Here is a 57,671-nt window from a genome sequence, read left to right on the forward strand (position 1 = left end):
ATTCGTCAGGGGCTTTGCCCCGCACCCTCACCCCAACCCCTCTCCCGAGGGGAGAGGGGCTTTAGCGCTGCTGCGATGCTGCTCTTCTCCCACTGGGACAGTGTCCTCCTTTATGGGGGAGAAGGTGGCGTGTAGCGCCGGATGAGGGTGCGCGCGAAGCCACGTGTCATCCAATTCGTCAGGGGCTTTGCCCCGCACCCTCACCCCAACCCCTCTCCCGAGGGGAGAGGGGCTTTAGCGCTGCTGCGATGTTGCCCTTCTCCCACTGGGACATTGTCCTCCTTTATGGGGGAGAAGGTGGCGCGTAGCGCCGGATGAGGGTGCGGGCGAAGCCTCGCGTCATCCAATTCGTCAGGGGCTTCGCCCCCGTACCCTCACCCCAGCCCCTCTCCCGGGGGGAGAGGGGCTTTCAAGCGGCGCGGCGCTGGTCAGTGCTTGCGGCGTCGAGGCTTGCGGTGACTGAGTGGCTGCAGCCGGTTGTTACTGCGCTGCTGCTGGCGTGGCACAGAACGAAGTCGGCAACGCATCCGCCTGCGTACCCCACCCTTGGGTCGGGGCGCGGTTGGTCAGTGCGAACGACAGCGTGCCGCCCTGCTGCAACTGCGCCCAGTCCAGGAACACCTGCGGCTGCGGCTTGCCATTCAAGCGCACGCCATCCACGTATTGCAGCGTGCGGCCGTCGGCGCCAGGCGCATCGATGCGCAGGCGCTTGCCGTTGCCCAGGGTGAGCGTCGCCCGCTTGAAACGCGGCGCATGCAGCAGGAATTGTCCGCTGCCCGGTACCGCCGGATACAGGCCCAATGCACTGAACAGGTACCAGGCCGACATGGTGCCCAGATCGTCGTTGCCGGTCACACCGTTCGGTGCGTTGGTGAACAACTGCTGCGCGGCACGCACCACGGTGGCGGTCTTCCACGGTTGGCCGATCAGCGTGTACATCCACGGTGCGTGCAGGTCCGGTTCGTTGTTGGGGTTGTAACGGTACTGGTTGTAGTAGCTGTAGGGCCCGACCACCCAATGCGTGCGGGCGCCATTGCGCGGGTCCTTGAGCAGGTCGTCGTAGGCGAAGAAGGCGTCCAGCCGCTTGCCGGCCTGTTCGCTGCCGTGCATGGCCTGCAGCATGCCGGGAATGTCCTGCTGCACCAGCCACTGATACTGCCAGGCGGTGCCTTCGTGGAAGCCGTGTTGCGAGCGTGGGCTGTACTGATCGTTGGACGGCGCGTACCAACTGCCGTCTTCCAGCCGCGGGCGCGGAAATCCGGCAAACCCGGTCTCGGCATCGCGCACGTCCGCGTCCCAGACGTTGTGCCAGTTGCCACCGCGCGCACGCAGATGCGCGCTGTCGTCGCCGTGACCCAGTGCTTGCGCCATCTGTGCGAGCGCGCAATCGGCCAGCGCATATTCCAGCGTGGCCGAGCCGCCGTGGTGCGGGTCCACGTCCATACCCTTGGACGGAAACGCGCGGTCGTACTGCACGAAGCCCTTGGCCAGATAATTGGCATTGCCCGAGCGCCCGGCGTGGCGCGAGTTGACCGGTGGTTGGCCGAAGGCGTTTTGCCGTAACGCTGCATACGCTTCGGCTTCATTGCCCTGCAACGCGCCGAAGCGCCACAGATCGACCAGGAACGGCGTGACCGGATCGCCGGTCATGATGTTGGTATCGAAACTGGCGTAACCCCAGCGCGGTAGCCAGCCGCCCTGCTGATGGATCGCCAGCAACGAGCGGCCGATGTCGCGTGCGCGTGCCGGTTGCAGCAGGGCCAGCAACTGGTTCTGCGAACGATAGGTGTCCCACAGCGAAAAATATTCGTAATAGGTCCAGCCATCGGCGCGGTGGATCGCATCGTCGTAGCCGCGGTAGCGGCCGTCGGCATCGCTGCCGGTGAGCGGCTGCAGCAGGGCGTGATACAGCGCGGTGTAAGCCACGCTGCGGTCATCGGGGCTGGCGCCGTCCAGCTGCAGGCTGGCCAGTTCGCGGCGCCAGGTCTGCTGCGCGCGCTGGCGCATCTGTTCCAGGCTCAGCAACTTGCCGCCCTGCATGCCGTCGGCGCGCAGGTTGGTGCGCGCACCTTGCGCGTCCACATGCGAGATGGCGCTGACCACGGTCACCGCGCGCGCGTCTTTACCCTTGCCCAGCGGGAAGCTGAGCCAGGCGCCGTTGGGCTTGAGCTCGCCGCCCATGCCGTGACGCGCGCCGGGCACGCCGCCGTCTTCGCCCCACACCCCATGCGCGGTAAACGCGCGGTCGAATTCCAGCCGGAACCAGGTGGTGTACTCATGGCCGCCGCAAAAACTCTGCGTGACCAGTTTGCCTTCCACCGCACGGTCGCCCACCAACTGCACCTGGCTGCCGATCACCACATGGCGGTCGTTGGCCTGGGCCACGTTGATCAGCAGGTGGCCGGTGTCGGCCCCCGGCGCGAAGGTGTAGCGCTCGGCGGCAGCGCGGGTCAACGCACTGGCTTCGGCGTCGATGCCGCCGTAGTCGGTGAGCCGCACCTTGTAGTACCCGGCCTGGCCCACTTCGCCGTCATGCGTGTAACGCGCGGCGTAGCGCTTCTGGTCGAAGGCCTTGGCATCGGTGGTATCGAAGTCGCCACCCGGGCCGATGCGCCCGGTCACCGGCAGGATCGACACCTGCCCGCCCTGCTCCCAGCAGCCGGCACCGGACAGGAACGAATGCCCGAAGCCGCGGATGCTGGGGTCATCGTAGCGCCAGCCGGCGTAGTGGGCGCCGATCGGGCTGACCTGGATCAGGCCGAACGGCGCGGAGGCACCCGGATAGGTATTGCCGTCGTCCTTGCTGCCGATGAAGGTATTGACCTGCGCCGAGTCCTGCGCGGCCAGCGGCGGTGCGGCCACCATGCCGAGCAGGCACAGGCCGGCGGCAGCACGGCGCCACAGCGGCGTTGACGGCAGACGCGACGAAGAGCGATCAGATGCAACGGCAGAGAACATGCAAGACACCTCGGGGGAGAGGGCGGCCGAGGCCGCAGGTGGAATGACACGTGCTGACCGCTGCACAGGCGGCAATCGGCATGACGACCGAACTCGAACCAAGACCACAAATGGTCGGTAACGGGGCGGGAATCCTCGTCAGTTGCGTGGACGGCGCAGACCAGGACGAGTGTACGAGTGGAACACGCCGATTCCGAGCAGCGGCGTTGCCCGTCTGGCGTTGACCACAGTGGAGCGATTGGCTGCTGCAAACCGAAACTGCGCGCACCCGCAGATGGCTGCGAGGGAGGCTCCGGCTTGGCGGGCGCGCATGCACACGTTCAATCGCGGCACGGCGCGCGCAGCCAGTGCCAACGACAGCGTCGCAACGCGTGGTATTCGCCTTCGAGCGCCAACCAGGCGCTGCACGCAGCGTCTGACAGCTGAAAGCCGGCACGCGCAACGCGTGCAATCCGGCTCCGGGCGCAGCTTCCGCCGACGACGGCATGCGGCTTGGATCGATCTAAATAGCAGTCGACGATGTCCATCGGTTGGCCAAGATTAGTATTGCATGCCATCTCCTGCATACCGCGTCGCAGCAAAGCAGACGGGCTATGGCGTTGGTCGATGAAGATAAGTTTCGTCGAATCAGTGAGTTGGAGCTGGGCAGCAGGAGACACCGTTAGCTGCCCTGACGGGTGAGCCTGTTTAGAGCCGGCCGCCCGCCCGAGATCTGGCCGATGCGCGCCTGCCAGTGGCCGCCCACAAAAAAAGCCCGGTCGTGGACCGGGCCTGGCGGCAAGGCGTCGGTGGGAGGGTCCGCGCCCGGTGCGTGGCTTACCAGCGCATGCCTTCGAACGGGTTGAAGCTGGTGCTGCCCTTCACCTTGTCCAGGTAGTAGGCATAGTTGGCACTCATACCGGCCAGCAGGGCCAGCGGAACGCTCAGCGCGTTACCCAGCGATCCGGGCAGGAACGAGGCAATGATGCCCACCACCAGGCCGATGCCGATCAGGCCCAGCGCCTTGCGCCACAGGCCCAGGATGAAGAAATAGATGAAGCCGAAGAACAGCGCGTAGAAGTTCATGCCCACCTTCAGCTTCTCGCCGAACGGCAACGTCTTGAGCGCCTGCTTGTAGGCGGGATCCTTGGGGCCGCCGTGACGGTCGAAGAAGGCGAAGCGGAACTGCCACTTGGGGCTGAGTTGGGTGCGATCGAAGGTATCCATTCCAATCCATGTAGTTGTAAACGATTACATGATAGGCGATCGCGTATTCATCAGCACGTTCTTTCGGGGCCGGTCACATGGGTTTGGTACGCAGACGCACGCGCGGCACTGGCCGCCGCGCCCGGACGCTCAGCGCTGGTCGCTGGTGCCGGTGCCTCGGCGGGCGCGTCGCAGCGAATACAGCGAGCGGTCGGCGCGGTCGACCACCGCGGCCAGCGCTTCGCCGTCATGCCGCAGCGCGGTGCCCAGGGTGAACTGGATCGGCGCGTCGGCGGCGGCCGCCAGGTAGTCGCGCACCAGCGCGTCCAGCTGCTGCTGGCTGGGCTGATGCAGCAGCACCAGGAATTCGTCGCCGCCTAGGCGGACCAGACGGTCCTGGGTGCGCAGCGGATGGTTGAGGAACCACGCCATCTGCACCAGCACCTCGTCGCCGCGCTGGTGGCCATGGGTGTCGTTGACCAGCTTGAACTTGTCCAGGTCCACCACGATGCAGCCCCAGCGCACGCTGGGGTCGCGCTTGTCCAGCTCGTCCAGGAAGCGGCGGTTGTAGCAGTTGGTCAGCGGGTCGGTGAACGACCATTCCAGCAGCAGCTTTTCCTGCTGGTACTGGTTGGTGATGTCCTGGGCGTGGGCCAGCACCAGGGTGGCGTCGGATTCGACATCGAGCACGTTGCTGTACTGCCAGTGGCGCAGGCTGCCATCGCCGGCCACCAGCTCGATCACGCCCGCGTCCTGGCCGTCGAGCACCATCCGCGACAGGTAACCACGCACCGCGCCGTGCCGCTCCGGGCGCACGAACTCCAGCAGCGAGCGGCCTTCCATCGCCTCCACGCTGCGCCCGAGCGAGCGCGCCGCCGCCGGGTTCACGCTGACCAGCCGGCCATCCATCTCGTGGGTGCAGATCAGCCCCAGGCTGTACTGGAACAGCTTGCGGAACTTGCGTTCGCTGGCGGCCAGCGCATCCACCGCAAGATGCCGGTCGGTCACGTCCTGGACTGCGCCGATCAGGCGCATCCGCCCGTCCACGTGTTCCACCGAGCCGGTGCTGTGCACCCACAACTTGCGGCCGGCGGCACTGACCAGGGGCAGCTCCAGGTCCCACGCAGTGCCGTCCCGCACGCAGGTCTCCACCGCCTCGGTGATGACCGAGCGCGCTTCCAGCGGGTAGAACCCGATCGCCTCGCTCAGGGTGGGCCGGTAACCGGGCGGTACATCGTGCAGGCGGCAGGTCTGGTCCGACCAGATCAGCGTGCCGCTGGCCACATCCACTTCCCACCCGCCGACGCCTGCCACCCGGCCGGTGCGCTCCAGGAACGCTTCGCTCTCGCGCAGGCGCTGCTGCAGCTGCGCATTGGCCGCCTCGCGCTCGAGCATCACCCGGCGCTGCTCCAGCCCTTCGGCAGCGACCTTGGCCAGCTGCTGCAAGGCCTGCAATTGCGCCGGTTCCAGCGCGCGCGGGCGCTGGTCGATCACGCATACCGTGCCCATGCGCAGCCCGTCGGGCAGCACGATCGGGGCGCCGGCGTAGTAGCGGATGCCGGGCGCCTCGGTAACCAGGATGTTGTCGTGGAAACGCGGGTCGGCCGGTGCATCGCGCACCTCCATCACCGCATCGCCCTGGATGGTGTGGGCACAGAACGCCAGTTCGCGCGGGGTTTCGGACACGCCCGGCAGGCCGATGTTGGCCTTCCACCACTGGCGGCGTTCGTCCACCAGCGAGACCAGCGCGATGGGGGTGCCGCCGATCGCCTGCGCGGCGGCGGCCAGCGCGTCGAAGAACGGTTCGGCGGCGGTGTCGACCACCTGCAACAACGCCAGGCGCGCCAGACGCTGCGCCTCGTTGGGTGTGGATGACACCATGGTGTCGCTGTGATTCAACGGAAAGCTCGCTTGTCCCCGGGCCATTCCCGCAGTCTAGCGGACCGGGGACGGGCACCTGCTGCCGGGTTGCGTGGGCAAATCACAGAATGCGCTGCGCGCCGCTTCCCTGCGGCAGGCGCCCTTGGGTGTCGCTGACGATCGATGTGTCTGCGCCATCGACGCAGCCAGCGGATCCTTTCGATTGCCCCGAATGGTGCGGACGCGTCGCGTTGGGCGCGGCCTCAAGCAGGGCGCGCGGCCGCAGGCCGTTGCACCAGCGTGCCACCAAGCTGCACCGCCGCCGCCACGTTGCGCGCGGCGCGGCGGACGTTGCCGGCGGCATCGGCCAGGGCCTGCTCCAGGGTGCAGGCGCCGGGCACCACCGCGAACATCGCATCGATGCCACGGCCATGCAGTTGCGCAGCTGCGTGGCCGATCGATCCGGCAATGGCGATCACCGGGATGCCGTGCCGCTGCGCGAGCTGCGCCACCCCGACCGGGGTCTTGCCGCGTGCGCTCTGGCCATCCAGACGGCCTTCGCCGGTGATCACCAGATCGGCCTGCGCGATGGCGGCCTCCAGGCCGAGCGCCTGGGCAACCAGCTCCACGCCCGGGCACAACTGTGCGCCGAGTAAGGCCGCCAGGCCTGCGCCCAGCCCGCCGGCCGCGCCAGCGCCAGGCAGTGTGTGCAGGCGCACGCCCAGCGCGCGCTGCAGCACATCGGCGTAGTGCTGCAGGTTGGCATCCAGCTGCGCCACCATCGCCGGGGTGGCGCCCTTCTGTGGGCCGAACACCGCCGAGGCGCCGGTCGGGCCGACCAATGGGGTGTCCACGTCGCAGGCGGCCTCGATCCGGCAGTGCGGCAGCCGCGGGTCCAGGCCGTCGACCTCGACATGGGCCAGCGCTGCCAGCGCGCCACCGCCCGGGCCGATCGGCAGGCCGTGCGCATCCAGCAGCCGCACCCCGAGCGCCTGCGCCATGCCGGCGCCGCCGTCGTTGGTGGCACTGCCGCCGATGCCAAGGATCAGGTGGCGCGCGCCGGCATCCAGCGCGGCCAGGATCAGCTCGCCCACCCCGGCGGTGCTGGTCAGCAGCGGTGCCCGCTGCGCCGGCGGCAGCAGGGCTAACCCGCTGGCAGCGGCCATTTCGATCACCGCGGTGCGGCCGTCGCCGGTCATCCCGAAAAAGGCCTGCACCGGCGCGCCGCGCGGGCCGCTGACGGTGCACTCGATCCTGCGCCCGCCGGTGGCCGCGATGAGCGCATCCACCGTGCCTTCGCCACCATCGGCCATCGGCACCTGGCGGTAGTCCCAGTGCGGGAAAACCTGGCGAAAGCCGGCTTCGATCTGCGCGGCCACCTCCGGCGCGGGCAGGCTTTCCTTGTACGCATCGGGGGCGATGACCACCCTCACCGACGTGCACCTGCCCGCGGCGGACGCACCCAGCCGGCCGTGCGCGGGTTGGGCTTGAACACGGCGGCGTTCAACGCGCAGGCCATCCCTATCCGGCCCTGGCGCGCGTGGCCGCGTAGTCCTGCGCCTGTTGCATCACCCGCAACAGATTGCCGCCCCAGATGCCGGCGATCTGCTGTTCGGTATAGCCCTTGCGCAGCAGCCAGGCGGTGATGCGCGGCAGGTCGGAGACATCGTCCAGCCCCACCACGCCACCGCCGCCATCCCAGTCCATGCCGATGCCCACGTGCTCGGGCCCGACCACCGCCAGCACATGCTCCAAATGGGCGAAGAAATCCTCTTCGGTCGCCCGCTTGACCGGGTAGCGCGCATCCAGCTCCTTCAGCGCGGCGCTGAGCCTGGTGCCGTCGGCGATCTTGATGTGCTCCCAGCCGCCGTACTGCTCGGTGAGCGCCTTTTCGGCAGCCTTGCGCTCGGGGCTGGCCCCGCTGTCCACCAGATAGCCACCGTAGGAATTGACCTGGATCACGCCGCCATGCGCGGCCAGCACCTTCAGGCGTGCATCGTCGATGTTGCGCGGGTGGTTGTAGACCGCACGCGCGCCGCTATGCGAGAGCACGATCGGCACCGGCGACAGCGCAATCAACTGGTCGAACACCGCATCGGAGGCATGCGATTGATCGATCACGATGCCCAGCGCCTGCGCCTGTTGCACCAGCTGTTTGCCGGCCGGGCTCAGGCCCTTCCACTCGGCGCCCTTGGGGTCGGTGGCCGAGTCGGCGAACTCGTTGTTGAGAAAGTGCACGGTGCTCATCAAGCGCAGCCCCTGCGCGTAGTAGAAGCGCAGCAACGTGGGGTCGGCCACCAGCGGGCTGGCGTTTTCCATGCTGATGTACACCACGCGCTTGCCGGCGGCCTTGATGCGCGCGGCATCGGCCGGCACGGTGGCCAGCGCAAAGCGCTGCGGTTGCGCGGCCACCAGGGTGTGGATCTTCAGCAAGCGCTGCAGGCCGGCGTCGCGGTCGTCCAGGTGCGCGGCTGCACTGCGATCGCCCTGCCCGGTGTAGACCGCCCAGAACCCGCCATCCAGCGCGCCTTTCACCATGCGCGGGTAATCCACCTGCGACAGCTGGTTGCCGGCATGCGCCTGCAGCACATCGAAGTCGGCGCGCTCCAGATTGGCCGGCGTGTCCAGATGCGAATCCAGCGTGACCAAGCGTTGTTGCAGGGCGGTGGCGCGTGCCAGTTCGGCCTTGGAAAATTCCAGCGCGTGCGCCGAGCCGGCCAGGCTCAACAACACGGCCGTACACAGCAGTTGCAGGTTCATGCGCGCTCGCAGGCAGGTGGGGGTCTCGGGATCATAGCTGCAGCGAACCCACGCGCCAGCTGCGCGCGCTGCGCGTTGCCCGCGCCGTGGTGATGCGCGCAAGTCCAACCATCGCCACACCGCAAGCGCCGAGCACGTTGCAGTTATGAAAAATACATCAGCAAAGTAATTGCGCCACGTTCGACCCTACGCACACTTGCGCGGCCGTCGCTGGCGGCACCCCACCCCATCAACCCCGCCCACCGCCACGCCTTGCGCGCGTGTCGTGCGGGTGTGCGCCGCAATCCCCTTCATCTGCGAGATCCAACCATGTCCATTGCATCGCGTACGCTCCCCCGGCATCTGCTCACCCTTGGCCTGATCGCCGCCGGCCTGGGCGCGGCGGCCAGCGCCAACGCGGCCTGCACCGCCGGTTCCTGGGTGGCGCGCGTCAACGAGGTCGGCATGCCGCCGGTGCGCTACGAAACCGCGCATTTTGCGTTCCGCTGGAACGGCAGCGGCGTGTCCGACGCCGACCTGCGCGCGGCCGGCGAGCATCTGGAAATGGTCTGGGACACCTTCATCAACCGCCTGCAGTTTCCCGAGCCGTTCTGCAACGCCGGTACCAAGTACAAGGCCAACCTGCATCTGGATCCGAGTTTCGGACTGAGCGGCGGGGCCACCGGCAGCGGCGGCATGGGCATGTGGATGGCACCGGCCGCGCTGCGCGACCACTGGGGGCTGGCGCACGAGCTCACCCACGCCTTGCAGTACCAGGCCGGCGGCCTGCAGGAATCGGAGTACACCGGCTGGATCTGGGAATCGCATGCCAACTGGATGACGCACCAGCTGCCGGAATTCCACAGCAGCGACGTGCATTGCTCGAGCATGCTGGTGAACTACCCGCATCTGTATCTGGGCTCCACGCGCGACCGTTACTGCAACTGGCAGTTCATGGAGTACCTGAAGAACCGCTACGGCTATTCGATCATCAACGACATGTGGAGCAAGGCACCGCGCATCGACAACCCGGCGCGGCGCACCACCGATCCGTTCTCGGTGATCAAGACCAACATGGGCTGGACGCAGGCGCAGTTGAACGATGTGCTGGGCGACTGGGCCATGCGCAACGTCAATTGGGACTACACCAATCCAGACGGCAGCGACCAGGGCGCGGTGTATCGCGCGCGCTATGGCAGCAACCTGTCCTTCGACCCGCAGCGCACGCAGGACTGGGACAACCGCGACCGCGCCTTGCGCATGACCGTGCTCGACCCGGTGTCCGGGCAAGCCAATCGCTATCGCGTGCCGTTCGAGTGGGCACCGCAGCGTTGGGGCTACAACCTGGTGCAGCTGATGCCTGCCAGCGGTGCCGCCAGCATCAGCGTCGCCTTCGAAGGCCAGGTGCAAAGCGCGCCGGCGGTCACCACCCTGCCCGGCCTGCTCAACGATCCCGCCAGCATCCCCAACCCGGATTCGGACTGGCGCTGGGGCGTGGTGGCCATCGACAGTGCCGGCAAGGCGCGTTACAGCACCCTGCAACGCGGCGCCAGGGCCAGCGTTACGGTGGCCTTGAAGAGTGGCGACCGCGCGGTGTATCTGATGGTGATGGGCGCGCCCGGCAGCATGCAGCAGATCAAGTGGGACCAGTCCTACTACGCGATCTACCGCTATCCGTGGAGCGTGACATTGACCAACGCCGCACCGGCCGGCAGCCAGCCCAATGCGCCTACGCCCACCCCAGTGGGGCGTCGCCACGCCAACGGTGGCGGCTGGGTCGCCAATACCGCCAATGTCGCCTCCACCGCCTATGTGGGCCCGCGTGCACGGGTGCTGGCCGGCAGCGTGCTGGGCAACGCCCGCATCGACGGCCGCGCCACCGTCATGGGCGGCACCGTGCAGGGCAATGCGGTGCTCGGTGGCATCACCGTGTGGCATCCGGGCGCCACCATCGGTGGCAACGCACAAGCCAACACCAGCTTCATGGGGCCGGGCGCCTTCGGCACGGTGAACATTGCCGGCACCACCCAGGCACGTGGCGACATCGAGCTGCGCGAAGGCACCACGCCCACACAAGGCGTGTTCTATGGCTATGCCGATGCGCAGACCATGCGTAACCCCGAATTCGGCGCCGACCTGCGCCAGGCGGTGCCGGAGATCACCGCACGACCGGCGGGTTGGTGAGTCCGTAGCGGGGGCGATGAGCTTGCAACCTGCAGCACGCGTGCGAGCCCGCGCGTGCTGCAGCTCAATCCTCCAGTTCGGCCAGACGCGCGCGCACGCTGTCCACATCGATGTGCTCGCGCACGTGCGGCCACTGCCGCGCCCACACCGAGCGGAATACGATCCACGCACCGAACACGCCCAGACAGGTCGAGCCCAGCGCCAGTACCAGCGGGTGCAGCGGCGAGCCTGCGCCGCTCTGGAACAGATACATGAAAGCCCCGGAAAACAGCAGCCACACGCCGAACACCGGCCAGTTGCTGGCCAGCAGGCTGGCATTGGGGCGTTCGATCTCGCGTAGCAAGCGGCGCAAGGCCTTGCGTTCGTCTTCGTCGCTGGACGTCATCGGCTGCCGGCTCCTGGTTGGATGTCTACCTTGAATCCTGACTCACCGGCGATCGCATCGCGCGGCTGAAGACGCTTCCTGCAAGGCGGCAAACCGCGTCCTCCGCCGCGAAGCGCGCTTACACCACGCGGCAGAACACCGCCTTCAAGTAGCGCGATTCCTGCACGTGCGCCATGAACGGGTGGTCCGGACCGGCGCCAGCCACTTTCAGGATCTGGATGGTGCGCCCGGAGAAATACGACGCGCGCCGCAGCATGTCCAGAAACTCCTGCTCGGCCACCAGCCCGGTGCAGGAGAACGTGGCGAACAGGCCGCCGGGCTTGACCACGCCCAGCGCCAGTTTGTTCATGTCCAGATACTTCTTCAGCGCCGGGATCACCTGCTCGCGGTCGCGGGTCATCTTGGCCGGGTCCAGGATCACCACATCGAACTGATCGCCGCGGTTGGACGCATCGCGCAGCCACGGAAAGATGTCGGCCTGCACGAACTTCGGGCGCACGTTGTTGAGCTTGGCGTTGCCCTTGGCAATGGCGATCACGTCTTCGTCGATGTCCACGCCCAGCACCTCGCTGGCACCGCGCGCAGCGGCATACACCGCAAAGCCGCCGGTGTTGCAGCACAGGTCCAACACGCTCTTGCCTTCCACCTGCTCGCTCAGCCACTGGCGGTTGTCGCGCTGGTCGGCAAAGAAGCCGGTCTTGTGCGCGCCGGCCGGGTCGGCGCGGAACTTGATGCCGTGCTCGGTGATCACCGCCGCTTCGGTGGTGGTGTTGCTGTGGAAGTCGAAGCTCTCCTGCTTTTGCACGTGTTCGTCGGCAAAGCTGTGGAAGCGGCAGCCCGGGAACTGCTCGCGCAGCGCCTCGTAGATCCAATCGCGGTGACGGAACATGCCGGCGGCGAAGAACTCCACCACCACCAGGTCGCCGTAGCGGTCCACCACCAGGCCCGACAGACCGTCGCCTTCGCTATGCACCACGCGCCAGGCATCGGACACGGCGTCGAGCTTGAGCCAGTCACGGCGCAGGTTCACCGCCGCGGCGATCTTGCGCGAGAACCAGCCCGCATCCACCGGCACCGACTGGTCGGTTTCCAGGATGCGCACGGCGATGCGCGAATGGCCGTTGTAGAAGCCGCGGCCGATCCACTCGCCATCCACGCCGACCACATCGACGATGGTGCCGGGTTTGGGCTTGGCGGCGGGCTTTTCCACCAGCTTCTGGAAGATCCACGGGTGGCTGGAGCGCCAGGCATTCTTGAGACGGACGGTAGGGACTGGAGTATTCATCCGCCCATTGTATCCGGCTGGATTGACGTGCCTGCCTCCGGCCCGCAGAATCGGGCGCAGAAGGGGAGTAGCTCCCAACGTTGTCGCCGTCATTACGAGCCCGCCTTGTGCAGTGCTCCGGTGCAACGGCAACCGGCCAGGCCGGTTGCGAGCGAGACCTTCGCCGCGCAGGCGAAGGTCCGTCACCCGGAATCCACGATTTCCGTGTCACAAGGCCTCAGCCCAACCGGCTGTCCAGGTCGTTTCACTTTTTCGGGATTCTTTATGCAAACCATTGGCAATGTCTGGTTATGGGGCGGTTTCGGGGTTGTGGTGATCGCCGCGCTGCTGATCGATCTGGTGCTGATGCGCCACGGCGGCGCGCACAAGGTCACCTTCAAGGAAGCCACCTGGTGGAGCATCGGTTGGGTGCTGCTGGCGCTGGCCTTCAATGCCGGGCTGTGGTGGTACCTGCAGGGCAGCCTGGGCGATGCGCAGGCCGACCAGATCGGGCTGCAGTTCCTCACCGGCTACCTGGTGGAAAAATCCCTGGCGGTCGACAACATCTTCGTGTTCCTGATGGTGATGACCTACTTCGGCGTCCCCGAAGAACAGCGCCAGCGCGTGCTGATCATCGGTGTGCTGGGTGCGATTGTCCTGCGCGCGATCATGATCTTCGCCGGCTCGATGCTGCTGGCCAAGTTCCATTGGCTGCTGTACGTATTCGGCGCGTTCCTGCTGCTGACCGGGATCAAGATGTGGTTCTCCGCCGGCAAGGAGCCGGATCTGGAGAGCAACCCGGTGCTGCGCTGGATGCGCAGCCACCTGCGCCTGAGCCCGCAGTACCACGGCAACCTGCTCAGCGTGATCAAGGACGGCAAGCGCTGGTTCACCCCGCTGTTCGTGGTGTTGATCCTGATCGCGGTGATCGATGTGATCTTCGCGGTGGACAGCATCCCGGCGATCTTTGCGATCACCACCGACCCGTTCATCGTGCTCACCTCCAACGTGTTCGCGGTGCTGGGCCTGCGCGCGATGTTCTTCCTGCTGGCCGGCATGGCCGACCGCTTCCACCTGTTGCCGTACGGGCTGGCGGTGATCCTGGTGTTCATCGGCATCAAGATGATGATCATCGATCTGTACAAGATCCCGGTGCTGGTCTCGCTGGGCGTGGTGGTGACGATCCTGATTGCCACCATCGTGCTGAGCCTGCTGCGCCCGCCCAAGGTGGCTGGGCACTGAAGAGGCCGGGATTGGGCATTCGGGATTCGGGATTCGGGAACGCCCGCGCCCTTGCACTGCTCCCAACCATGCGCACCGACCATCTCGACAGGTCCTTGCCCGCTCACCGTCGCGGGACCTTGAGCGGCATGGATGCCGCGCCAGAGCTACAAGGACGTACTTGCAGCGTGTCCCGCGATGGTGGGCGGGTAAGGGCCCTGCAGCCAAGCGACAGATCATCCGTGATGCGGCGCAGGCTGATGCGCCAACGATCGGCGCCGGGATTGGATTGTCCCGTCGCCGGGCCTGCTTATCCCGCGCCGGATAGGCTTGTAAAAAAACCCGCGCGACGCCATCCGTGAAGGTATGACTCCGCATCCAGTTGCCGCCACCGACACCATCACCCAAGCTCGCCTGGATCGTTCCCGGGTCTTGCGTGCTTTCAATGTGAGCCTGGCCGCCGTGCTGCTGCTGGTGGCGGTGTTCACCGCCCAGGGCATGTTCGACTGGCGCGCCTGGGCGGTGGCGCCGCTGCAGGCCGACGGCCTGCTCGGCATCCTCACCGCGCCGTTGCTGCATGGCTCGCTCGCGCATCTGGGCGCCAACGCCGCCGCCTTGCTGATCCTGGGCACGCTGGCAGGCAGCGTGTATCCGCGGGCCACCGCCATGGCGCTGCCCTTGCTGTGGCTGGGCTCGGGGCTGGGCGCGTGGTTGTTGGGCGAGCCCGGCAGCCGGCATCTGGGCGCCAGCGGCGTGACCCACGGCCTGATGTTTCTGGTCTTCGTGCTGGGCCTGCTGCGCCGCGACCGCCCGGCGATCGCCACCAGCATGATCGCCTTCCTGTTCTACGGCGGCATGCTGATGACCATCCTGCCGCACGAAGCCGGCGTGTCCTGGCAATCGCATCTGGGCGGCGCGGTGGCCGGCCTGATCGCCGCGTTGCTGTTGCGCCTGCGCGACCCGCAACAGGCCAGGCCACGTTACAGCTGGGACGACGAGGACGAAGACGCCGCCTGGGAAGTGAGCAACGCCGAACGCGATGTGCTGGAACCGCCGCCGCCCCGTCAGGTGCCCGTGCTCTGGCAACGCCAGGAAGACGGCTCGGAAAACGTGGTGCTGCACTTTCCGCCACGCGAGCGCCCACCAGGCACGTAGGAGCGCGCTTGCACGCGATGGGGCGTCATCGGGAAGACGTCATCGCGCGCAAGCGCGCTCCTACAGACCGCACTGCGTTCAGCGTTTAACGCGCTGCATGCTCGCTCAACGCACGCCGCGCCAGACCCGGATCGTCTGCAAAGAATGCATCGATACCGGCATCCAGGTAGACCTTGAGCTCGGCCAACGCCCCTGCGTCATTGCGCTCGGTCACTGCGCCGCTGCTGCGGTTGTTGCCCGCCAGAAAATAATTCTCCGGGCGGAATGTATATGGCTGCACCTGCAAGCCTGCCGCGTGCGCGTCGCGTACCAGGCTGGTTGGCGTGCCCAGGCGTTGCTGCGCATCCAGCGGGATGATGCTGCGGATGTCCGGCCCGATCGCATCGGCGTAGCCGGCGATCTGCTTCAGGCCATCGAGCGTGATCATCTCCCCATAGGTCTTGGGCGCTTTGTCGACGCCGGCATCGGGCAGCGCCATCTGCGCGCCACCCAGCAACTGCAGCAGACGGATATTGCTGGTGCGCCCGATCTTGCTGCGCAGATAGCGCAAGTTGTTGGTCTCGAACGATTGAATGATTACCGGGGCAGTCTGGGTGTAGGCATGCGCCTGCAACGTCGCCAGTACCTTGTCTTCCATCGGCAGACCTAGCGCCTTGAAATAGCTCGGATGCTTGATTTCCGGAATCAGCCCGATGGGGCGGCCGGTGGCGGCCGACTGCGCGGCCACGAAATCGATGATCTCCTCGAAGGTCACAATCTGGAACTGCCCATCCCAGCGCGTACCACGCAACTGCGGCAAGCGCTCGCGTGCACGCAGGGTCTTCAACTCGTTCAAGGTGAAGTCTTCGGTGAACCAACCCTCCATCGACTGACCATCGATGGTCTTGCGGGTCTTGCGCGCGGCGAACTCCGGATGACTGGCCACGTCGGTGGTGCCACCAATCTCGTTCTCGTGGCGCGCCACCAGCACACCATCCTTGGTCGCCACCAGATCCGGCTCGACAAAATCGGCGCCATCGGCAATCGCCTTGGCGTACGCGGCCAGGGTGTGCTCCGGGCGCAACGCGCTGGCACCACGGTGCGCAAAGATCTGCACCGTTTTCGCCAACGGCACTTCTGCAACTGCGGGGCCGCTCACGCCGACCATCATCGCTCCCAACAACCAAAGACGACCGAACTGCATCATGCATGTCTCCAACGAAAAACAGCTAGCAAACCACCGCATGATCGCCAGGCGGGCGTGGCCGACGAGCAATGCGGCATGTACGACTCTACATCCCGCTCTGCTGCATCGTCCCTACCCGCCTGACAACCGTGTGACGTCTTGTCAGCACTCTAGAACTGTTTACGTCGACGGACATCGGCGTCGGCAGGCAACAGCAAGACCCGCTGTTACGATTCCCCGATTCCCGATTCCCGTCCTCAGAACTTCGCATCCAGCGTCAGGAAGAACTGCCGCGGCGCGCTGGCATGGAACGCCAACTGCCGCCCGTTCGGATCGCTATTGGCGAACGCGGTGAGATTGGACGCGTAACGCTTGTCGGTGAGGTTGGTGACATTGAGCGAGAGCTTGAGCCCCTGCAGCACACCGACCTGGCCGAAGTCGTACCCGGCGCCGGCATCGAACGAGGTGTAGCCGCCAAAGCCCTGGTCGTTGGTGTAGGTGTAGAAGCGCTCACCGGTGTACTTGCCGCGCAGGTTGACGTTCCAGTTCGCGTAATTGAAGGCAATTTCGCTGGCGAACATGCGCTTGGGCGTATCCACCGTGGTCTTGCCGGCGGTGGGAATGGTTACGCCGTTCTGCACGTAGTTGTCGTCGTAGGTGGAGCGGTTGATCGAGGCCGAGTTGTACCACTGCAGGTAGCTGGTCGGCTTCCAGATCACGGTCAGTTCGCCGCCGCGGCTGCTCACCGAGCCCACGTTGAAGAAGCGCGTGGTGCAGGCCGGCGTGGTGCCCTGCTGGATGCTGGCGCACGGGTTGAGTGAGAGCAGGCGGTTGTCGAAGGTGACGTCGTAACCCACCAGCGATGCCTCGAAGCGATCGCGCACGAAGCGGTAACCGGCTTCCAGCGTGCGCGACTTCTCCGGCTCCAGTGCACCGACGCTGGCATCGAACGAGGCCTGTGTCACCAGCAACGGACCACCGGCACCACCGCCCTGGAAGGCGGCGATGTTTTCCGCATAGGAGGCAAACAGTTCCTGGCCCTCGGCAACGCGATAGCCCAGCCCGATCTGCGGCAACACCGACTCACTGGCCTTGAGCGAGCCAGTCGCCACCGGTGCTTCCACTGCCACGCCCGGCGTTTCGCGCGCGGTCATTTCGGTGCTCGGGCTCTTGATGCCCAGGTCCAGGCTCAGACGCTCGTCGAGGAACTTGAAGTTGCCCTGCACATAGAACTGCCGGGTGGTGATCACGTAATTCTGCGAGAACAGGCGGCGGTTGGGATTCTGCAGGAACTTGTCGTCGCTGACCGGGCCGGTGATCCAGTAGAAGTTGCGCTCCACATCGTGGTGATTGCGCTCGTACCACAGGCCGGCTTCAAGGCGATTCGGACCCAAGTCCCACCCGAGCGAGGCGATACCGCCGGTGCGATTGATCCAGTAATTGGTGCTGCGGATGGAGATCGGCAATGCCTGCGGCGTGCCCGGATTCGATGCCTGGCCCGGCGACCACCAGTGGCCCTGGCCCTTGTTTTCGTGGTGGTACACCTGCGTGTGCAGGCTGATCGCATCGTTGGGCTGGAAGTCGCCGGCCACATAGAACAGGTCGTCATCGCGCAACGCACGGCTCTGGTAATACGCATCGTCGATGTTGTCGACGCCACCGCTGAAACCGCAACGCGCCGCATCGCGCGTGGCCGGTGCGCAATACGCTGCGGCCAAGGCGCGGTTCCAGTCCGGCGCGTACAGATTCCAGTCCCAGCCCAGGCCACGTGCCATGCCACTCTTGGACAGGTACGAATAATCGGCTTGCGAGGTCCGCGAGGTGTCCGCGAACGCGGTCAGCTTGCCACCATCGAATTGATACACACCCTTGGCATTGAACTGCCGCGTGGTGGTCAGCGAGTCCGGGCGCGCCCACATGTCCGCTTCGGCATTGATGCCCGACAGATACGCAGAAAACCCGTTGTAATCGCCGGTATCCACGCGCAGGAAGGTACGACGATTGGCATTGGACCCCACCGTCTGCGACACCTGCCCGCCGAACACGCTGGACGGGTCGGCCGAGTAATATTGGATGGTGCCGCCCAGGTTGCTGGTGGAGGCCGTGCCCAATGCACCGATACCCGAGGCCAGCTCCACGCCGCCGAAGTTTTCTGCGATCAGCGCGCGGCTGATGTTGAGGCCGTTGTAGTTGCCGTAGGCGTTGTCGCCCAGCGGCAGGCCGTCGAGCGTGTAGCCCAGGCGCGTGCCATTGAAGCCGCGCAGGCTGATCGTCTGCGATTCTTCGTTGGCACCGAACGCATCGTTGGACTGCACGTTCACGCCCGGCATGCGGTTGAGCAGCTTCTGGATGCTGGTGCCGGGCGGCAACACCGGGATGTCCTGCTGGGTGATGCGCTGCACCTGGCGTGTTTCGCCCTGGCCGATCACCGACACCGCATCGAGCTGCTGCACGGTGGCCGAGCTGGCAGAGGCATCGGCAGGCACGGCGGCAGCTGCATCGGCGGCATGCGCAGCTGGTGACAGCACGAGCGCGGTGAACACGGCAGCACTTAGGAGATGGATCTTGGGCATGAGCGGCACGGGGGACGAGTCAAAAGATGGCGGCAAGCGTGCGACAGCTGTCTTGCGCCGATGCGACGCACAGATGACAGTGCGGCGACAACCGCTGCGCCCGCCGCGCCACCACTGCGTTGCGCTGGCATGCGGCTGTCATCTGCACGTCGTAATCTGCGGACTCTTCCGCTGTGCCGCCTGAAGGATCCGCCTCATGTCGTACCGTCTTCCTCGCCCTTTCCACCGGACCCTGGCAGGCCTCGCCGCCATCGCCCTGCTGGCCGGCAGTGGCGGCATGGCGCGTGCGCGGCAAGCGGCGACACCGGCGGATTCGGTGCTCGCCACCGATGTGCGTGGCTACCTCGATAAGGACCAGCTACCCGACAGTCTGCGCTTGGTGCCGCCCCCACCGCAGGACGGCAGCGCTGCACTCGCCAACGACGAGACCGTCGCCAAGGCCATGTGGGCGTTGCGCGGTACCCCACGCTGGGACCTGGCAGCGCAGGACGCGGTGCTGGGTTTCCCCGCCGCGGCCAGCCATTTCAGCTGCGCGCTCGGCGTACAGATCGACCCGGCCAACACTCCGCATCTGCTGCGCCTGCTCGAACGCAGCATGCGCGATGCCAGCACCACCACCAGCGCCGCCAAGGCACGCTACCAACGTCCGCGTCCGTTCATGCGCAACGACCAACCGATGTGCACCCCCGCCGACGACGCGGCCCTGCGCAAGAACGGCTCCTACCCCTCCGGCCACACCGCCATCGGCTGGAGCTGGGGCCTGATCCTGTCGGAAATCGCACCCACCCACCGCGACGCCCTGCTCGCCCGTGGCCGCGCCTTCGGCGACAGCCGCCTGGTCTGCAATGTGCACTGGCAGAGCGATGTCATCCAGGGCCGCATGCTGGGCGCGGCTACCGTCGCCGCCTTGCACGGCAACCCAGCATTCGAAAAGGACCTGATCGCCGCCCGTCGCGAGATCGAAAGGGCGCAGGCGAAACAGGCAGCTACACCCAGGGCGGCCGCGTGCAATGCGGAAAGCCAAGCGCTGCAGACGGTGCTGCCTGGTGTGATGTAGACACACCGCAACATCGGCTCAATGGCCGGCGCCCCTTGCAGGGCGTGTGCGCGGATCTGGTTGCAACGCTTTTACGGGGCCGGTGCGCTCTGAGCATGCTGCTTCAACAAAGCAGTGTGCATGCTCATAGCATTCGAACAGCTGCACGTAGTGCATCAGCGACTGGCGCGCTCGCGTTTGCCCGCGTCGCGGGTTCGGGTGCGTGACTGCCGCGTCGTTGGCTCATACCGATACCTCGATCTATTCGGCTTGTCCCGCGCATCTGCGCCCTTGGGCACAACAGCCATCCAGTGGGCGCTGATTGCGGCCAACAGCCAGTCCATCGTCACTGAGCCACAGCGGCCAACCGACACTGACCCTCAGATGAGGTGCGGCACACGGCGTGCCGCGCTGGTCGCCCGTCGCCACCGACGCTCTCCGTCCGGCAGTAAACCCGCACATGCACTCGGCTCAGGAATGAGCGACTCGCTACCGCGATAGCCCCCGGCCTGCCCACAGCGGAGGACGACTGGTGAATGTTGCCTTTGCTTACACGAGTTTGCCTGGCGATACCTGGCCCTACAGCGCTGTCCCACAAGAAAGTTCCCAGCTAATGACATCCCCGTAAATCCTGGGTTAATCTTCAGCCAGTCTTCAGGAATATGACAGCCGTTCAGCTTGCTGTCGCTTGAAGCGCACCTCCCCTCAGCTGCTGCAGGGCGGTTGAGTCCCACGTTTCGAAGTTGTCGTGAGCGTAGTTCATCAGGAGAGAGAGGAATGACGCGTCCAGGAGTCCGTAGTGCGTTGTCCAGGAATATCACGCGCAGTGCCTTGAGCCTCGCCCTGGGCATGTGTATGGCAGGTGGCGTGCAGGCACAGAGCTCGGTGGGTTCCATCTTCGGTAGCGGGCAGCCAGGTAGTACCATTGCCATTCAGAGCCCGCAGACCGGTGTCACCCGTTCGGTCACCGCCGCATCCGACGGCAGATTCAGCTTCAGCCAGCTACCGCCGGGCAAATACGTGGTCACCGCAGACGGGGTGACGCGCGAAGTCGAGGTCAAGGTCGGTAGCGGCGCGCAGGTCGTGTTGGGAAGCAATGCCACAACGCTCGACAGGGTCAACGTGATAGGCACTGGCGCGCTTAATCCCATCGATGTCTCGTCGGTTGAATCCACCACGGTCTTCACCGCCGAGCAGATGATTGCATTGCCGGTGGCCAGCGATGTGTCTTCGGTTGCACTGTTGGCACCGGGTGCGGTGCGAGGCGATAGCGGCCTGGGTGCTGGCAACCTCGCATCGTTCGGCGGCTCGTCAGTGGCCGAGAACGGCTATTACATCAACGGTTTCGACGTGACCAACATGCGCACGTTCCTGTCGTTTGCCAATGTGCCGTTCCAGGGCATCGGGCAGTTGCAGGTCAAGACCGGTGGCTATGGTGCCGAGTATGGCCGCTCCCTGGGCGGCATCGTCAGCATTGTGACCAAGTCCGGCTCCAACGATTGGCATTACGGCGCCAGCGTGGAATGGGCGCCGGACTGGGGCGCGGCAGCAGGTAAGAACGTCCGCGAACGCGACCCTGACGCGTCAGACCCGCTGTATCAGTACCGCAGCGACGATCAGTTCGACAGCACCATTTACTCTGCGTATGCCAGCGGTCCCATCATCAAAGACAAGCTGTTCTTCTTCGCCATGGTGGAGGGACGTAGCGAGACTGAAGACAACTACTACGCGTTGACGAGCCGGCAGGTTCGCGATGACACGCCGCAAGGTCTGGTCAAGCTCGATTGGTACATCAACGACAGCAATCTGGTCGAGTTCACCGGCATCTACAACCAAGCCAAGACCAAGTACCGTACTTACGAATACAACCTCGATGCCAACGGCGATAACCGTTACAACGTCGGCAGGCACGAGTCGCCGATCGAAAGCTATGAGATGGAAAACGGCGGCAAGGTCGGCATCCTGAAATACACCGGGTACTTCACCGACAACTTCACCTTGTCGGCGCAGTACGGTTATCTGAGCAACCTGATCGACTCGCGCCTGCCCGCCAATCCGGCTGGCGGCGAGTGCCCGTGGGCTTACAGCTTCGGACTAACGACCAGCACGGTGGATCGCTACATCGGTTGCAACCCAGGGACGATTTCGACCATCGCCGATTTGAATGCCGAGCCGGACGAAGACATCCGCAAGGCCTTCCGCATCGATGGCGAATGGGTGCTGGGCGATCACCGGTTGCGCTTCGGTGTCGATCAGGAGAACTACGAATCCAGCCATCGTGGCCAGACCTATGCCGGCGGCATCAATTGGGCCTATTACCTGGTCCCCAACAATTCGGTTGCCACCGGCGCATTTGCCGGACGACCCGGCCGCACCGTGAACGGCCAGCTGGTGCCGCGCGGCGCACTGTATGCACGCTCGCGCGTCTATCAAACCAGCAGCTCCAGCTACGAAAACACCAACAGCGCTTTCTATCTTGAAGACAATTGGCAGATCAGCGAAGAGTTCCTCGCGGTGCTCGGATTGCGTGGCGAAAAATTCGAGAACAAGAATGGCGACGGTGTCGCCTGGGTGGAGTCGGACTACAAGCTCGCCCCGCGCCTTGGTTTTTCGTGGGACGTGCTGGGCGATTCCAGCCTGAAGCTGTTCGGCACCGCAGGCCGTTACTACATCCCCGTCGCAACCAACTCGAGTATTCGTGCAACGGGCGCAGAATCGACCGTGTCCAACTGGTACTTCGTCAACGGCTGGAGCGAGGCCGACGGCCGGCCGGTTGGCCAGGGTGCGCAGATCGGCGCTACCCAGACCAACGGCTCGCTAGTTGCGCCAAACCCGGCATCGGTTGCATCCACCAATCTCTCGCCGATGTATCAGGACGAAGTCATTCTCGGTGGGCAGTTGCAGTTGACCGAGAACTGGATGGCAGGCGTGCGCATGATTCGCCGCGAGGTGAAGTCGGGCATGGACGATACCTGCACCACCAATCCCTGGATCGATTGGGCCGCCGATAACGGCTATCCCGATTTCGATCCGGGTTCGGTGCCGAGCTGCTACTTCCTTAACCCAGGTAGCGATGTCACGCTTAATGTCGACTTGAATGGCGATGGCGAAGTGGAACTGGCAACCCTGCCGGCGTCGTATCTCGGTCTTCCGGAATATCGACGCATCCATACCGCACTGGAATTCTTCTGGGAGCGCACCGGCGAGAAATTCAACTTCCAGGGCTCATACACGTTTGCCAGAACGCGAGGCAATGTTGAGGGCTACGTCAATTCCACATTGGAACAGGAAGATCCGGGCCTGACGCAGGACTTCGATCACCGTCTGTTTACCGATGGGACCTATGGCCCGACGCCAAACGATCGTCAGCACACCCTCAAGCTGTTCGGTGCCTATAACCTCACGCCGGAATGGCAGTTCGGCGGGAACCTGGTGTTGCAGTCCGGTCGTCCGGTCAATTGCCAGGGCTATATCCCGCTGGACGACGTTCCGCAGCCTGACCAGGGCAACCTCAGCGGTTACAGCGGTTCGAGCTTTTATTGCTTGAACGCTGAAGGCACCCGCGTGTTACGGCAGCGCGGCGATGAAGGGCGTACGCCGTGGACCTGGACCTTCGATCTGGCGGCTGCATACATCCCCAACTGGGCCGACAACAAGCTGCGCATCAAGCTCGACGTGTTTAATCTGTTCAATAACGACCGCGTCACCGAGTACAACGAGTTCAGTGAAGCATCCCGCGATGTGATCAGCCCCAACTATTTGAATGACGGCAATTATCAGACGCCGCGCTCGTTCCGGCTGACCGCGCGTTACGACTTCTGATGGCTTGATTGCACATCGGCTCCATCAACACCGGCCTCGAAAGAGGCCGGTGTCCTTTGCGCCAGCCGTTGCGGATCGCTCATCGCGAGCACGCTGCACGGCACCGCATCACTTCCCGATACAAAAACTCGAAAAGATCTTGCCCAGCAATTCATCGGCGCTCAGCTTGCCGGTGATCTCGCCCAGTGCCGCATGCGCCAGGCGGAGTTCTTCCGCGGCCAGTTCGAGCTGCTCGAAACCCAGCTCAAGGTCGGCAGCGTCCGCGTGGTGTTCGGCGCGGCGTAGCGCTTCCACATGGCGGGTGCGTGCGGAGAACTCGCCGTCCACGCTGTCGGTTGCGTCGCCCAGCGCGAGCTCGCGCAAGCGGACGTGCAACTGCTCCAGCCCCTGCCCGGTCACCGCCGATACCGCGACCGCATCGCGATCGAGCGCTGCGGGTTCGGCCAGCAGGTCGCATTTGTTGTGGATCCACAGCTGGCGTGGCACTGCATCGATGGCATCGCCGATCGCATCACGTGCGGCCTGCGGTTCGCGTGCGTCCAGCACCACCAGCGCCAGATCGGCGCGTTCAAGTTCGGCGCGGGCGCGGCGCATGCCTTCGCGCTCGATCGCATCGCCGCCCTCGCGCAGGCCGGCAGTGTCGACCAGGGTCAGCTCGAAGCCATCGAGCTGGATGGCCTCGTGCAAGGTGTCGCGTGTCGTGCCGGCGACGTCGGTGACGATGGCGCGGTCGCTGCCGGCCAGCGCGTTGAGGAGCGAACTCTTACCGGCGTTGGGCGGGCCGATCAGCACCGCATGCAAACCGTCGCGCAGCTTGCGCCCGCGCTCTGCGTCACGCAGCAGTTGCGCCAGCAGTGCGCGTGTCTGGGTCAACTCCTGACGCACTTGCGATCCACCCAGCGTGTCCAGCGGCTCATCGGCGAAATCGATCGCCGCTTCGACATGGATGCGCAGACGCGTCAGGCTCTCGCTCACCGCATCCACACGCCGCGAGAACACGCCATCGAGCGAGCGCCGCGCTGCGCGGGCCGCACGCAGATCACTGGCGGCGATGAGATCGGCAATCGCTTCGGCCTGCGCCAGGTCGAGTTTGCCGTTGAGAAACGCGCGTTCGCTGAACTCGCCTGCGCGCGCCTGGCGGGCGCCCGCTGCGATGCAACGCGCCACCACCTGGCGCAGCAGCACCGGGCTGCCGTGGCCCTGCAGCTCCACCACGTCTTCGCCGGTAAAGCTGTGCGGCGCCCGGAACCACACCGCGATGCCATCGTCGATCACCTCGCCCTGCGCATCGCAAAAGCGTGCGTAACGCGCGTGCCGCGGTTGCAGGCCGGCAACGCCCAGCGCTGCGGCGATCTGCACCGATTGCGGGCCTGACAATCGCACGATCCCGATGCCGCCGACCCCGGCCGCACTGGCGATGGCAACGATGGTGGATGTAGCTGAGGACATGGGCGCTGGCTCCAACCTGGATTGCAAAAGAATAAGCGCGGCTCTCAGAACCGCGCGGTAGCGGGCGACGATGCACTGCGGACGCGTGCGTCGCGCGGACTGCACGCGCGTTCCTTCTGGCACCTGTATGCAATTCCTCAGCGTCGCCGGATCAAGGCGACTGCAGCGGCACGCCTGCACAGCGCCGCTGCTTGCGGTTGCAGCTCCAGAGACGTGGAGTACGCCCTGCGCAACCTGGCGCGATTGTCGGGTACAGCACAGGCAGCGCCAGAGGGCGATGGACCATCGCGCACGAGGGACCGGTTCTAAGGGTGTTTCCAGCGCCAACATCCCACTTCGGCATGGGGTACTGGCAGCAATCCACAAAGCCGGATTCCGGCGCTGGCGCTGACAACCGCTGGCCTGCATGCAGAAAGCCCGCCTTGCGGCGGGCCTTCTGGAACTTACTTGGCGTTGGCCTGGATGATCTTGCTCGGCTTCTCGCCGTGCTGGCGGATCATCCACCACTGGATCAGCAGACCCAGCCCGCCATTGACAACCCAGTACAGCACCAGGCCGGCCGGCATGAAGGCCATCATGACGCCGAACACCAGCGGCATGAACTGCATCATCTTGGCCTGCATCGGGTCCATGCCCGGGGTGGGGGTCAGTTTCTGCGTGGCCCACATGATCGCGATGTTGAGCACAGGCAGGATGAAGTACGGGTCGCGCGCGGTCAGATCCTGGATCCAGCCCAGCCACGGCGCCTGACGCAGTTCCACCGACTCCACCAGCACCCAGTACAGCGCGAAGAAGATCGGCATCTGGATCAGCAGCGGCAGGCAGCCCCCCATCGGGTTGATCTTTTCCTTCTTGAACAACTCCATCGTCGCCTGTTGATACTTGACGCGATCGTCGCCGTAGCGCTCCTTCAGCTGCGCCAGGCGCGGCTGGAAGCGGCGCATCTTGGCACCGGACTTGTACTGCGCTGCCGACAGCGGATACAGCGCCAGACGCAGCAGCACCACCAGGCCGATGATGGCCCAGCCCCAGTTGTGCAGGAAACTGTGCAGGTGGCTCAGCACCCAGAACAGGCCCTGGCCGATGATGGCCATGATCGAGAAGCGGCTGTAGTCGACCACGCGGTCCAGGCCCTTCACGTCTTCCTTGGCGATCAGGCTGACCAGCTTCGGGCCCACCCACAGGCGTGCCTCGGTGGTCGCGGTCTGGCCCGGCGCCACGGTGAAGGCCGGTCCACGCAGTTCGGCCACGTCGCGCGGGCCGTCCTGGTTCAGCACGTACAGCGAGGCCTGGTCCTTTTGCGGAATCCACGCGGTGAAGAAGTGGTGCTGCAACAGCGCCACCCAGCCGCCGGTGATCTGGCGATTGAGGCCACCGTCGTCCATGTAGTCCTTGAACGCACGACGCTCGTAGCCTTCCTGCGGGCTGTACCAGGTCGCCCCGTTGAAGCTGAAGGAGTCCGGGTTGGTCATGCCGCGGCTGAGGATGGTCGGCACCCGGCTCAGCTTGCGGAACACATAGCCGTTCCACGGCGCGCCACTCTTGTTGATCACCTCGTCCTTGATCGAGATCGCATAGCGGCCGCGCTCCAGGGTAAAGGTGCGGCGGATCGACACGCCGTTGGGGCCATTCCACACGAAAGGCACCACCAGGGTGTTCTGGCCCTTGGCCAGTTCGAACGCGGTGCCCGGCTGCTCGGCGCGGAAGCCGCCCACGCCCGGCACCGGCGAATGCTCGCTGGCCCAGCCGCTGGTGGCGTTATACGGGTGCGCCGGATCTTCGGTCAGCAGGCTGACCGGCGCGGTGCCGTCCTTGGTCTGCGGGAACTGCAGCAGTTCGGCATCGAGCACGCTGCGGCCATCCAGCTTCAGGCGCAGCACGTCCGACGTTAGGGTCACCACCGGTGCAGCGCCGGCAGCCGCCGGCGTCGCGGCAGTGCTGCTGGTTGCCGGCACCGTGCCCGGCGCGCCGGCCTGCGGAATGGCCTGGGCAGCGGGCACATTGGCGGCGCTTGGCGCTGCCGCATCCAGATCACGCGCGGCCGGGACCGATTGCGTGGCCGCTGCAACAGGCGCGTTCGCAGCTGCCTTGTCCTTGCCCCACTCCATCCACAGCAGCGCCGCGACCATCAGCCAGGCAAAAATCAGGAAAACACGGGTCTGGTTCATCGGGCAGCAACTCGCTCAGTCGGAACTACAGTTCCGGCTCTGTCGGGGAAAGGGAGGATGGGTGCATCGTCCTGGCGGGCGGCATTGTGCCGGGCGCAGCAGGCAGGGGCAATGCGCCGGCGCGACGCAGCAGACGCAGGAAGGCGTCGCGAATCTGTGGATTGGTCGCCTTCGCCGCTGCCGAGCGCGCCACGATGACGTAATCGCCGCCGGCCAGCTCGGGCAACAGGTGACGCATGGCATCGCGTAGCACGCGTTTGATGCGATTGCGGCCTACCGCACGCGTATCGACCTTGCGTGACACCGCCATGCCCAGGCGCGGCGGCGTATCGCCTTTCCGCCAGTGCAAGCTGAGCAGTGGGTCCGAGGTGCGACGTGCGGTATCGAAGACAACCGTGTATTGCGCACGCGTACGAACCCGCGCAGAGCGAGGAAATCGCCTGCACGGGTTCGATGCGTTCACGGTAGGACTTGCCTCGGCCGCGGAGAGCGGCGCGGCAATCAAGCGCTCAGGCGCTTGCGGCCCTTGGCGCGGCGGCGAGCCAGGATCTTGCGGCCGTCGGCGGTTGCCATACGTGCGCGGAAACCATGGTCGCGTGCTCGCTTGAGGTTGCTGGGTTGGAAAGTACGCTTGGTGGCCATGGGGCCCTCTGCATGAATGGAGACGAATAGAACCGGAAATTCTATAGGACCTCTACAGCCCGGGTCAACTCCCTGCATGTCATGCCGATGACGGGCTCGCAGGCACCCTGTGGATGGACCTGTGAATAAGTCTGGGAAAAGCCTGCCCGCGGTGCTAGGCTGGCCAATCCTCTTTTCACTTCCGGGCTGCGTGCACGGCGCCTTGCTGCGCGCCGCAGCCAGCAACTGATGATCACACTTTGATGGATGCTTGGCCCCGCTGTCTGGAACGTCTCGAAGCCGAATTCCCGCCCGAGGATGTCCACACCTGGTTGAAACCCCTGCAAGCCGAGGACCGCGGCGACAGCATCGTGCTGTATGCCCCGAATGCCTTCATTGTCGACCAGGTGCGCGAACGATACCTTCCGCGCATTCGTGAGTTGCTGGCGTACTTCGCCGGCAATGGCGAGGTGGCGCTGGCGGTGGGTTCGCGCCCACGTGCGCCCGAGCCGGCTCCCGCACCGGTGGCCGCGCCCAGTGCGCCCAGCGTCGCGCCGATGGTGCCGTTTGCCGGCAACCTGGATTCGCATTACACCTTCGCCAACTTCGTGGAGGGTCGCAGCAACCAGCTTGGCCTGGCGGCGGCGATCCAGGCAGCGCAGAAACCCGGCGACCGTGCGCACAACCCATTGCTGCTGTACGGCAGCACCGGCCTGGGCAAGACCCATCTGATGTTTGCCGCCGGCAACGCGCTGCGTGAAGCCAACCCGGGCGCCAAGGTGATGTACCTGCGCTCGGAGCAGTTCTTCAGCGCGATGATCCGCGCACTGCAGGACAAGGCGATGGACCAGTTCAAGCGCCAGTTCCAGCAGATCGATGCACTACTGATCGACGACATCCAATTCTTCGCCGGCAAGGACCGCACGCAGGAAGAGTTCTTCCACACCTTCAACGCGCTGTTCGACGGTCGCCAGCAGATCATCCTGACCTGCGACCGCTACCCGCGCGAAGTCGAGGGCCTGGAGCCGCGGCTAAAGTCGCGCCTGGCCTGGGGCCTGTCGGTGGCGATCGATCCGCCGGATTTCGAGACCCGCGCGGCCATCGTGCTGGCCAAGGCACGCGAGCGCGGCGCCGACATTCCCGACGATGTGGCGTTCCTGATCGCCAAGAAGATGCGCTCGAACGTGCGCGACCTGGAAGGCGCACTCAACACCCTGGTAGCACGCGCCAATTTCACCGGCCGCTCGATCACGGTGGAGTTCGCCCAGGAGACGCTGCGCGACCTGCTGCGTGCCCAGCAGCAGGCGATCGGCATTCCCAACATCCAGAAGACCGTGGCGGACTACTACGGCCTGCAGATGAAGGACCTGCTCTCCAAGCGGCGCACACGTTCGCTGGCGCGCCCGCGTCAGGTCGCCATGGCGCTGGCCAAGGAGCTCACCGAACACAGCCTGCCGGAGATCGGCGATGCGTTTGCCGGCCGTGACCACACCACCGTGCTGCATGCCTGCCGGCAGATCCGCACCTTGATGGAGGCCGACGGCAAGCTCCGCGAGGACTGGGAAAAGCTGATTCGCAAGCTCAGCGAATGAGGCACTGACGCCGATCGCGGTCCACGTGGAAAAAAGCGTGGATGAGTTGGGGTCAAATGCGGGAGAATCTGTGGATAACGTTGCCCTGCAATCCGGGCGGAAAACTATCCACAGGTTTTCCTACCAGACCAAGGGCATTAGTCCAACGGCTTTCGGGTGCTGAAATTCCTTTGGGAACAAAGAGTTATGGTGGTTATCCGCTGAAAACGGCCCTACCATCACCACCAAGCTTTTGATTTATCCATTATTTTTAAAGCATAGGGGCACGGAACCACATGCGTTTTACACTGCAGCGCGAAGCTTTCCTCAAGCCGTTGGCCCAGGTCGTCAACGTGGTCGAACGCCGCCAGACCTTGCCGGTTCTTGCCAACCTGCTGGTGCAGGTCAAGGACGGGCAGGTCTCGCTGACCGGCACGGACCTGGAAGTGGAAATGATCTCGCGCACGATGGTGGAAGATGCGCAGGATGGTGAAACCACGATCCCGGCGCGCAAGCTGTTCGATATCCTGCGTGCCCTGCCCGACGGCAGCCGCGTCACCATCTCGCAGACTGGCGACAAGGTCACAGTGCAGGCCGGGCGCAGCCGCTTCACCCTGGCGACGCTGCCGGCCAACGATTTCCCGTCTGTCGACGAAGTCGAAGCTACCGAGCGCGTGGGTGTGCCGGAGGCAGCGCTGAAAGAGCTGATCGAGCGCACGGCGTTTGCGATGGCGCAGCAGGACGTGCGGTATTACCTCAACGGCTTGCTGTTCGACCTGCGCGAAGGGCTGTTGCGATGCGTGGCCACTGATGGCCATCGCCTGGCACTGTGCGAAACCGAGCTGGAAAAGGCCGGCGGTGCCAAGCGTCAGATCATCGTGCCGCGCAAGGGCGTGACCGAGCTGCTGCGCCTGCTGGAAGCAGCGGACCGTGAGGTCGAGCTGGAAGTTGGCCGTAGCCATATCCGCGTCAAGCGTGGCGATGTGACCTTCACCTCGAAATTGATCGACGGCCGCTTCCCGGACTACGAAGCCGTGATCCCGATCGGTGCCGACCGCGAAGTCAAGGTCGATCGTGAGGCCCTGCGTGCGTCGCTGCAGCGTGCGGCAATTCTGTCCAATGAGAAATACCGTGGCGTCCGCGTCGAGGTATCACCTGGGCAGCTGAAGATCAGCGCGCATAACCCCGAGCAGGAAGAGGCGCAGGAAGAGATCGAGGCCGACACCAAAGTGGATGACCTGGCGATCGGCTTCAATGTGAATTATTTGCTGGATGCGCTTTCAGCGTTGCGCGATGAGCACGTCGTCATCCAGTTGCGTGATGCAAATTCCTCGGCCTTGGTCCGCGAAGCCAGCAGCGAGAAGTCCCGTCACGTCGTGATGCCGCTGCGTCTCTGACCTAGCGTTCCACGTGGAACACGAAATGCCCGGCGAAAGCCGGGCTTTTTTATGCCCGAATGCGGACAACGCGAAATGCCGTAGGGCTATGACTAGAGCCGACATGAGCGGGGACTTAGGTAGCAGCAATTTCGCGGTCATGTCCGGGTGTAGTAATCCTTGATGTGGGGGTCTCCCAGTAGTGGCCTGGCCAACGCTGACAACGAAGGTTGGCTGAGTACATGAGCTTCTACGGGCGGAGCCGCGCTCATGGGCGCTAGATTTTGCCGCTGAACCCGCTAGTCACCGGCCTACTTCCAATAAGTGCCTTCACTCCAGGCATTACATGCCACGTATCGGTATGCACCGATGAAAGAAAGCCCGAGCGATACGCAGAGCACAGGAAGCCCTGTCCCTCGTGCTGCTCCAGCGACTCCGGGTCTGCAATCCGTCTGTCCAGCACTGTTGGCGCAGTCCTCAAGCGAGGGGATTACCGCCCGCTGCGTCTGCCAGCCAGAAAGGCGTGCTGGTCCAGCCCGAGCAGACTCATCTCGAATCGTGTCTTGGCAGAACCGGTCGCGCTGTCGGGGAGCTATGAATAATCCAAGGAGCGTAAACCCGTTCATATTTCCGCGAACCGCTCGGGAGGGTTGGAGCCTTCTTCCAGCGCAAGGAAGTCCCCGATTTAGTTATGCACACCCTGCTCTGCTTTTAAATCTATAAATAACTTAAGAGCTTTGTGGTGATGGTAGGCCTAGATTTCGCCGAAAAGTATACCAACCACTTGTTTCCAAAAGAATTTATGGGGTCGAAACCCTGTGGTTTAACCGGTTTTTGGTGATGTGTAACCTGTGGACAAGGGTCCGCCGACCGGTCGCTGTCGTTTTTGTCCCCAAGTTATCCCCAGGCAGCCCTCTACGATCAAACCTCGGCCGCCGCGCGGACGTCGGGTCAATCACGTATCCTGCGCACCGACCGGACGCTCCGGATCACAGCCCGGAGCACACTCAGCGATGCACGTAGTGCGGTTGTCCATCCATCGACTGCGTCGGTTCGAGACGGTCGAGCTGCACCCTGCCAGCGCGTTGAACCTGCTGACCGGTGACAACGGCGCCGGCAAGACCAGCGTGCTCGAAGCGCTGCATCTGATGGCCTATGGGCGCAGCTTCCGCGGGCGGGTGCGAGACGGTTTGATCCGCCAGGGCTGCAACGATCTGGAAGTCTTTGTGGAGTGGCGCGAATGCCACGGCGAAGCGTCCGAGCGCACCCGCCGCGCAGGTCTGCGACACACTGGGCAGGAGTGGACCGGGCGGCTCGACGGCGAGGACGTCGCCCAACTGGGTTCATTGTGTGCAGCACTGGCGGTCGTCACTTTCGAGCCGGGCAGCCACGTGCTGATCAGCGGCGGCGGCGAACCGCGCCGTCGCTTCCTCGACTGGGGTTTGTTCCACGTGGAACCAGACTTCCTGGCGCTGTGGCGTCGCTATGCCCGGGCGTTGAAGCAACGCAACGCGTTGCTGAAGCAGGGGGCGCAACCACGACTGCTGGACGCCTGGGATCATGAACTCGCCGAATCGGGTGAAACGCTCACGTCCCGGCGCCTGCGCTACCTCGAACGCCTGCAGGACCGCCTGATTCCGGTGGCCGCTGCCATCGCCCCCTCGCTGGGCCTGTCTGCCCTGACTTTTGCACCCGGATGGCGACGTCACGAGGTCTCCCTCGCAGACGCGCTGTTGTTGGCACGCGAGCGGGACCGTCAGAATGGCTACACCTCGCAAGGTCCGCACCGCGCCGACTGGGCGCCCAGCTTCGAGGCGCTTCCCGGCAAGGACACCTTGTCGCGCGGACAGGCGAAATTGACTGCTCTGGCGTGCCTGCTGGCCCAGGCAGAAGATTTTGCCCATGAGCGCGGCGAGTGGCCGGTCATTGCATTGGATGACCTGGGCTCGGAGCTCGATCGGGGTCACCAGGCGAGCGTGCTGCAGCGCCTGGCGGCCGCGCCGGCGCAGGTGATGATCACCGCGACGGAAGTGCCGCCAGGTCTCGCCAGCGCAGGCGACCTGCTCACGTTGTTCCACGTGGAACACGGAGCCGTCTCCCGTCAATTGGCGTCAGGCTAAGACCACGGCCGACGCGGGCCGACTGGTATAATTTGCCCCGCTATCCCCCTTTTTCCACGGTGCGAAGCGGCTCGCTGCCGCTGGCGCCCGTGTTGTGGAGCCAACGGCACGCGCATGACCGACGAACAAAACATCCCGACGACACCCAACGGCACCTACGACTCCAGCAAGATCACCGTGCTGCGAGGCCTGGAAGCCGTCCGCAAGCGGCCCGGCATGTACATCGGTGACGTCCATGACGGCACCGGCTTGCACCACATGGTGTTCGAGGTGGTCGATAACTCGGTCGACGAAGCGCTCGCCGGCCATGCTGATGACATCGTGGTGAAGATTCTCGTCGATGGCTCGGTCTCGGTGTCCGACAACGGGCGCGGCGTCCCGGTCGACATCCACAAGGAAGAGGGCGTTTCCGCAGCCGAGGTCATCCTGACCGTGCTGCACGCCGGCGGAAAGTTCGACGACAACAGCTACAAGGTCTCCGGCGGCCTGCATGGCGTGGGCGTCTCGGTGGTCAATGCGCTGTCCGAGCATCTGTGGCTGGACATCTGGCGCGACGGCTTTCACTACCAGCAGGAATATTCGCTGGGTGAGCCACAGTACCCGCTCAAGCAGCTGGAAGCCTCCACCAAGCGTGGCACCACCCTGCGCTTCAAACCGGCGGTCGAAATCTTCAGCGATGTCGAATTCCATTACGACATCCTGGCCCGACGCCTGCGCGAGCTGTCCTTCCTCAACTCCGGCGTCAAGATCACGCTGATCGACGAACGTGGCGAAGGCCGGCGCGACGACTTCCATTACGAGGGCGGCATTCGCAGCTTCGTGGAGCATCTGGCCCAGCTCAAGACCCCGCTGCACCCGAACGTGATTTCGGTGACCGGCGAGCACAACGGCATCGTGGTGGACGTGGCCCTGCAATGGACCGACGCCTACCAGGAGACGATGTACTGCTTCACCAACAACATTCCGCAGAAGGATGGCGGCACGCACCTGGCCGGCTTCCGCGGCGCCCTCACCCGCGTGCTCAGCACCTACATCGAGCAGAACGGTATCGCCAAGCAGGCCAAGGTCTCGCTGACCGGCGACGATATGCGCGAAGGCATGATCGCGGTGCTGTCGGTCAAGGTGCCAGACCCCAGCTTTTCCTCGCAAACCAAGGAGAAGCTGGTCAGCTCGGACGTGCGCCCGGCGGTGGAAAACGCCTTCGGAGCGCGGCTGCAGGAGTTCCTGCAGGAGAACCCGAACGAAGCCAAGGCCATCACCGGCAAGATCGTCGATGCCGCACGTGCGCGCGAAGCCGCGCGCAAGGCGCGTGACCTGACCCGCCGCAAGGGCGCGCTGGACATCGCCGGCCTGCCCGGCAAGCTGGCCGACTGCCAGGAAAAGGACCCGGCGCTGTCGGAGCTGTTCATCGTCGAGGGTGACTCGGCCGGTGGTTCGGCCAAGCAGGGCCGTAACCGCAAGAACCAGGCGGTGCTGCCGTTGCGCGGCAAGATTCTCAACGTCGAACGCGCGCGTTTCGACCGCATGCTGGCGTCCGACCAGGTCGGCACGCTGATCACCGCGCTGGGCACCGGTATCGGCCGCGACGAGTACAACCCGGACAAGCTGCGCTACCACCGCATCATCCTGATGACCGACGCCGACGTGGACGGCTCGCACATCCGAACCCTGCTGCTGACGTTCTTCTACCGGCAGATGCCGGAGCTGATCGAGCGCGGCTACATCTACATCGGCCTGCCGCCGCTGTACAAGCTCAAGCAGGGCAAGAGCGAGCTGTACCTGAAGGACGACGCGGCGCTCAATGCCTACCTGGCCAGCAATGCGGTCGAAGGCGCGGCGCTGATTCCGGCGACCGACGAGCCGCCGATCACCGGCGAGGCGCTGGAAAAACTGCTGATGCTGTTCACCAGCGCCCATGAAGCGATTGCCCGTAACGCGCACCGCTACGACCCGGCGCTGCTTACCGCCTTGATCGATCTGCCGCCACTGGATGTGGAGAAGCTGCAGGCCGAAGGCGACCAGCATCCCACCCTGGATGCGCTGCAGGCCGTACTCAACCGCGGCACGCTGGGGACTGCCCGTTACCAGTTGCGTTTCGATCCGGCAACCGAGAACGCCCCGGCAACGCTGGTGGCCGTCCGTCGCCACATGGGTGAGGAATTCACCCAGGTGCTGCCGATGGGCGCGTTCGAAAGCGGCGAACTGCGTCCATTGCGTGAAGTCTCGCTGGCCCTGCACGACCTGGTGCGCGAAGGCGCCCAGATCGTGCGCGGCAACAAGAGCCACCCGATCAGCAGCTTCGCGCAGGCACATGCCTGGCTGCTGGACGAAGCGAAGAAGGGCCGCCAGGTGCAGCGCTTCAAGGGCCTGGGCGAAATGAACGCCGAGCAGCTGTGGGAAACCACGGTCAATCCCGATACGCGCCGTCTGTTGCAGGTGCGCATCGAGGACGCAGTGGCCGCCGACCAGATCTTCAGCACCCTGATGGGCGATGTGGTGGAGCCGCGCCGCGACTTCATCGAAGACAACGCGCTGAAGGTGTCCAACCTGGATATCTGAGCCGCCTGCGTGCCGGCACAGCGTCACGGCGCTGTGCCGGCGACCCGGTAGTCGCAGGACAATGATGAGCACAGCCCTCCCCTCTCCTCCGGCAGCGCGCCGTGCTGCCGGCCGGCCGCCCTTGCTGTCCGTGCTGACCGGCTTCGGGATCGATGTGTTGATCGCCGTTGGCCTGTTGCTGACTCTGAGCGTGGCAGGTTTTGCGGTCTGGGGCGCCATCCGTGGTATCGGCTACGTGCAGGCGGCCAAGGCGCAGGGCCTGACGCCCTCCTCTGCCGAGGTGATGGCGGCAGTCGGTCAGCCGGGAGTGGTGGTGCAGTTGCTCACTGCATTGGTCAGCACCGCGACGCCCGCTGTCCTGCTGTATTTCTGGCGCCGCCGTGCCACCGCCGGTGAACAGGCCGCCTCGCGCGCCGCCGTGCGCCGTTCGTCCACCTGGGGCTGGACAGCGTTGATCGCTGCAAGCGTGTTTCTGCTCAGCAATCTGGTCAGCGTCGCTGCCTCGGCACTGGGGATCAAACCGGTGCCGACCAATCTGCCGCTGATGGAAGAAGCCATCAAGCAGTGGCCGCTGGCCCTGGCGCTGTTTGCGGTGGTGATCGCTCCGGCCTACGAGGAACTGCTGTTCCGTCGCGTCTTGTTCGGCCGCCTGCTGGCCGCTGGCCGCCCCTGGTTGGGGATCGTACTCAGCGGCGCACTGTTCGCCCTGGTGCACGAAGTGCCCGGCATCAGCGGAAACGGCCCGGCGGCCATCGCCCAACTCTGGCTGGTCTACGGCAGCATGGGTGCCGCCTTTGCCTGGCTGTATTGGCGCACCGGTACGCTGTGGGCGCCCATCGCCGCACACGGCATCAACAACGCCACCGCGCTGGCCGCGTTGTATTTTTTCGGCATCGGGTAGTACGGACGGGCACGGCCAGGTCCTTGCCATGCGGATAGACCGCATAGCGGTTTGCGCATACCCCTGCCCTCCGCATGTGCCAGCGGAGCCGAATCAAGCACGATTCGCCGCGTTTTCCTGGTCGTTCCGGGCCGCTTGACGAAAAGTTAAGACGAGCCTGCCAAAATGTCCCCAGGGTTCTAGGGGGATCGAATGAAAGCCAGGCTGTTGATCGTTGTTGCCGTCCTTGCACTGACGGCGTGTGCCACCACAACTTCGCCGACCGGCCGCCGACAGGTGGTGGGGGGCGTATCGCAACAGCAGCTCGACCAACTTGGCGCGCAGTCGTTCGCGCAGACCAAGGCAAAGGAAAAAGTCAGCACCGACGGCAAGCAGAACGCCTACGTGCAATGCGTGGTCAATGCGCTGGTGGTGCAGTTGCCGCCGCAGTGGCGCGAAACCCGCTGGGAAACCGCACTGTTCGTCGATGACGAGCCCAACGCCTTCGCCCTGCCCGGCGGTAAGGTCGGCGTAAACACCGGCATCTTCACCGTCGCCAAGACCCAGGATCAGCTCGCGGCCGTGCTTGGGCACGAGATCGGGCACGTGATTTCGCGCCACCACGAAGAACGCATCACCCGCCAGCTGGGCGCCCAGACCGGCCTGGGCATCATCGGCGCGCTCGCCGGGGCCGCCTATGGCGACGGCGCGGCCAGCGCGGTCAATCAGGTTGGCGGTATGACCGCCCAGACAGTGTTCCTGCTGCCTGGCTCGCGCACCCAGGAAAGTGAGGCCGATGTGGTCGGGCAGCGCTTGATGGCCCAGGCCGGCTTCGACCCGGCACAGGCGGTGACCTTGTGGCAGAACATGATGGCCGCCAGCGGCAGTCGTCAACCGCAATGGCTTTCGACCCATCCGGACCCGACCAACCGCATCCGCGAGCTCCAGGCCGACGTCAACCAGCTCGAACCGGTGTATCAGCAGGCCAAGCAGAACGGGCGCGTGCCGCGCTGTGGCTAGAGCAACTAACGGCAACTGCTGTGCCCTTGTTGACTCGTGCCGGCACTGACCTGGCATCAACGCGCTGCCCACTACACTGCGGCCGCGGGCGCAGCGAGCGGTCGCTTGCTGTTAGCAGTGCTAAGACCTTTTCTCGTAACTCCCTATTGCCGCACCACAACATGGAAACCGTTTTCGGGAACTGAGACTTTCTGCTAAGTTTGCCGGCTCAGATTTTTCGTACAGCGTCCATTCCGCTTTTCGCACCGCCCAACGGCGGCTCGTCCGAGGTGAAACATGAAACTGCTCAACCGCAAGCAAGCCCTGTTGTCCCTGTTCATCGCAGCGTCCCTGGGCGGGGCTGTCGTCACCGATGCGGTCGCGCAGTCGGACCGCTCGTCCGAGCGTGCCGCGCGTAAGTCCAAGGGCAACGGCAAGGCCGAAGAGCTGTACCCCCAGTCGACCCGTCAGGCACCGACCATCAAGCCTTCGTCCAAGTTGAGCAGCAAGCTGCAGAAGCTGATCGAAACCTTCAACAAGGGCGAAGACTATCCGGGCGTGCGCACCCAGGCCGACGAGATCCTGGCCAACAGCGCCGCCAACGAGGCCGACAAGGCGCTGGCTGCGCAGCTCGCCGCGCAGGCCGCCTACAACCTGGACGACACCGCGGCTGCCAAGACCTACCTGCAGCAGGCAATCGGCCTGAACGCGCTGGACAATAACGGCCAGTTCCAGTCGATGCTGATGCTGGCGCAGCTGCAGATGCAGGACGACCAGCAGGCCGAAGGCCTGGCGACGCTGGACAAGTATCTGGACGAGAGCAAGTCGCAGCGTCCGGAAGACCTGATCCTCAAGGGCCAGGCGCTGTACCAGGCAGAGCGCTACAAGGAAGCGATTCCGGTGCTCAAGCAGGCCATTGCCGCCTCGCCCGAGCCGAAGGACACGTGGAACCAGCTGCTGATGGCGTCCTACGCCGAGGCCGGCCAGACCGGCGAAGCCGTCGCCGCCGCCGAGGCGCTTGCAGCCAAGACGCCCAACGACAAGAAGGCCCAGCTCAATCTGGCCAGCATGTACATGCAGGCCGACCAGATGGACAAGGCCGCAGGCGTGATGGACAAGCTGCGCGCTTCCGGGCAGTTGACCGAAGAGAAGGAATACAAGCAGTTGTATTCGATCTACGCCAACACCGAGAACAAGGAAAAAGACGTCATCGCGGTGATCAATGAAGGTATGCAAAAAGGCATCCTCAAACCTGATTATCAGACATACCTTGCGCTGGCCCAGTCCTATTACTACAGCGAGGACGTGCCGAAGGCGATCGAGAACTGGCAGAAGGCCGCACCGCTTTCCAAGGATGGCGAGACCTATCTGAATCTGGCCAAGGTGCTGCATTCGGAAGGTCGCATCCCGGAGGCCAAGCAGGCCGCACAGCAGGCGATCGCCAAGGGCGTTAAAAAACCAGAAGACGCGAAGAAGATCATCAACCTGAAGTAAAAAAAGAAAATAAACCCCCGAAATCCCTGTGTTTTTAGTGGTTACAGGACTCGGGATTGGTATAAGCTTGGGAGTTCCTGCGGTGTCAAAGCCGTCCGAAAACCTGGGGATCATCACAGTGATCCGGGCCCCCACTGAAAGAGCCATTGGCGCATGACGGAACAACTCGTTATCCACAGGCATGACTATGATGCCGGGAACCAGGGTCTGAGCTGGGCCCGCATTATCGGTATTGCTTTTGTAATTGCCCTGCACCTCACTGCACTGATGATGTTGCTGATCCCTGCAGTGGCGCCGAAGGCTCCGGCAGAGAAGGAGCGCACCACCATGGTCACCCTGGTGGATGCACCGCCTCCTCCCCCGCCGCCGCCGCCGCCGCCGCCGCCGGAAGACAAGCCGCCACCGCCGGTCAAGAATCTGTCGCCGCCGAAGCCGTCACCGGTTCCGCCGCCGCCGGAAGCCCCGGTGGTCGACGTTCCCGAACCGCGTCCGAGCGATATCGTCACGCCGCCGAGCCCGCCGGCTCCGCCGCAACCGCCGAGTGACATCGGCGCCAGTGTCGATATCTCGTCCAAGAACATGAACCCGCCGAAGTACCCGCCGGCTGCTTTTCGTGCCGGTGTCCAAGGTGAGGTCATCCTGATCGTGGATGTGGATGCCAGCGGCAACGTGACCAACGTGTCGGTCGAAAAGTCCAGCCGCAACCGCGACCTTGACCGTGCCGCGATGGACGCAGCACGCAAGTGGAAGTTCAACGCCTCCACTGTCAACGGGCAGAAAGCCGCCGGACGTGTCCGCGTCCCGGTCAACTTTGCTCTGAACTGATCCCACGGGCCGGTCACGGCCGGCCCAGGATCCTGTCTTCCTTTCGCTCCACCCTTCATCACCACACACAACAAAGGTAAGCGTCATGCTGCAGGAATTCTTTATCGCCGCCGCTGCAGGGGGCTCCAATCCGTCGGCCGCTCTGTCGCAGATGGGCTTCGAGCACTTGATCACCGAAATGACCTCCAGCCCCGGCGACTTCGCCGTGTCGTGGGTCGTGTTGATCACCCTGATCGCCATGTCCGCCGCTTCCTGGTACTGGACTGTCATCAACATCTTCCGCGCCACCCGCCTGAAGAGCGCGGCTGACCGCGTCACCACCGCGTTCTGGGATGCCCCGAATGCACAGGACGCCATCCGTGCGATGGAAGAACAGCCGGCTTCCGAGCCGTTCTCGAAGATCGCACTGGACGCAGCCCAGGCTGCTGCTCACCACCAGCGCGCCGAAGGCAGCACCGGTGGCCTGGGCGAGAGCCTGAGCCGTTCGGAGTTCGTCGACCGCGCCCTGCGTCAGGCCGTGACCCGCGAAAGCACCAAGCTGCAGTCGGGCATGACCTTGCTGGCCACCGTCGGTGCGACCGCGCCGTTCGTCGGTCTGCTCGGTACCGTGTGGGGCATCTACGGCGCGCTGATCAAGATCGGTGCAACCGGTTCGGCCTCCATCGACGCCGTTGCCGGCCCGGTGGGTGAAGCGCTGATCATGACCGCGATCGGTCTGTTCGTCGCCATCCCGGCCGTGTTCGCGTTCAACTTCTTCTCCAAGGTCAACAGCTCGGTGATCGCCAAGTTCGACACCTTTGCCCATGACCTGCACGACTTCTTCGCCACCGGTTCGCGCGTTCGCTAATCCGGTTGTAAAGAACGCCTTCGCAACGATTTAGACGGAGCCCGTTATGGCCTTCAGTAGTGGAAACAGCGGCGGCCCGATGGCCGACATCAATGTGACGCCCCTCGTGGACGTGATGTTGGTGCTGCTGATCATCTTCATCATTACGGCACCGCTGATGTCCCACAAGGTCAAGGTGGAGCTGCCAGAGGCCAACTTGATCCAGAAGGAAGATGCGGAGAAACGCGCCGCGCCGATCACCCTGGCCGTCAAGGAAGACGGGTCGCTGTACTGGAACGACGAGCCGATCTCCAAGGAAGCCCTGGAGTCGCGCCTGTCCACCGCCGCACAGCAGACCCCGCAACCGCCGCTCAACCTGCGCGGCGACCGCACGACCAAGATGCGTACGATCAACGAGATCACCAAGATCGCGCAGGGTCAGGGCATGCTGGACGTCGGTTTCGTTGCAACCAAAGTGAAGGGGCAGTAAGCCATGGCATTTAGTACTGGTGGAAGCCGTGGGCCGATGGCCGACATCAACGTCACGCCCCTGGTAGACGTGATGCTGGTGCTGTTGATCATCTTCATCGTGACCGCGCCGATCATGACGTATCCGATCGCCGTGGATCTGCCGCAGCGGGTTCTGAACCCGCCACCGCAGACGACCGAACCGCCGCCGCCGATCGAGCTGCGTATCGACGCCAGCAACCAGGTGTTCTGGAACAACAGCCCGACGCCGGTGGATCAGCTGCAGCAGAAGATGGAAGAAGTGGTACAGGCCGATCCGACCAATCAGCCCGAACTGCGCATCGATGCAAATCAGGATGCGGAGTACGAGGTGATGGCGAAGGTGCTGGCCGCTGCGAAGAACTCGCAGATGAAGAAAATCGGCTTCATGCAGCAGTAAACGCATCTGCAAGACCGCAACACAACAGTCATGACGCGACTGCAACGCCACCGGAAACGGTGGCGTTTTTTTTATGCCTGCTGCGTGACCCGACGTGCTTGCCGCCCATCCGGCAGATTGCCCACTGATCGATCCGGGCGATGATCGAATGCCGGCATCACCCGGCAAAACTCAGGCGCTAGCGCGCGCGGTTTCCAGGAGCCCGACGTAGGCGCGCACGGTCGCATCCAATCCTTGATACAGCGCTTCGCTGATCAGAGCGTGGCCGATGGACACTTCCAGCACGCCCGGGACAGCGGCGAGAAAATCGCCAAGGTTGGCTTGCGACAGGTCATGCCCGGCATTGATGCCCAGCCCGGCGGCGCTGGCGCGCTGCGCGGCACCGGCGAACAGTGCGAGTGCTGGGTCCGCCTGCCCGGCCGCATGCGCGGACGCGTACGGGCCGGTATACAACTCGATGCGGTCTGCACCAAGCATGGCGGCGCGTGCGATGTCCGGGTTACCCGCGTCGACGAACAGGCTGACGCGGCTACCGAGATCCTTGAACGCGGCGATCAATGCGGCAAGTTGGGTAGTGTCCTGCGCGAAATCGAAGCCATGGTCGGAGGTCAGCTGCCCGTCGCCATCGGGCACCAGCGTGACCTGTTGCGGCCGCGTGGCACGGCACAGCTCCAGCAGCCCCGGATAGCCGGCGCGCGGAGGGGCGAACGGGTTGCCTTCGATATTGAATTCCACGCCGTGCGCGCGCGTGAGTGCGCTCAACGCCAGGACATCGTCGGAGCGGATGTGGCGTTGATCCGGCCGTGGATGCACGGTAATGCCGTGTGCGCCGGCCCCCAGGCAGGTGCGGGCCGCCTGCACCACGTCCGGGTCGGTGCCGCCGCGCGAATTGCGCAGCACCGCGATCTTGTTGACGTTGACGCTGAGCTGGGTGGTCACGGTCGTGCGCTCAGGCCTGCGGCTCGCCATCGCGGGCGGCGGCCAGTGCCGCGGCCTTGCGGGCCTCGGCCACCTCGCGCAGCCGGCGCAGTTCGGCCGGGTCGATCATGCTGCTGGTGTCACGCTGGGTGTCGTCCATGCGCGAGGCGAACCAGCCACGTGTCCACAACAGCAGCAGCACCAGTGCCACCAACAGCGACACCACCAGCAACCACACGTGCGGCGTACTGAACGCCAGCACCAGCGCACCTAGTGCCATAAGCAGAAACAGCCAGTGCATGACGAGCTCCCCGATAAGTGGCGGCAGTGTAGCGCTGCGCCCGGTTCGGTTCCACGTGAGCCGGGGGCGCTTCAGAGCAGTGGCGACAGCAGCCGCGCAAAGGCTTCGGGCAGGCGCGAACGCATCAGCGGGCGATGGCGCGCAAAGCGCACCTCCTGGGCGTGTTGCAGGTCGGTGCCGATCAGGCCGGCCAGCTCGGCGGCCACTGCCTGGTCGCGGAACAGCATCGACAGTTCGAAGTTGAGGCGGAAGCTGCGGCTGTCGAAATTGGCGCTGCCGACGATGCTGACATCGTCGTCGGCCAGCAGTGCCTTGGTATGCAGCATGCGCGGGCCGTACTCGTAGATGCGCACGCCGGCTTCGAGCAGCTCATCGAAATACGAGCGCGCCGCATAGGTCACCAGGCGTGAGTCGCTGACCCGCGGCACCAGCAGGCGCACATCCAGACCGCCCAGCGCAGCCGAGGTCAGCGCCATGCGCGCGGCTTCGCCCGGAACGAAGTAAGGCGTCACCAGCCAGACCCGATGCCTGGCCTCGTGGATGGCGGCGACCATCAGCCGGTGGATGGATTCCCAGGAGGAATCCGGGCCGGACACCAGCACCTGTGCATCGACCGTGCCCTGGGCGCGCGTGGGCATGTCCTCCGGCCATAGCTGCTGGCCCTGGAAGGCGGCGCGCCCCTGCCGGGTGGCATAGAGCCAGTCTTCCAGAAACACCAGTTGCAGGCTGCGCACCACGTGGCCCTGCAGCCGCACATGCAGGTCGCGATAGGCATCGCCGCGCACCTGCTCGTTCTCTTCGTCGGTGACATTGATGCCGCCGGTAAAACCGACCCGGCCATCGATGACGATCACCTTGCGATGGGTGCGCAGATTCAGCCACGGCCGTTTGAACGGCTTGAGAAATTGCGAGGGATGGAACCAGGCGGTTTCCACGCCGGCCTCGCGCAGGCTGCGCAGCGCCCGGCGCGTCATGGCCGACGAGCCGATCGCATCCAGCAGCAGGCGGACCTTGACCCCGGCGCGTGCACGCTCCATCAGCGCAGCGCAGATCGCGGTGCCGCTGTGGTCGGGCTGGAAGATGTAGTACTCCAGGTGGATGTGGTCGCGGGCGCTGCGGATCGCCTCGATGATGGCGGCATAGGTTGCCGCGCCATCCACCAGCCAGTGCACTTCGGTGGCGCTGCTTGGCGCAAGCCCGGTGGTGGACTGGGCGATCTTGGCCAGCTCGGTGCAGTCGGCATCCGGCGGGCAGACGCTGCTGTAGCTTTCCATGCCCGAGCGCGAGCGGCCGCGACGCAGGCGCTGCCGCTTCACCTTCTGCGGGCCGAGCCAGTAATAGATCAGCAGCCCCAGGTACGGCAGCGCAGCCAGCGACAATACCCAGCTCAGCGTGGCCACCGGCTCACGCTTTTGCAGCACGATCCAGCCGGCGATCCACAGCAGGTAGAGCACGTAGGCGGCGAGGAGGAGCGCTTCGAGGTGGGGAATGGTGGCCAGCCAATCCCACGCGCCCTGGACCAGTGCGAGCATGTGCGGATTCTACGGGGCGTACGCGGCGCTGCGCTGACCGCGGCGCCAATGCACCGTGCGGGCAGCGGTCTGAAAGCTTCATCGTGTTGAACGCCCGGTCGCGGCGGATGAGACACGACCGCCCTACGATGGCGCGATGGCAAGCGCAATCAAGGGCCGCGGTGCGACCGGCCACCTGCCCGGACGGTTCGAGGTCACCACACCGCAGGCCGTGGACGACGGTTGGCACGTGGACGACAGCGAAGAGTTCGCTGCCGGCGTGTTGCGCACGCAGGTCACCGAGGAAACCGCGCGCAGCATCATCAGCCGCAACCAGTCGCCGGACATCGGGTTCTCGCAATCGGTCAATCCGTATCGGGGGTGCGAGCACGGCTGCAGTTACTGCTTTGCGCGACCCTCGCACGCGTACCTCAACCTGTCGCCCGGGCTGGACTTCGAGACCAGGCTGTTCGCCAAGACCAATGCGCCGGATCTGCTGCGGCGCGAGTTGTCGCGACCGAGTTATGTGCCCAGCCCGATCGCGCTGGGCATCAACACCGATGCGTACCAGCCGATCGAGCGCAAACGCGCGTTGACGCGCCGGTTGATCGAGGTGCTGTGGGAGACGCGGCATCCGTTCACGCTGATCACCAAGAACGCCTTGGTCACCCGCGACCTGGACCTGCTGGCCCCGTTGGCGCGCGAGAACCTGGTCAACGTGCATTTCTCGGTGACCACGCTGGACCCGCATCTGTCGGCCAAGCTCGAACCGCGTGCGTCCGCGCCGCATGCACGTCTGCGTGCGATGCGCACCTTGCACGAGGCGGGCGTGCCGGTGGGGGTGATGGCAGCGCCGGTGATCCCGTGGATCAACGATCATGAGCTGGAAGCGATTCTGCAGGCCGCCGCCGAGGCCGGCGCCAGCAGTGCCGGCTATGTGCTGCTGCGGCTGCCACACGAAGTGGCGCCGTTGTTTCGCGATTGGCTGCAGACCCATCACCCGCAGCGCGCGGCGCACGTGATGAGCACCATCCAGCAGCTGCGCGGCGGCAAGGACTACGACAGCAGCTTCGGTACCCGCCTGCGTGGGCAAGGCGTGTATGCGGACCTGCTGGCGCGCCGTTTTGCGCTGGCCCACCGTCGCGCCGGTTTCGATACGCGTGAGATGCCGGCGCTGGACTGCAGCGCCTTCCGCCGCCCCGCTCCACCGGCCAAGCCGGTGCCGCAATCGCCGCAAGGCAGTCTGTTCTAGGGGCGGGGAATCGGGATTGGGGAATCGAGAATCGGAACAGCAAGAGCCGCGCTGCTGCGAATTGCTGTTGCCGTTGCGATTCCCTACTCCCGATTCCCTATTCCCCGCCGTACAAGGCCCCTGCCGACTGGAACAGGATCCAGCTGGTGGCGATGAACTTGTCGCCGCCGACCGGGCGGTTGCCACGGTGGGTATGGGTGAAGGCAGTGGGAGCGATCAACAGGCTGCCGGTGCGCGGGCGCGCCTTGCGTTGCTGGAACAGGAATTCGGTTTCGCCCTGCTCGAATTCGTCGTTAAGGTACAGCGTCCACAGCAGGTGCCGATGCAATGTGTCGGCACTGGCATCGCGTGGATACAGCTCGCAATGCCAGTACGGGTAGCCGCCCTGATCGGCGGCATACCACTGCAGATTGATCGCGCCCGGACGCAGGCAGGTGCGTGCCAGATCGCCCAGCGCCTGGTCGCTCATTTGCGCGATGTCTTCGGCCACCAATCGATGCGGGGTGCCGTCGGCGGTGGTGACCTGCAGCATCAACGGCGAGATCAAGGCCTGTGGATAGTGCCGCAGATAGCTCAGCACCCCGTCGAAGACCGCCTGTTGAAGGCGCGCTTCGACGTCTGCCCATTCGGCGATGCCGCTGATGCGCAGGTCGCGGCTGTGCTTGAGGTCTGGAAACACACCGCCACCGATGCGCCCGGGATGCAGCTGCTGGCTGTCGCGCATGCGGTGCACGATGGCCGCGCAATCGGCGCGCGAAACGGCGTTGTCGGTGACCTGGATGAAGTCGGGTTGGCTCATGCGCACGACCATAGCAATCTGCAGCACCCCTGCACAGCTCGCCTGTCCCCCCTGCGCTGCCGCTACGTGTGTCGCTTTGTATTCGTGGACGAATGACACCGGCGCACGGCCTGACGCCGCGTATGCGCGCGCATCGCGACAAAAAAAACCCCGCCGAAGCGGGGTTTTCAGCATCCAACGCGGGTTGCGACGATCAGAACTTGTAGTTGACCGATGCAGCCAGGATGTTGCCCTGCACATCATAGGTACCGGCCAGACGGTCGCCGGTGGCGCTGACCGTGTCGCTGCTCGGGTCGCTGACGAACAGGTGGGTGTAGCCGAAGTTGTACTCGGCCTGCTGCGACGGACGCCAGCTCAGACCCACCGACAGCCACTTGCGGCTGTTGTCGGGCACGCGCACGTCGCGGTGTTCGGCAGTGGTCGGGGTCTGGTCGAACGCTACGCCGCCACGCAGGGTCAGCGTCTCGCTCATGCGGTAATCGGCACCGATCGAGGCGAAGGTGGTGTCGCGGTACGAGAAGTCCAGCACGGTGTTGGGCTGGTTGGAGGCGAAGTCCAGCGTCACCTGGTCGAACTTGCTCCAGGCGGTGCGGGTGACGTCGGCCATGATCGACCACTGCTCATTCACGTTGTGCGTGAAGCTGGCGGTGGCGCTGGCCGGCAGCTTGACGGTGGCGCGGCCACTGGTGTCGATGAAGGTGCCTGGGGCGGCACGTGCGAACACGGCCGACGCATTCGGCGGAATGGTGAAGTCGACATCCGCGCCGGTGATCTTGTGCTCTACCTGCGAGCGGTAGCTGAAACCGAGGTGGGTGTTCTCGTCGATGCTGAACAGGCCACCGAGGGTGAAGCCCACTTCGGTGCTGTGGCCCTTCATCTTCAGCGAGCCGTCGGCGTTGCCCGGTGCAAAGCCCGGAACGCGCGAACGCGCCAGGATCGAGCCGGCATCCACTGCGTTGCCCAGTTCGATATCCAGGCGCTCGGCGAACACCGACGCACCGAAGGACACGTACGGGTTCACGTCGTAGGAGAACGCCACGTTGAAGTCGATTGCCTGCAGCTCGGTCTTGGTGCCGTGGTAGCGGCCGACCCAGTCACGGTCGTAGTCGGTCTTGAAGCCGAACGGCACGGTAAGCGAAGTGCCCAGGTGCATGTTGTCGTTCTCGCCGAACGGCACGTGGAAGTACATCGCCGGGACCGGCGCGATCATGCCGGCATCGCCGCCGTTGCCGCCGGACACCGGGGCGCCGTTGGCGTAGGTCGCGGTGTCGGGCTGGAACTTGGCCGAGAACTGGATGGCGCTGACGTCGGCCTGGAACAGGCGGCCATCGAGCTGGCGCATGCCGGCCGGGTTGTTGACGATGATCGAAGCATCGTCCGCGGCGCTGCCCGAGCCTGCAAAGGCGCGGCCCAGGCCCTTGGCGCTGTTTTCCTTCAGCTGAAATGCGGCGCCGTGCGCCTGGCCAACGGCCAGCACACCGGCAATCCCAACGGCCAGCAGGGTGGCGCGGCTAAGAGTGGAAGCGGTAGACATAAGTTGTAGCTCTCCGGATAAGGACTGCAATGGTCGGTTCAGCGCCCGCGCCCAGCACCAATCCAGTGCCTGGAGCGCGCCGGAGACCCCCCCCGACATACGACGCCGTACGCAGTATACCCACGACGATTAACCGAACAATAACGACCGGCACGCTGAACGCGCCGGTGGGTTAGGGCTGGGTTCAGGACGATGGACCGGCTATTGTGCGTCTCCGATGTTCGTCTCCCTCCCCTCCCGCAAGAAACCCACCCCACGCTGGGCGGTGCCTTTGCTGTTCGCCGCGGTATGGCTGGCCTATCTGTGGTCGATCAGCCGCCCCGGCGAGGCGCGCAATACGCTGTGGCTGGACTGGGGCGCATTGTCCAGTGGCGTCTCCAACCTGGGCGACTGGTGGGCGACCCTGCGCGACGGCAGCGTGCTGCGGCTGTTCACGGCGCTGTTCCTGCATGCGGATTGGTCGCATCTGCTCGGCAACCTGGTGTTCCTGTTGATCTTCGGGCTGCCGGCCGAGCGCATCCTGGGGCCGTGGCGATTGCTGCTGCTGTTCCTGCTCGGCGGGGCCGCGTCCAACCTGGCGGCGATCTTTGCGATCGGCACGCCGGACCGGGTGATCATCGGCGCCTCCGGCGCAGTGTCGGCGCTGATCGGCACCTATCTGGCGCTGTTTCCCGGCGCCAAGCTCGGCGTGGTGCTGCCGCTGGGCGTGTTCCTGGAATTCATCCGCGTGCCGGCACCGCTGTTAATCGGGGCGTGGGCGCTGCTGCAGGTGGTGTTTGCCTACATCGGCCCGGCCTTCGGCATGGTGGCGTGGTCGGCACACATCGCCGGCTTCGTGTTCGGCATCGTCTACGGGCTGTACGTGCGTGCGGCAATCGCGCGCCGCCTGCGCAAGCGCCACGGGTTCTAGCGCAACGCGCCCCCACGTGCGTGTCGGCGCGCTCAGCGCACGGTTGCCGACCACCTGGCGCTGCATGCACTGCAATGGCGCGCCTATAATCGGGCGCATGTCCAAGCCCCTGTACAAAGTCACCTTCCTCAATCACGGCAAGGTGTACGAGCTCTACGCGCGTGAGGTCACCGGCAGCCATCTGTGGGGCTTCAACCAGATCGGCGAGCTGGTGTTCGACGTGCACGATGGGCTGGTGGTGGACCCCACCGAAGAACGCCTGCGCGAAGAGTTCGGCAACACCAAGACGCTGCACCTGCCGATGCAGAGCATCGTGCGGATCGAAGAAGTGGAGAAGAAGGGCCAGTCGGTGATCCGCGACGCGGCCACCGGCGACAAGGTGGTCACTCCGTTCCCACTGCCGGGTAAACCGCGCTGATGCGCATCCTGGTGCCCGACGACTATCAGGGCGCCGTGTGCCGACTGCCCTGCCTGCAGCGGATGCAGGGCCATGATGTGCAGGTGTTGGGGGCGCTGGCCACCGATCCCGACGAGCGCGCCGAGCAGCTGGCCGACGCCGATGCGCTGGTGCTGATCCGCGAGCGCACCGGCATGGATGCGGCGCTGCTGCGGCGCCTGCCGCGGCTAAAGCTGATCAGCCAGACCGGGCGCGTGGGCGCGCACGTGGATGTGGCTGCATGCACGCAGTCTGGCGTCGCGGTAGCCGAAGGTGTCGGCTCACCGGTGGCGCCGGCCGAGCTGACCTGGGCCTTGATCCTTGCGGCCAGCCGCCGTTTGGGCAAGTACCAGCGTGCCCTGCATCAGGGCCGCTGGCAGGCGCTGGGCGACCCTGGCTTGGGCCGTGTGCTGCACGGCCGCACCCTCGGTCTCTGGAGTTACGGACGCATCGGCCAACGCGTGGCCGGGTTCGGACGCGCATTCGGCATGCAGGTACTGGTGTGGGGCGGCGATGCGTCCTGCGCGCAGGCTGTGCGCGACGGCTTTGCGATTGCGGGCAGCCGCCAGGAATTGTTTGAACGTAGCGATGTGCTGCTGGTCAACACCAGCCGCGCCGAACTGATCGCCCCCGGCGCCCTGCTGGCCGCGCTGGATGCTGGCCGGCCCGGGCAGGCGGCGGTGGATGTGTTCGAGCGCGAGCCGGTGCTCGATCCGCGCGATGCGCTGCTGCGACATCCGCGGGTACTGGCCACCCCGCACCTGGGCTATGTGGAACGCGACAGCTACGCGCTGTATTTCGAAGCGGCATTCGACAACGTGCTGGCGTTTGCGGCCGGCACGCCGCGCAACCTGGTCAATCCGGACGCGCTGGCCATCGCGCGCTGATGCGGTTCATGCGTGGCGAGTGGGCTCACGTCAGCCGATGACACCGGTCCGATGCCACAGTCCGATGAGATCGGGCGGCGCAGACAGCGCGGCAGGTCTACGTGGACGTTGAGCGCGCATGACGTTGAGGCGGCGCCTTACCCATGCCGCTGGTCATCCGCGCACCATTGCGCACGCTACGAACCGGAGTGATCGCAAGTTGCGTGCATGTCCGGGCAGGTGACGAGGCACGAACACGCGTGCATTGCGGTTTCCAAGCGCAGGCGGGCATCGGCCGACCTGCGCTTGCACCAGCTCGCCGCTTACTTGGCCGGTTTGGCCGGAGCCGGCGTGTCTGCCGGCGGTACCGGGTCTGCGGAGGGAGCGGGCTTGGCTTTCTCGGCGGGTTCTGCCGGCTTGGCCTTGTCGGTCGCCGCCGGGCGCGGCGCTGCCGGTTTTGCCTCGGAGGCGGGCTTGGTCGCTGCCTTGGCCTTCTGGGCGGCCTGGGCCTTGGCCTTGCGGGCCGCTTGCGCCTTGGCCGCCGAACCGGGCTGCTTGAGTTCGGCCAGCGCCGCGGTGATCGGGCCGTCGCCCGGCAACACATCGCCGGCGCTGTAGCCTTCTTCGCCCTCGTCGTCGCCACGCAAATGGCCGGGCAAGGTGGCTTCGCTGTAGTCGGTCAGGCTGGCCGGCACATCGGCGTCGCCCGGCTGCGGTTCGGGGGTCAGGAGCACTTCCGGCACGATGCCGCTGGCCTGGATCGACTTGCCGCTGGGCGTGTAATAGCGCGCGGTGGTGAGCTTGACCGAATCGCCGTTATCCAGCGGCAGCACGGTCTGCACCGAGCCCTTGCCGAAGGTGCGGCTGCCGATGATGCGCGCGCGCTGGTTGTCGCGCAGCGCGCCGGCCAACACTTCCGAGGCGCTGGCCGAGCCGGCGTCCACCAGCACCACCACGGGTGCGCCGCCGAGCAGATCGCCCGGGGTGGCGTCGAACTTGGCATCGCTGATGGAGATGCGCCCGCGCGTGCTGACGATGTTGCCCTTGTCGAGCAGGTCGTCGGCCACCTGCACCGCCGAGGTCAGCAGGCCGCCTGGATTGCTGCGCAGGTCCAGCACCAGGCCGCGCAACTTGCCGCCGGCCTGCAGTTGCTTGAGGTTCTTCTGGAAATCGGCACCCGTATCGGCCTGGAAGGTGCTGATGCGGATGTAGCCATAGCCCGGCTCCAGCAGCTTGCTGCGCACGCTGGCCACACGGATGGTCTGGCGCTGCAGGGTCACGTCGAAGGGCTTGGGCGCCTTGTCGCGCACGATGGTCAGGGTGACCTTGCTGCCGGATTCGCCGCGCAGCGGCTCCATGGCCTTGCTGGCATCGATCGGCTTGCCGTCGATGGCCACGATGACATCGCCGGCACGGATGCCCGCACGCGCGGCCGGGGTGTCATCGATCGGTGCGATCACCTTGAGCGTGTTGTCCTGCTGCTGCAGCAGCTCCACGCCGATGCCGTCGTAGGCGCCGCTGGCCTGCTCGTCGAAGGCCTCGGCGTCTTCCTTGTCGAAGTAGGTGCTGTGCGGGTCGAGATCCGACAGCAGGCCACGCACGGCGGCGTGCATCAGCTTCTTGTCTTCGACCGGGTCCACGTAGGCCTGCTTGACCGCGTTGTACACCGCCACAAAGCGGCGGATCTCGTCCAGCGGCACCTTGGAGACGGCGGCTTCATTGGCTTCCGGGTCGTCCGCAGTGGCCTGGGCAGCGGCGGCGGGACGGGCGGTCTGCGCCCAACCAGGCGACGCGAACAAGGCCAGCGACAAGGCAACGGACAGGACGGCTACGCGCATGAAGCACTCCGACAAAGAAATAAGACGCCCCGCACGACGGAGCTGACCGGATTATGCGCGAAGCAGCGGTAAATCCGCGTTGAATCGCGTGCCGGCCACGCCGGCAGTTCGACAGCTGCCAGCGGGCAAGGCAGCGCAGCATCGGAGGACGTCGGCACCATCGTGGAGACCATCCGACTGGCGTGGCGAACCTGCATGCTGCCGACACGCCGACAGCCGACACGCCAGGCACGTTGCCCGCAACAGCAATGTGTCGGTAAGCGATGTCCCGGCGAACGCCTGGCTAACGTCGTGCGTCGCGTGCTGCTGCACGCGCAAGCACTACCGCCGTTGCAACCAGCTCGAAGGATCGACCGGCTGGCCATTGCGCCGCAATTCGAAGTACAGCGCCGGCACGCCCTGCCCGCCCGAGCTGCCGACCTTGGCCACCGCCTCGCCGCGCTTGATCGCTGCGCCGGCGTCGCGCAACAAGGTGTCGTTATGCGCATACAGGCTCATGTAGCCGTTGCCGTGGTCCACGATCAGGATCATGCCGTAGCCGGTCATCCAGTCGGAAAACACCACGGTGCCGTCGGCCACTGCGGTCACCGTGGTGCCCTTGGGCGCGCCGATCAGCACGCCCTTGCTGGTGTGGCCGTCGGGCAAAGTGGCGTTGAAGCGCGCCAGCAGGTTGCCCGCCACCGGCCAGCTCAGTCCTCCGACCTTGGGGGCCGGTGCGGTGGCGACGACCTTGGGCGGTGTCTTGCCGGGGCGCTCGGGGCGCTCGGATTTGCCACGCTTGGCCTGCGCGGCGGCGTCGGCAGCGGCGCGTTTGGCGGCGGCGCGACGTTCGGCCTCGGCCTTGGCGGCAGCCGCGCGCAGGTTGGCCAGCAGCTGTTCCAGCGATTTGGCGTCCTGGCCCAGTGCCTTTTCGCGTTCGGCGCGCTGTTTGTAGCGATCGTCCAGCTGCGCGACCGTGGCCGCCTGCTGCGAGCGGTCCTTCTGCAAGGTGGCGGCCTGGGCCTTTTGTTGCGCGCGCGCGGCATCCAGTGCCTGGCGCCGGGCGGCGATGTCCTGCTCCACCCTGGCCAGGGCATCCAGCTGCGTGGCCAGCGCCTGGATGCGCTGTGCGCGGGCGTTCTGCACGTAGCGGTGATCGGCCAGCATGCGGTTGGCATCGCCCACCGTGTCCTGCGACAGCAACACCTTCAGCGGCGCGTTGCGACCGACCTGGTCGGCTGCGCGCAGCAGCGCCGCCAGCTGGGCACGCTGCGTCTGCAGGCCACGCTGCAATTGCGCGCGGTCCTGCTGCAGCGTGGACAGGCGCTGCTCCTGTGCGCGCATTGCCGCTTCGGTGTCGCTCAGGGCACGCGCGGTCTTTGCCACCTTTTCGTCGGCCTGGCGCAGTTGCTGGGCCGCGGTGCCGCGCTTGCCTTCCAGCGCGCGCCGATCGGCGCTGATGGTCTTGAGTTCATCGCGCAGCTGTCGCAGCTTGCGCTCGGTCTCGCGCTGGCTTTGCGCCGCCACTGCGCCGCTGCCCAGCAGCGTGCACGCCACCAGTGCGGCTGCCAGCCAATGGCGCGCGCAGCCAATGGCTGGGGCAAGCGATGGGCGCGGCAGCGGGATGGGCAACGGGGGCAACGAAAGTTCCAGTGACTTCAGGCAGGTGCGCGATTGTAGCCACCCATGGTGTGATCACCGCCACGCCCCAGACAGCCGCCACCGCGCGAGGTTCAGCATGAAGCCCCAATCTCTTCTCCTGGCGTTGTCCCTGCTCAGCACGAGCGCCTGGGCCGACGAGGACATCAGCAAGGTCAATGGCCGGATCAGCGCCGAGCCTGGCCGCAGCTACGGCGATCTGGAAACGGTCAACGGTTCCATCGAGGTGGGCGCCGGTGCGCAGACCAGGGACGTGGAGACCGTCAACGGCGGCATCCGCATCGGCGAGAACGCGCGCACCGGCGGCGTGGAAACAGTCAACGGCTCGATCACCGTGGGCCAGAAAGTGACCGTGTCCGGCGGTCTGGAAACAGTCAACGGCAGCATCCTCATCGAGCGCGGCAGCCAGATCAGCGCTGGTGTGGAAACCGTCAACGGCAGCATCGGCCTGGTGGCAACCGAACTCGGCAAGGGGATCGAGACGGTCAACGGCGACATCACCGTCGGGGTGGATTCGCATGTACGCGGCGGCATCAAGGTGACCAAGCCGAACTTCGGCTTTTCCTTCAAGCCGGCGCGCAAGCCGCGGGTGGTGATCGGCCCCAAGGCCGTGGTCGACGGACCGCTGGAGTTCGAGCGCGAGGTCGACCTGTACGTGCATCGCACCGCCAAGGTCGGCGCGGTCACCGGCGCCACCGCGCGCAGCTTCGATTCGGACGTGGCGCCCAAGGACTGACACGCTCACCACGCGCACGCTCTAAGATCGGACCTCCGTCGCACGAGAAGTTCCGATGCCCCGCAAGATCCTGTTGTGCCTGGCCGCAACCCTGGCCCTGGCCGGTTGCAAGCGCGACGCCGCCGACGCGCCGGCCACACCGGCAACGCAAACGCCGGTGGACACCGCACCCAGCGCACCGGTCAGCCGGCACGCGTTCTCGCCGGAGCTGACCGCCGGCGACTTTGCCGAGCTGGTCAAGACGCTGGCCTCGGACGACTTCGAAGGCCGCGGCCCGGGCACGCCCGGCGAAGAAAAGACCGTGACCTACATCCGCGACCAGATGCAGCGCATCGGCCTGCAGCCGGGCAATGGCGACAGCTGGTTCCAGGATGTGCCGATGGTGGAAACCACCGCCGATGCGGCCACCGCACCGAGCCTGCGTAGCGGCGAGCAGAGCCGCACCCTCGCCTTCGGCACCGACATCGTGGTCGGCACGCGCACCGGCCAGCCGGAGGTCAAGCTGGACAACAGCGAGCTGGTGTTCGTCGGCTACGGCGTGGATGCGCCCGAGCAGCAGTGGAACGATTACGCCGGCCAGGACTGGAAGGGCAAGACGGTGGTGATGTTCGTCAACGACCCCGGCTTCCACACCGGCGATGCCAAACTGTTCGACGGCAAGCGCATGACCTACTACGGGCGCTGGACCTACAAGTTCGAGGAAGCCGCGCGCAAGGGCGCGGCCGCCGCGTTGATCGTGCACGACACGCCTGGTGCCAGCTACGGCTGGGACGTGGTGAAAAATTCCTGGTCCGGCCCGCAATACGACCTGCCGGCCAAGGACGACCCGGACCCGCGCCTGCCGGTGCAGGGCTGGATCAGCGCCGACATCGCCAAGCAGGTGTTCGCCAATGCCGGTCTGGATCTGGCGCAGGCCTACAAGGACGCCAGCAAGCGCGGCTTCAAGCCGGTGCCGTTGAAGGCCAGCTGGTCGGTGGACCTGAAGAGCACCATCGCGCAGAAGACCTCGCGCAACGTGGTCGGCGTGCTGCCCGGCAGCAGCCATGCCGACGAGGCGGTGCTGTACATGGCGCACTGGGACCACCTGGGCAAGCATCCGGGCGAAAGCGGCGACAACATCTACAACGGCGCGGTGGACAACGCCACCGGCGTGGCCGGCATCCTGGAAATTGCCGATGCCTTCGCGCACCAGGACCCCAAGCCGGCGCGCTCGGTGGTGTTCGTGGCGGTGACGCTGGAAGAATCCGGTCTGCTCGGTTCCAAGTACTACGTGGCCAACCCGAGCTTCCCGCTGGACAAGATTGCCGCGGTGATCAACCTGGATGCGATGTCGGTGGCCGGGCGCGCGCGCGATGTCACCGTGGTCGGCATGGGCAGCTCGGAGCTGGAAGACATCCTCAAGCCGATCGCCGCGATGCAGGGCCGCACCCTGCACGCCGAAGCCACCCCGGAAAGCGGCTCGTACTTCCGCTCGGACCACTTCAACTTCGCCAAGGCCGGCGTGCCGGCGCTGTATGCCGATGGCGGCGAAGACCTGCGCGAGGGCGGCACCGCTGCCGGACGTGCCGCGGCCGAGGACTACGGACGCCACCGCTATCATGCCCCCGGCGACGAATACGACGCAGCCACCTGGAAACTCGACGGCACCATCGAAGATCTCCAGGCGGTCTACGGCGTCGGCAAGGAGGTCGCCGCCGGCGAGCGTTGGCCCAACTGGTATCCCGGCAACCCGTTCAAGGCCGCCCGCGACCGCATGATGGCCGGCAAGCCAGCCGCAGGCACGGCTGCGGCGGCCGAGCAGGCCGATGGCGACGCGGACGCCACCCGCATGAACACGCCGGGCGCGAAATCGAACGACACCGCGCCTGCCCGCTGAGCCCTGCGGATGCGCTGCCGGCCCCACGGCGGCGCATGGCAGCAAGTATCCGTGCGGCAAATGGCCAGTGGGTGCCGCCAACGCAAAGGGCCTCCCAACCGGGAGGCCCTTTTTTTACCGCGACTGCGCACGCATTCGTCGCAACCGTCAGCAGGCTGGCGGCTCAGTCGCCGCTAACAAAGCGGCTAGGCGGCGTGGCTGTCGCCTCGTGCACGCTGCACCTTGCAACACCGCACCGCCCTACCCGCTCAAACGCCTACGCGTCGATGCACATTGAAGTGCTCAGTCGTTATCCACACTGACCACATGCCCATCGTCGGGGTCGACGTGCAGCTCGACCTTCTGCCCATTGCGCTTGGCGTCGGCCTTCCACAAGCCGTCCTTGAATTTCAGGTCGTGCACGTCGGCATAGCCGCCGGTGGACAGCGCGGCGCGGACATCGGCTTCGCTCAGGCGCGAGGTGGTCTGGTCGCCATAGACACGGCCGGTCACCGGGTCGATGTGGACATCCACGTCCTTGCCGTCGCCGCTACGGGCATCGGCGGTCCAGACACCGTGCTCGAACTTGACGTCGTGCACCTTGGTGTAGCCCTTGGCGGTCAGCATGCTGGTGACTTCGTTAGAGGTCAGTGCCTTGGCCGGCTTGGCGGCCTCCTGTGCGACGGCGCTTTGCGAAACGAGCGCCAGTGCGCCGATCAGTGCGGTGGTCATCATGCGATGTGCCATGAGAGGCTCCTGCTGTGAAGTGCCGCCATGCTCGCCGCGTGCAGATCGTGACAGGGTGAAAACCCGGCCTCTTCCATGCGGGAAGTTCAGTTAACTGACATCTTAGCGGGCTGTTTCACCTGCCCTGCACTGTCGATTTACATCGTCGCGCCCGGCGGATTTGCCGAGCGGGTTTCCGTCAATCAGCGCTCCCAAAAAAAGCCGCCTTGCGGCGGCTTGATGACACTGGTCTGGTCAGCGTGTTTTGCCCGCAACCGGGACGCGGGCAGCAGCAACCGGTGCGCGCGTGGCGCGTGTCGCCTGCGGCGAGAGGATGGTCATCTGCGGTTTGTCGGTGCCGTCCTTGTTCGGATGCACGTTGTAGGCGTACGACAGGTTCCACCACGAGCCGGCGGCCCACCAGGTCCAGCCCAGCCACACGTCCGCATTGCTTTCCATATACCCGAGCATGCCGCGTAGCGCCTCGTTGCAGACCGCGTTGTTGGCAGTGCCGAATTCGCCGAGGAAGCCGCGCTTGCGATTGATGCGCAACCATTCGGTGAAGTTGCGCAGGCGCTCGGCGCCGATGGTGGAACTGACGCAGACGCTGGACGTGCCGCTGGAATCGATATCCAGGTATTGATGCACTTCGAACGCATACCGGTTGAGCGGATCGTAGATGGAGACCAGTGCGGTAGCGTTGGAATACCCATCGTTGGTTGGCGAATACCAGCTGTGGGCACCGGTCCACAACGCGCCGGGCACCAGGATCAGATTGGTGGCGCCGGTCCTGCGGATGGTATCGATGGCAGCCTGCGCCGCGCCCGCCCACTCGCTGGCGGAGATATTGTTCGGCTCGTTCATCAGCCCGAAGATCACCGCGTTGTCACCGTTGAATGCCAGCGCCAGGCGCCGCCACAGATCGGTGAACGTGGCCACCGGAACTTCCGGTCCGCCGATCTTGTAACCGTAATACTTGGCGTAGTTATGGATATCGATCACCAGATAC

General features: G+C 65.3%; 44 protein-coding genes (1 of these 44 cut by a window edge). 22 read left to right on the plus strand and 22 right to left on the minus strand.

Going from position 1 to position 57,671, the window contains the following annotated elements; translation table 11 throughout:
* Positions 1-480: 480 nt before the first annotated feature.
* The 5 genes from ABQZ09_RS14840 to ABQZ09_RS14860 all read right to left on the minus strand — a co-directional run bounded on the left by ABQZ09_RS14840 (position 481) and on the right by ABQZ09_RS14860 (position 8,763).
* A complete protein-coding gene (locus tag ABQZ09_RS14840) occupies positions 481-2,958 on the minus strand; it encodes a GH92 family glycosyl hydrolase (RefSeq protein WP_349777253.1) in 2,478 nt (825 codons plus the stop codon).
* An 816-nt stretch (positions 2,959-3,774) separates the two neighbouring features.
* Complete coding sequence (locus ABQZ09_RS14845; RefSeq protein WP_039413933.1) at positions 3,775-4,164, minus strand: DUF2628 domain-containing protein; 390 nt, start codon at positions 4,162-4,164, stop codon at positions 3,775-3,777.
* Positions 4,165-4,293: 129 nt separating this feature from the next.
* Entirely contained in the window at positions 4,294-6,024 is a 1,731-nt protein-coding gene (locus ABQZ09_RS14850) for a sensor domain-containing diguanylate cyclase (RefSeq protein WP_503019202.1), read from the minus strand.
* Between the two features lie 242 nt (positions 6,025-6,266).
* On the minus strand, positions 6,267-7,436 hold the full coding sequence (locus ABQZ09_RS14855; RefSeq protein WP_184553862.1) for a glycerate kinase: 1,170 nt from the start codon (positions 7,434-7,436) through the stop codon (positions 6,267-6,269).
* A gap of 88 nt (positions 7,437-7,524) precedes the next feature.
* Entirely contained in the window at positions 7,525-8,763 is a 1,239-nt protein-coding gene (locus ABQZ09_RS14860; protein WP_349777254.1) for a dipeptidase, read from the minus strand.
* Between the two features lie 309 nt (positions 8,764-9,072).
* On the opposite strand from ABQZ09_RS14860, the gene ABQZ09_RS14865 reads away from it, so the two are divergent.
* A complete protein-coding gene (locus ABQZ09_RS14865; RefSeq protein WP_349777255.1) occupies positions 9,073-10,926 on the plus strand; it encodes an Svx/AvrXca family virulence/avirulence protein in 1,854 nt (617 codons plus the stop codon).
* A gap of 64 nt (positions 10,927-10,990) precedes the next feature.
* Here ABQZ09_RS14865 and ABQZ09_RS14870 read toward each other — a convergent pair whose 3' ends face one another.
* Together ABQZ09_RS14870 and ABQZ09_RS14875 are read right to left on the minus strand one after the other, a co-directional pair.
* Positions 10,991-11,311: a hypothetical protein gene (locus ABQZ09_RS14870; protein ID WP_104581529.1), complete on the minus strand. Its 321-nt coding sequence runs from the start codon at positions 11,309-11,311 to the stop codon at positions 10,991-10,993.
* A 118-nt stretch (positions 11,312-11,429) separates the two neighbouring features.
* Positions 11,430-12,596, minus strand: coding sequence for a class I SAM-dependent rRNA methyltransferase (locus ABQZ09_RS14875; protein ID WP_184553857.1), 1,167 nt, complete (start codon positions 12,594-12,596; stop codon positions 11,430-11,432).
* Positions 12,597-12,860: 264 nt separating this feature from the next.
* On the opposite strand from ABQZ09_RS14875, the gene ABQZ09_RS14880 reads away from it, so the two are divergent.
* Positions 12,861-13,817, plus strand: a complete 957-nt coding sequence (locus ABQZ09_RS14880; RefSeq protein WP_039411839.1) for a TerC family protein — start codon at positions 12,861-12,863, stop codon at positions 13,815-13,817.
* 345 nt (positions 13,818-14,162) lie between these two features.
* A complete protein-coding gene (locus tag ABQZ09_RS14885; RefSeq protein WP_349777256.1) occupies positions 14,163-14,951 on the plus strand; it encodes a rhomboid family intramembrane serine protease in 789 nt (262 codons plus the stop codon).
* Positions 14,952-15,036: 85 nt separating this feature from the next.
* Here ABQZ09_RS14885 and ABQZ09_RS14890 read toward each other — a convergent pair whose 3' ends face one another.
* Positions 15,037-16,137, minus strand: coding sequence for a glycerophosphodiester phosphodiesterase (locus tag ABQZ09_RS14890; RefSeq protein WP_349777257.1), 1,101 nt, complete (start codon positions 16,135-16,137; stop codon positions 15,037-15,039).
* A 236-nt stretch (positions 16,138-16,373) separates the two neighbouring features.
* The gene (locus ABQZ09_RS14895) at positions 16,374-18,689 is read right to left on the minus strand and encodes a TonB-dependent receptor (protein WP_349777258.1); all 2,316 of its coding nucleotides are present in this window, start codon (positions 18,687-18,689) and stop codon (positions 16,374-16,376) included.
* Between the two features lie 196 nt (positions 18,690-18,885).
* Between ABQZ09_RS14895 and ABQZ09_RS14900 the strand changes: the two genes are divergently transcribed.
* Both ABQZ09_RS14900 and ABQZ09_RS14905 read left to right on the plus strand, forming a co-directional pair.
* Entirely contained in the window at positions 18,886-19,746 is an 861-nt protein-coding gene (locus tag ABQZ09_RS14900; RefSeq protein ID WP_349777259.1) for an acid phosphatase, read from the plus strand.
* A 756-nt stretch (positions 19,747-20,502) separates the two neighbouring features.
* Positions 20,503-23,547, plus strand: a complete 3,045-nt coding sequence (locus tag ABQZ09_RS14905; RefSeq protein ID WP_349777260.1) for a TonB-dependent receptor — start codon at positions 20,503-20,505, stop codon at positions 23,545-23,547.
* A gap of 108 nt (positions 23,548-23,655) precedes the next feature.
* On the opposite strand, the gene mnmE is transcribed toward ABQZ09_RS14905, so the two are convergent.
* The 4 genes from mnmE to rpmH all read right to left on the minus strand — a co-directional run bounded on the left by mnmE (position 23,656) and on the right by rpmH (position 27,806).
* The gene (mnmE, locus tag ABQZ09_RS14910) at positions 23,656-24,996 is read right to left on the minus strand and encodes a tRNA uridine-5-carboxymethylaminomethyl(34) synthesis GTPase MnmE (RefSeq protein ID WP_349777261.1); all 1,341 of its coding nucleotides are present in this window, start codon (positions 24,994-24,996) and stop codon (positions 23,656-23,658) included.
* A gap of 443 nt (positions 24,997-25,439) precedes the next feature.
* Complete coding sequence (gene yidC / locus ABQZ09_RS14915) at positions 25,440-27,164, minus strand: membrane protein insertase YidC (protein ID WP_039564810.1); 1,725 nt, start codon at positions 27,162-27,164, stop codon at positions 25,440-25,442.
* A 25-nt stretch (positions 27,165-27,189) separates the two neighbouring features.
* A complete protein-coding gene (gene rnpA / locus ABQZ09_RS14920) occupies positions 27,190-27,627 on the minus strand; it encodes a ribonuclease P protein component (RefSeq protein WP_184554246.1) in 438 nt (145 codons plus the stop codon).
* 38 nt (positions 27,628-27,665) lie between these two features.
* Entirely contained in the window at positions 27,666-27,806 is a 141-nt protein-coding gene (rpmH, locus tag ABQZ09_RS14925) for a 50S ribosomal protein L34 (protein WP_002805908.1), read from the minus strand.
* A 242-nt stretch (positions 27,807-28,048) separates the two neighbouring features.
* Between rpmH and dnaA the strand changes: the two genes are divergently transcribed.
* The 11 genes from dnaA to ABQZ09_RS14980 all read left to right on the plus strand — a co-directional run bounded on the left by dnaA (position 28,049) and on the right by ABQZ09_RS14980 (position 41,342).
* Entirely contained in the window at positions 28,049-29,377 is a 1,329-nt protein-coding gene (gene dnaA, locus ABQZ09_RS14930) for a chromosomal replication initiator protein DnaA (RefSeq protein ID WP_039564809.1), read from the plus strand.
* 275 nt (positions 29,378-29,652) lie between these two features.
* A complete protein-coding gene (gene dnaN, locus ABQZ09_RS14935; protein WP_039564807.1) occupies positions 29,653-30,753 on the plus strand; it encodes a DNA polymerase III subunit beta in 1,101 nt (366 codons plus the stop codon).
* 992 nt (positions 30,754-31,745) lie between these two features.
* Positions 31,746-32,852: a DNA replication/repair protein RecF gene (recF, locus tag ABQZ09_RS14940; protein ID WP_349777262.1), complete on the plus strand. Its 1,107-nt coding sequence runs from the start codon at positions 31,746-31,748 to the stop codon at positions 32,850-32,852.
* A 114-nt stretch (positions 32,853-32,966) separates the two neighbouring features.
* On the plus strand, positions 32,967-35,411 hold the full coding sequence (gyrB, locus tag ABQZ09_RS14945) for a DNA topoisomerase (ATP-hydrolyzing) subunit B (protein WP_047695585.1): 2,445 nt from the start codon (positions 32,967-32,969) through the stop codon (positions 35,409-35,411).
* A gap of 64 nt (positions 35,412-35,475) precedes the next feature.
* Positions 35,476-36,312 (plus strand): CPBP family intramembrane glutamic endopeptidase, encoded by an 837-nt coding sequence (locus tag ABQZ09_RS14950; protein WP_349777263.1) that lies wholly within the window; start codon positions 35,476-35,478, stop codon positions 36,310-36,312.
* Between the two features lie 192 nt (positions 36,313-36,504).
* Positions 36,505-37,311 carry a M48 family metallopeptidase gene (locus ABQZ09_RS14955; protein WP_184384379.1) on the plus strand — a complete coding sequence of 269 codons (807 nt, stop codon included), beginning with the start codon at positions 36,505-36,507 and terminating at the stop codon, positions 37,309-37,311.
* Positions 37,312-37,587: 276 nt separating this feature from the next.
* A complete protein-coding gene (locus ABQZ09_RS14960) occupies positions 37,588-38,784 on the plus strand; it encodes a tetratricopeptide repeat protein (RefSeq protein ID WP_047695582.1) in 1,197 nt (398 codons plus the stop codon).
* A gap of 153 nt (positions 38,785-38,937) precedes the next feature.
* Entirely contained in the window at positions 38,938-39,609 is a 672-nt protein-coding gene (locus tag ABQZ09_RS14965; RefSeq protein WP_039518127.1) for an energy transducer TonB, read from the plus strand.
* A gap of 85 nt (positions 39,610-39,694) precedes the next feature.
* Positions 39,695-40,456 carry a TonB-system energizer ExbB gene (exbB, locus tag ABQZ09_RS14970; protein ID WP_005912445.1) on the plus strand — a complete coding sequence of 254 codons (762 nt, stop codon included), beginning with the start codon at positions 39,695-39,697 and terminating at the stop codon, positions 40,454-40,456.
* 46 nt (positions 40,457-40,502) lie between these two features.
* Complete coding sequence (locus tag ABQZ09_RS14975; protein WP_005912447.1) at positions 40,503-40,925, plus strand: ExbD/TolR family protein; 423 nt, start codon at positions 40,503-40,505, stop codon at positions 40,923-40,925.
* 3 nt (positions 40,926-40,928) lie between these two features.
* On the plus strand, positions 40,929-41,342 hold the full coding sequence (locus ABQZ09_RS14980) for an ExbD/TolR family protein (protein WP_039411682.1): 414 nt from the start codon (positions 40,929-40,931) through the stop codon (positions 41,340-41,342).
* A 171-nt stretch (positions 41,343-41,513) separates the two neighbouring features.
* Here the strand turns inward: ABQZ09_RS14980 and ABQZ09_RS14985 are convergent, their stop codons facing one another.
* From ABQZ09_RS14985 to cls, 3 genes are all read right to left on the minus strand, one after another.
* Positions 41,514-42,281: a pyridoxine 5'-phosphate synthase gene (locus ABQZ09_RS14985; protein WP_349777264.1), complete on the minus strand. Its 768-nt coding sequence runs from the start codon at positions 42,279-42,281 to the stop codon at positions 41,514-41,516.
* A 10-nt stretch (positions 42,282-42,291) separates the two neighbouring features.
* A complete protein-coding gene (locus ABQZ09_RS14990; protein ID WP_039411678.1) occupies positions 42,292-42,561 on the minus strand; it encodes a hypothetical protein in 270 nt (89 codons plus the stop codon).
* A 71-nt stretch (positions 42,562-42,632) separates the two neighbouring features.
* Positions 42,633-44,093, minus strand: coding sequence for a cardiolipin synthase (gene cls / locus ABQZ09_RS14995; RefSeq protein ID WP_349777265.1), 1,461 nt, complete (start codon positions 44,091-44,093; stop codon positions 42,633-42,635).
* Between the two features lie 136 nt (positions 44,094-44,229).
* Here cls and ABQZ09_RS15000 point away from each other — a divergent pair, with 136 nt between their 5' ends.
* Positions 44,230-45,324, plus strand: a complete 1,095-nt coding sequence (locus ABQZ09_RS15000) for a PA0069 family radical SAM protein (RefSeq protein WP_039564133.1) — start codon at positions 44,230-44,232, stop codon at positions 45,322-45,324.
* A 97-nt stretch (positions 45,325-45,421) separates the two neighbouring features.
* On the opposite strand, the gene ABQZ09_RS15005 is transcribed toward ABQZ09_RS15000, so the two are convergent.
* Positions 45,422-46,123: a 2OG-Fe(II) oxygenase gene (locus ABQZ09_RS15005; protein WP_039411715.1), complete on the minus strand. Its 702-nt coding sequence runs from the start codon at positions 46,121-46,123 to the stop codon at positions 45,422-45,424.
* A 193-nt stretch (positions 46,124-46,316) separates the two neighbouring features.
* Positions 46,317-47,657: an outer membrane protein transport protein gene (locus ABQZ09_RS15010; RefSeq protein ID WP_184553840.1), complete on the minus strand. Its 1,341-nt coding sequence runs from the start codon at positions 47,655-47,657 to the stop codon at positions 46,317-46,319.
* Between the two features lie 217 nt (positions 47,658-47,874).
* Here ABQZ09_RS15010 and ABQZ09_RS15015 point away from each other — a divergent pair, with 217 nt between their 5' ends.
* The 3 genes from ABQZ09_RS15015 (at position 47,875) to ABQZ09_RS15025 (ending at position 49,890) form a co-directional block, all read left to right on the plus strand.
* On the plus strand, positions 47,875-48,567 hold the full coding sequence (locus ABQZ09_RS15015; protein WP_039411667.1) for a rhomboid family intramembrane serine protease: 693 nt from the start codon (positions 47,875-47,877) through the stop codon (positions 48,565-48,567).
* Between the two features lie 97 nt (positions 48,568-48,664).
* Positions 48,665-48,985 carry a DUF1820 family protein gene (locus ABQZ09_RS15020; protein ID WP_047697057.1) on the plus strand — a complete coding sequence of 107 codons (321 nt, stop codon included), beginning with the start codon at positions 48,665-48,667 and terminating at the stop codon, positions 48,983-48,985.
* Positions 48,985-49,890: a D-2-hydroxyacid dehydrogenase family protein gene (locus tag ABQZ09_RS15025; RefSeq protein ID WP_349777266.1), complete on the plus strand. Its 906-nt coding sequence runs from the start codon at positions 48,985-48,987 to the stop codon at positions 49,888-49,890. The genes ABQZ09_RS15020 and ABQZ09_RS15025 overlap by 1 nt, the downstream gene beginning before the upstream one ends.
* Before the next feature lie 302 nt (positions 49,891-50,192).
* Here ABQZ09_RS15025 and ABQZ09_RS15030 read toward each other — a convergent pair whose 3' ends face one another.
* Together ABQZ09_RS15030 and ABQZ09_RS15035 are read right to left on the minus strand one after the other, a co-directional pair.
* A complete protein-coding gene (locus ABQZ09_RS15030; protein ID WP_349777267.1) occupies positions 50,193-51,707 on the minus strand; it encodes a S41 family peptidase in 1,515 nt (504 codons plus the stop codon).
* Between the two features lie 321 nt (positions 51,708-52,028).
* Positions 52,029-53,327 carry a murein hydrolase activator EnvC family protein gene (locus ABQZ09_RS15035; RefSeq protein ID WP_349777268.1) on the minus strand — a complete coding sequence of 433 codons (1,299 nt, stop codon included), beginning with the start codon at positions 53,325-53,327 and terminating at the stop codon, positions 52,029-52,031.
* A gap of 97 nt (positions 53,328-53,424) precedes the next feature.
* Between ABQZ09_RS15035 and ABQZ09_RS15040 the strand changes: the two genes are divergently transcribed.
* Positions 53,425-54,081, plus strand: coding sequence for a DUF4097 family beta strand repeat-containing protein (locus ABQZ09_RS15040; protein ID WP_349777269.1), 657 nt, complete (start codon positions 53,425-53,427; stop codon positions 54,079-54,081).
* Between the two features lie 55 nt (positions 54,082-54,136).
* On the plus strand, positions 54,137-55,957 hold the full coding sequence (locus tag ABQZ09_RS15045; RefSeq protein ID WP_349777270.1) for a M28 family metallopeptidase: 1,821 nt from the start codon (positions 54,137-54,139) through the stop codon (positions 55,955-55,957).
* A gap of 282 nt (positions 55,958-56,239) precedes the next feature.
* Here the strand turns inward: ABQZ09_RS15045 and ABQZ09_RS15050 are convergent, their stop codons facing one another.
* The gene (locus ABQZ09_RS15050; RefSeq protein ID WP_349777271.1) at positions 56,240-56,683 is read right to left on the minus strand and encodes a PepSY domain-containing protein; all 444 of its coding nucleotides are present in this window, start codon (positions 56,681-56,683) and stop codon (positions 56,240-56,242) included.
* 234 nt (positions 56,684-56,917) lie between these two features.
* Positions 56,918-57,671: the 3' portion of a glycoside hydrolase family 5 protein gene (locus ABQZ09_RS15055; RefSeq protein ID WP_349777272.1), read on the minus strand. 344 nt of this gene lie beyond the right edge of the window; only the last 754 of its 1,098 coding nucleotides appear in the window; its start codon lies off the right edge, out of view; it ends in the stop codon at positions 56,918-56,920.

Origin of the sequence: Xanthomonas sp. WHRI 6106 (assembly GCF_040202405.1) — a bacterium.
GTDB lineage: Bacteria > Pseudomonadota > Gammaproteobacteria > Xanthomonadales > Xanthomonadaceae > Xanthomonas > Xanthomonas cannabis.

What these genes read in the sequence shown, in the direction of transcription:
- ABQZ09_RS14840 (WP_349777253.1), bottom strand. Translation starts at nt 2,958, where the DNA reads ATGTTCTCTGCCGTTGCATCTGATCGCTCTTCGTCGCGTCTGCCGTCA.
- ABQZ09_RS14845 (WP_039413933.1), bottom strand. Translation starts at nt 4,164, where the DNA reads ATGGATACCTTCGATCGCACCCAACTCAGCCCCAAGTGGCAGTTCCGC.
- ABQZ09_RS14850 (WP_503019202.1), bottom strand. Translation starts at nt 6,024, where the DNA reads ATGGTGTCATCCACACCCAACGAGGCGCAGCGTCTGGCGCGCCTGGCG.
- ABQZ09_RS14860 (WP_349777254.1), bottom strand. Translation starts at nt 8,763, where the DNA reads ATGAACCTGCAACTGCTGTGTACGGCCGTGTTGTTGAGCCTGGCCGGC.
- ABQZ09_RS14865 (WP_349777255.1), top strand. Translation starts at nt 9,073, where the DNA reads ATGTCCATTGCATCGCGTACGCTCCCCCGGCATCTGCTCACCCTTGGC.
- ABQZ09_RS14870 (WP_104581529.1), bottom strand. Translation starts at nt 11,311, where the DNA reads ATGACGTCCAGCGACGAAGACGAACGCAAGGCCTTGCGCCGCTTGCTA.
- ABQZ09_RS14875 (WP_184553857.1), bottom strand. Translation starts at nt 12,596, where the DNA reads ATGAATACTCCAGTCCCTACCGTCCGTCTCAAGAATGCCTGGCGCTCC.
- ABQZ09_RS14880 (WP_039411839.1), top strand. Translation starts at nt 12,861, where the DNA reads ATGCAAACCATTGGCAATGTCTGGTTATGGGGCGGTTTCGGGGTTGTG.
- ABQZ09_RS14885 (WP_349777256.1), top strand. Translation starts at nt 14,163, where the DNA reads ATGACTCCGCATCCAGTTGCCGCCACCGACACCATCACCCAAGCTCGC.
- ABQZ09_RS14890 (WP_349777257.1), bottom strand. Translation starts at nt 16,137, where the DNA reads ATGATGCAGTTCGGTCGTCTTTGGTTGTTGGGAGCGATGATGGTCGGC.
- ABQZ09_RS14895 (WP_349777258.1), bottom strand. Translation starts at nt 18,689, where the DNA reads ATGCCCAAGATCCATCTCCTAAGTGCTGCCGTGTTCACCGCGCTCGTG.
- ABQZ09_RS14900 (WP_349777259.1), top strand. Translation starts at nt 18,886, where the DNA reads ATGTCGTACCGTCTTCCTCGCCCTTTCCACCGGACCCTGGCAGGCCTC.
- ABQZ09_RS14905 (WP_349777260.1), top strand. Translation starts at nt 20,503, where the DNA reads ATGACGCGTCCAGGAGTCCGTAGTGCGTTGTCCAGGAATATCACGCGC.
- mnmE (WP_349777261.1), bottom strand. Translation starts at nt 24,996, where the DNA reads ATGTCCTCAGCTACATCCACCATCGTTGCCATCGCCAGTGCGGCCGGG.
- yidC (WP_039564810.1), bottom strand. Translation starts at nt 27,164, where the DNA reads ATGAACCAGACCCGTGTTTTCCTGATTTTTGCCTGGCTGATGGTCGCG.
- rpmH (WP_002805908.1), bottom strand. Translation starts at nt 27,806, where the DNA reads ATGGCCACCAAGCGTACTTTCCAACCCAGCAACCTCAAGCGAGCACGC.
- dnaA (WP_039564809.1), top strand. Translation starts at nt 28,049, where the DNA reads ATGGATGCTTGGCCCCGCTGTCTGGAACGTCTCGAAGCCGAATTCCCG.
- dnaN (WP_039564807.1), top strand. Translation starts at nt 29,653, where the DNA reads ATGCGTTTTACACTGCAGCGCGAAGCTTTCCTCAAGCCGTTGGCCCAG.
- recF (WP_349777262.1), top strand. Translation starts at nt 31,746, where the DNA reads ATGCACGTAGTGCGGTTGTCCATCCATCGACTGCGTCGGTTCGAGACG.
- gyrB (WP_047695585.1), top strand. Translation starts at nt 32,967, where the DNA reads ATGACCGACGAACAAAACATCCCGACGACACCCAACGGCACCTACGAC.
- ABQZ09_RS14950 (WP_349777263.1), top strand. Translation starts at nt 35,476, where the DNA reads ATGAGCACAGCCCTCCCCTCTCCTCCGGCAGCGCGCCGTGCTGCCGGC.
- ABQZ09_RS14955 (WP_184384379.1), top strand. Translation starts at nt 36,505, where the DNA reads ATGAAAGCCAGGCTGTTGATCGTTGTTGCCGTCCTTGCACTGACGGCG.
- ABQZ09_RS14960 (WP_047695582.1), top strand. Translation starts at nt 37,588, where the DNA reads ATGAAACTGCTCAACCGCAAGCAAGCCCTGTTGTCCCTGTTCATCGCA.
- ABQZ09_RS14965 (WP_039518127.1), top strand. Translation starts at nt 38,938, where the DNA reads ATGACGGAACAACTCGTTATCCACAGGCATGACTATGATGCCGGGAAC.
- exbB (WP_005912445.1), top strand. Translation starts at nt 39,695, where the DNA reads ATGCTGCAGGAATTCTTTATCGCCGCCGCTGCAGGGGGCTCCAATCCG.
- ABQZ09_RS14975 (WP_005912447.1), top strand. Translation starts at nt 40,503, where the DNA reads ATGGCCTTCAGTAGTGGAAACAGCGGCGGCCCGATGGCCGACATCAAT.
- ABQZ09_RS14980 (WP_039411682.1), top strand. Translation starts at nt 40,929, where the DNA reads ATGGCATTTAGTACTGGTGGAAGCCGTGGGCCGATGGCCGACATCAAC.
- ABQZ09_RS14990 (WP_039411678.1), bottom strand. Translation starts at nt 42,561, where the DNA reads ATGCACTGGCTGTTTCTGCTTATGGCACTAGGTGCGCTGGTGCTGGCG.
- cls (WP_349777265.1), bottom strand. Translation starts at nt 44,093, where the DNA reads ATGCTCGCACTGGTCCAGGGCGCGTGGGATTGGCTGGCCACCATTCCC.
- ABQZ09_RS15000 (WP_039564133.1), top strand. Translation starts at nt 44,230, where the DNA reads ATGGCAAGCGCAATCAAGGGCCGCGGTGCGACCGGCCACCTGCCCGGA.
- ABQZ09_RS15005 (WP_039411715.1), bottom strand. Translation starts at nt 46,123, where the DNA reads ATGAGCCAACCCGACTTCATCCAGGTCACCGACAACGCCGTTTCGCGC.
- ABQZ09_RS15010 (WP_184553840.1), bottom strand. Translation starts at nt 47,657, where the DNA reads ATGTCTACCGCTTCCACTCTTAGCCGCGCCACCCTGCTGGCCGTTGGG.
- ABQZ09_RS15015 (WP_039411667.1), top strand. Translation starts at nt 47,875, where the DNA reads ATGTTCGTCTCCCTCCCCTCCCGCAAGAAACCCACCCCACGCTGGGCG.
- ABQZ09_RS15020 (WP_047697057.1), top strand. Translation starts at nt 48,665, where the DNA reads ATGTCCAAGCCCCTGTACAAAGTCACCTTCCTCAATCACGGCAAGGTG.
- ABQZ09_RS15025 (WP_349777266.1), top strand. Translation starts at nt 48,985, where the DNA reads ATGCGCATCCTGGTGCCCGACGACTATCAGGGCGCCGTGTGCCGACTG.
- ABQZ09_RS15030 (WP_349777267.1), bottom strand. Translation starts at nt 51,707, where the DNA reads ATGCGCGTAGCCGTCCTGTCCGTTGCCTTGTCGCTGGCCTTGTTCGCG.
- ABQZ09_RS15040 (WP_349777269.1), top strand. Translation starts at nt 53,425, where the DNA reads ATGAAGCCCCAATCTCTTCTCCTGGCGTTGTCCCTGCTCAGCACGAGC.
- ABQZ09_RS15045 (WP_349777270.1), top strand. Translation starts at nt 54,137, where the DNA reads ATGCCCCGCAAGATCCTGTTGTGCCTGGCCGCAACCCTGGCCCTGGCC.
- ABQZ09_RS15050 (WP_349777271.1), bottom strand. Translation starts at nt 56,683, where the DNA reads ATGGCACATCGCATGATGACCACCGCACTGATCGGCGCACTGGCGCTC.